This is a genomic window from Brevibacillus sp. HB1.3 (assembly GCF_013186635.1).
GTDB lineage: Bacteria > Bacillota > Bacilli > Brevibacillales > Brevibacillaceae > Brevibacillus > Brevibacillus brevis_D.
Window position 1 is genome coordinate 288,358 of sequence record NZ_JABMIT010000004.1, and the last position, 57,237, is coordinate 345,594.

General features: G+C 47.9%; 58 protein-coding genes (2 of these 58 cut by a window edge). 19 read left to right on the plus strand and 39 right to left on the minus strand.

Going from position 1 to position 57,237, the window contains the following annotated elements:
* From HPY31_RS11825 to HPY31_RS11855, 7 genes are all read right to left on the minus strand, one after another.
* Positions 1–765, minus strand: the 5' portion of a protein-coding gene (locus HPY31_RS11825) for a quinone oxidoreductase family protein (protein WP_172140863.1). 216 nt of this gene lie to the left of the window's left edge; only the first 765 of its 981 coding nucleotides appear in the window; the start codon lies at positions 763–765; its stop codon lies beyond the left edge, outside the window.
* A complete protein-coding gene (locus HPY31_RS11830; protein WP_172140864.1) occupies positions 762–1,385 on the minus strand; it encodes a DUF1802 family protein in 624 nt (207 codons plus the stop codon). The genes HPY31_RS11825 and HPY31_RS11830 overlap by 4 nt, the downstream gene beginning before the upstream one ends.
* 41 nt (positions 1,386–1,426) lie before the next feature.
* Complete coding sequence (nadR, locus tag HPY31_RS11835) at positions 1,427–2,485, minus strand: multifunctional transcriptional regulator/nicotinamide-nucleotide adenylyltransferase/ribosylnicotinamide kinase NadR (protein WP_172140865.1); 1,059 nt, start codon at positions 2,483–2,485, stop codon at positions 1,427–1,429.
* Positions 2,473–3,186: a nicotinamide riboside transporter PnuC gene (gene pnuC, locus HPY31_RS11840; RefSeq protein ID WP_172140866.1), complete on the minus strand. Its 714-nt coding sequence runs from the start codon at positions 3,184–3,186 to the stop codon at positions 2,473–2,475. The genes nadR and pnuC overlap by 13 nt, the downstream gene beginning before the upstream one ends.
* Positions 3,183–4,043, minus strand: coding sequence for a TIGR02452 family protein (locus HPY31_RS11845; RefSeq protein ID WP_172140867.1), 861 nt, complete (start codon positions 4,041–4,043; stop codon positions 3,183–3,185). The genes pnuC and HPY31_RS11845 overlap by 4 nt, the downstream gene beginning before the upstream one ends.
* Before the next feature lie 24 nt (positions 4,044–4,067).
* Entirely contained in the window at positions 4,068–4,976 is a 909-nt protein-coding gene (locus HPY31_RS11850; RefSeq protein WP_172140868.1) for an NUDIX hydrolase, read from the minus strand.
* 448 nt (positions 4,977–5,424) lie between these two features.
* Positions 5,425–6,699, minus strand: a complete 1,275-nt coding sequence (locus tag HPY31_RS11855) for a cation:dicarboxylate symporter family transporter (protein ID WP_012685250.1) — start codon at positions 6,697–6,699, stop codon at positions 5,425–5,427.
* Positions 6,700–6,963: 264 nt separating this feature from the next.
* Here HPY31_RS11855 and ytvI point away from each other — a divergent pair, with 264 nt between their 5' ends.
* Positions 6,964–7,995, plus strand: a complete 1,032-nt coding sequence (gene ytvI, locus HPY31_RS11860; protein WP_172140869.1) for a sporulation integral membrane protein YtvI — start codon at positions 6,964–6,966, stop codon at positions 7,993–7,995.
* 94 nt (positions 7,996–8,089) lie between these two features.
* On the plus strand, positions 8,090–9,334 hold the full coding sequence (locus tag HPY31_RS11865; protein WP_172140870.1) for a pyridoxal-phosphate-dependent aminotransferase family protein: 1,245 nt from the start codon (positions 8,090–8,092) through the stop codon (positions 9,332–9,334).
* A gap of 36 nt (positions 9,335–9,370) precedes the next feature.
* Here HPY31_RS11865 and HPY31_RS11870 read toward each other — a convergent pair whose 3' ends face one another.
* The 6 genes from HPY31_RS11870 to HPY31_RS11895 all read right to left on the minus strand — a co-directional run bounded on the left by HPY31_RS11870 (position 9,371) and on the right by HPY31_RS11895 (position 14,917).
* Positions 9,371–10,690: a (Fe-S)-binding protein gene (locus tag HPY31_RS11870; protein ID WP_172140871.1), complete on the minus strand. Its 1,320-nt coding sequence runs from the start codon at positions 10,688–10,690 to the stop codon at positions 9,371–9,373.
* A complete protein-coding gene (locus tag HPY31_RS11875) occupies positions 10,683–12,098 on the minus strand; it encodes an FAD-binding oxidoreductase (RefSeq protein WP_172140872.1) in 1,416 nt (471 codons plus the stop codon). Before HPY31_RS11875 ends, HPY31_RS11870 begins: the two co-directional genes overlap by 8 nt.
* Before the next feature lie 27 nt (positions 12,099–12,125).
* A complete protein-coding gene (gene murQ, locus HPY31_RS11880) occupies positions 12,126–13,034 on the minus strand; it encodes an N-acetylmuramic acid 6-phosphate etherase (protein WP_172141027.1) in 909 nt (302 codons plus the stop codon).
* Positions 13,035–13,255: 221 nt separating this feature from the next.
* On the minus strand, positions 13,256–13,633 hold the full coding sequence (locus HPY31_RS11885) for a VOC family protein (protein WP_172141028.1): 378 nt from the start codon (positions 13,631–13,633) through the stop codon (positions 13,256–13,258).
* A 5-nt stretch (positions 13,634–13,638) separates the two neighbouring features.
* Positions 13,639–14,004, minus strand: a complete 366-nt coding sequence (locus HPY31_RS11890; protein WP_172140873.1) for an MmcQ/YjbR family DNA-binding protein — start codon at positions 14,002–14,004, stop codon at positions 13,639–13,641.
* A gap of 76 nt (positions 14,005–14,080) precedes the next feature.
* Positions 14,081–14,917, minus strand: coding sequence for an AraC family transcriptional regulator (locus HPY31_RS11895; RefSeq protein ID WP_172140874.1), 837 nt, complete (start codon positions 14,915–14,917; stop codon positions 14,081–14,083).
* Between the two features lie 161 nt (positions 14,918–15,078).
* On the opposite strand from HPY31_RS11895, the gene HPY31_RS11900 reads away from it, so the two are divergent.
* Entirely contained in the window at positions 15,079–15,852 is a 774-nt protein-coding gene (locus HPY31_RS11900) for a YheC/YheD family protein (RefSeq protein ID WP_172141029.1), read from the plus strand.
* Positions 15,853–15,888: 36 nt separating this feature from the next.
* On the opposite strand, the gene mscL is transcribed toward HPY31_RS11900, so the two are convergent.
* From mscL to HPY31_RS11915, 3 genes are read right to left on the minus strand one after another with little or no spacing between them, the layout of a single operon-like run.
* Positions 15,889–16,353, minus strand: coding sequence for a large-conductance mechanosensitive channel protein MscL (gene mscL, locus HPY31_RS11905; RefSeq protein WP_172140875.1), 465 nt, complete (start codon positions 16,351–16,353; stop codon positions 15,889–15,891).
* Positions 16,354–16,366: 13 nt separating this feature from the next.
* Entirely contained in the window at positions 16,367–17,299 is a 933-nt protein-coding gene (locus HPY31_RS11910) for a nucleoside hydrolase (RefSeq protein WP_172140876.1), read from the minus strand.
* A 4-nt stretch (positions 17,300–17,303) separates the two neighbouring features.
* Positions 17,304–18,152: a nucleoside hydrolase gene (locus HPY31_RS11915; RefSeq protein ID WP_172140877.1), complete on the minus strand. Its 849-nt coding sequence runs from the start codon at positions 18,150–18,152 to the stop codon at positions 17,304–17,306.
* A 216-nt stretch (positions 18,153–18,368) separates the two neighbouring features.
* Here HPY31_RS11915 and HPY31_RS11920 point away from each other — a divergent pair, with 216 nt between their 5' ends.
* Positions 18,369–18,710 carry a hypothetical protein gene (locus tag HPY31_RS11920; protein WP_172140878.1) on the plus strand — a complete coding sequence of 114 codons (342 nt, stop codon included), beginning with the start codon at positions 18,369–18,371 and terminating at the stop codon, positions 18,708–18,710.
* Positions 18,711–19,316: 606 nt separating this feature from the next.
* On the opposite strand, the gene HPY31_RS11925 is transcribed toward HPY31_RS11920, so the two are convergent.
* The 5 genes from HPY31_RS11925 to HPY31_RS11945 all read right to left on the minus strand — a co-directional run bounded on the left by HPY31_RS11925 (position 19,317) and on the right by HPY31_RS11945 (position 25,072).
* Positions 19,317–20,528, minus strand: a complete 1,212-nt coding sequence (locus HPY31_RS11925; protein ID WP_172140879.1) for an ABC transporter permease — start codon at positions 20,526–20,528, stop codon at positions 19,317–19,319.
* Positions 20,515–21,246, minus strand: coding sequence for an ABC transporter ATP-binding protein (locus HPY31_RS11930; RefSeq protein ID WP_172140880.1), 732 nt, complete (start codon positions 21,244–21,246; stop codon positions 20,515–20,517). Before HPY31_RS11930 ends, HPY31_RS11925 begins: the two co-directional genes overlap by 14 nt.
* Positions 21,247–21,250: 4 nt before the next feature.
* A complete protein-coding gene (locus HPY31_RS11935; RefSeq protein WP_172140881.1) occupies positions 21,251–22,846 on the minus strand; it encodes an efflux RND transporter periplasmic adaptor subunit in 1,596 nt (531 codons plus the stop codon).
* Between the two features lie 143 nt (positions 22,847–22,989).
* Positions 22,990–24,423, minus strand: coding sequence for a HAMP domain-containing sensor histidine kinase (locus HPY31_RS11940; protein WP_172140882.1), 1,434 nt, complete (start codon positions 24,421–24,423; stop codon positions 22,990–22,992).
* A complete protein-coding gene (locus tag HPY31_RS11945; protein WP_172140883.1) occupies positions 24,389–25,072 on the minus strand; it encodes a response regulator transcription factor in 684 nt (227 codons plus the stop codon). Before HPY31_RS11945 ends, HPY31_RS11940 begins: the two co-directional genes overlap by 35 nt.
* Positions 25,073–25,209: 137 nt before the next feature.
* Here HPY31_RS11945 and bluB point away from each other — a divergent pair, with 137 nt between their 5' ends.
* A complete protein-coding gene (bluB, locus tag HPY31_RS11950; protein ID WP_012685229.1) occupies positions 25,210–25,863 on the plus strand; it encodes a 5,6-dimethylbenzimidazole synthase in 654 nt (217 codons plus the stop codon).
* Between the two features lie 252 nt (positions 25,864–26,115).
* Here the strand turns inward: bluB and hrpB are convergent, their stop codons facing one another.
* The gene (gene hrpB / locus HPY31_RS11955; protein ID WP_172140884.1) at positions 26,116–28,620 is read right to left on the minus strand and encodes an ATP-dependent helicase HrpB; all 2,505 of its coding nucleotides are present in this window, start codon (positions 28,618–28,620) and stop codon (positions 26,116–26,118) included.
* A 138-nt stretch (positions 28,621–28,758) separates the two neighbouring features.
* Here hrpB and HPY31_RS11960 point away from each other — a divergent pair, with 138 nt between their 5' ends.
* The gene (locus tag HPY31_RS11960; protein ID WP_172140885.1) at positions 28,759–29,589 is read left to right on the plus strand and encodes an MBL fold metallo-hydrolase; all 831 of its coding nucleotides are present in this window, start codon (positions 28,759–28,761) and stop codon (positions 29,587–29,589) included.
* Between the two features lie 35 nt (positions 29,590–29,624).
* Positions 29,625–30,485: an S-layer homology domain-containing protein gene (locus HPY31_RS11965; RefSeq protein WP_172140886.1), complete on the plus strand. Its 861-nt coding sequence runs from the start codon at positions 29,625–29,627 to the stop codon at positions 30,483–30,485.
* A 34-nt stretch (positions 30,486–30,519) separates the two neighbouring features.
* Here HPY31_RS11965 and HPY31_RS11970 read toward each other — a convergent pair whose 3' ends face one another.
* The gene (locus tag HPY31_RS11970; protein ID WP_172140887.1) at positions 30,520–31,230 is read right to left on the minus strand and encodes a DUF421 domain-containing protein; all 711 of its coding nucleotides are present in this window, start codon (positions 31,228–31,230) and stop codon (positions 30,520–30,522) included.
* 155 nt (positions 31,231–31,385) lie between these two features.
* On the opposite strand from HPY31_RS11970, the gene HPY31_RS11975 reads away from it, so the two are divergent.
* Positions 31,386–31,778 carry a VOC family protein gene (locus HPY31_RS11975; protein WP_172140888.1) on the plus strand — a complete coding sequence of 131 codons (393 nt, stop codon included), beginning with the start codon at positions 31,386–31,388 and terminating at the stop codon, positions 31,776–31,778.
* A gap of 38 nt (positions 31,779–31,816) precedes the next feature.
* On the opposite strand, the gene HPY31_RS11980 is transcribed toward HPY31_RS11975, so the two are convergent.
* Positions 31,817–33,328 carry a PH domain-containing protein gene (locus HPY31_RS11980; protein WP_172140889.1) on the minus strand — a complete coding sequence of 504 codons (1,512 nt, stop codon included), beginning with the start codon at positions 33,326–33,328 and terminating at the stop codon, positions 31,817–31,819.
* On the minus strand, positions 33,328–33,819 hold the full coding sequence (locus tag HPY31_RS11985) for a PH domain-containing protein (RefSeq protein WP_172140890.1): 492 nt from the start codon (positions 33,817–33,819) through the stop codon (positions 33,328–33,330). The genes HPY31_RS11980 and HPY31_RS11985 overlap by 1 nt, the downstream gene beginning before the upstream one ends.
* Positions 33,820–34,128: 309 nt before the next feature.
* Between HPY31_RS11985 and ahpC the strand changes: the two genes are divergently transcribed.
* Both ahpC and ahpF read left to right on the plus strand, forming a co-directional pair.
* On the plus strand, positions 34,129–34,692 hold the full coding sequence (ahpC, locus tag HPY31_RS11990) for an alkyl hydroperoxide reductase subunit C (RefSeq protein WP_016741021.1): 564 nt from the start codon (positions 34,129–34,131) through the stop codon (positions 34,690–34,692).
* A 13-nt stretch (positions 34,693–34,705) separates the two neighbouring features.
* On the plus strand, positions 34,706–36,235 hold the full coding sequence (ahpF, locus tag HPY31_RS11995; RefSeq protein WP_012685220.1) for an alkyl hydroperoxide reductase subunit F: 1,530 nt from the start codon (positions 34,706–34,708) through the stop codon (positions 36,233–36,235).
* A 48-nt stretch (positions 36,236–36,283) separates the two neighbouring features.
* Here ahpF and HPY31_RS12000 read toward each other — a convergent pair whose 3' ends face one another.
* Positions 36,284–37,114, minus strand: coding sequence for a prohibitin family protein (locus tag HPY31_RS12000; RefSeq protein ID WP_012685219.1), 831 nt, complete (start codon positions 37,112–37,114; stop codon positions 36,284–36,286).
* 86 nt (positions 37,115–37,200) lie between these two features.
* Positions 37,201–37,416 carry a hypothetical protein gene (locus HPY31_RS12005; protein ID WP_172140891.1) on the minus strand — a complete coding sequence of 72 codons (216 nt, stop codon included), beginning with the start codon at positions 37,414–37,416 and terminating at the stop codon, positions 37,201–37,203.
* A 286-nt stretch (positions 37,417–37,702) separates the two neighbouring features.
* Between HPY31_RS12005 and HPY31_RS12010 the strand changes: the two genes are divergently transcribed.
* From HPY31_RS12010 to HPY31_RS12020, 3 genes are all read left to right on the plus strand, one after another.
* Positions 37,703–37,969: a CD3324 family protein gene (locus HPY31_RS12010; RefSeq protein ID WP_172140892.1), complete on the plus strand. Its 267-nt coding sequence runs from the start codon at positions 37,703–37,705 to the stop codon at positions 37,967–37,969.
* Between the two features lie 83 nt (positions 37,970–38,052).
* Entirely contained in the window at positions 38,053–38,811 is a 759-nt protein-coding gene (locus HPY31_RS12015; protein ID WP_172140893.1) for an MBL fold metallo-hydrolase, read from the plus strand.
* Positions 38,808–39,545 carry a class I SAM-dependent methyltransferase gene (locus HPY31_RS12020; protein WP_172140894.1) on the plus strand — a complete coding sequence of 246 codons (738 nt, stop codon included), beginning with the start codon at positions 38,808–38,810 and terminating at the stop codon, positions 39,543–39,545. The genes HPY31_RS12015 and HPY31_RS12020 overlap by 4 nt, the downstream gene beginning before the upstream one ends.
* A gap of 57 nt (positions 39,546–39,602) precedes the next feature.
* On the opposite strand, the gene HPY31_RS12025 is transcribed toward HPY31_RS12020, so the two are convergent.
* Positions 39,603–41,447 carry an ABC transporter ATP-binding protein gene (locus tag HPY31_RS12025; protein ID WP_172140895.1) on the minus strand — a complete coding sequence of 615 codons (1,845 nt, stop codon included), beginning with the start codon at positions 41,445–41,447 and terminating at the stop codon, positions 39,603–39,605.
* A 1-nt stretch (position 41,448) separates the two neighbouring features.
* Positions 41,449–43,179, minus strand: a complete 1,731-nt coding sequence (locus tag HPY31_RS12030; protein WP_172140896.1) for an ABC transporter ATP-binding protein — start codon at positions 43,177–43,179, stop codon at positions 41,449–41,451.
* A 158-nt stretch (positions 43,180–43,337) separates the two neighbouring features.
* On the opposite strand from HPY31_RS12030, the gene HPY31_RS12035 reads away from it, so the two are divergent.
* Positions 43,338–43,718 carry a VOC family protein gene (locus tag HPY31_RS12035; RefSeq protein ID WP_172140897.1) on the plus strand — a complete coding sequence of 127 codons (381 nt, stop codon included), beginning with the start codon at positions 43,338–43,340 and terminating at the stop codon, positions 43,716–43,718.
* A 76-nt stretch (positions 43,719–43,794) separates the two neighbouring features.
* Here HPY31_RS12035 and HPY31_RS12040 read toward each other — a convergent pair whose 3' ends face one another.
* The 3 genes from HPY31_RS12040 to HPY31_RS12050 form a co-directional block, all read right to left on the minus strand.
* Complete coding sequence (locus HPY31_RS12040; RefSeq protein ID WP_172140898.1) at positions 43,795–44,211, minus strand: VOC family protein; 417 nt, start codon at positions 44,209–44,211, stop codon at positions 43,795–43,797.
* 80 nt (positions 44,212–44,291) lie between these two features.
* Positions 44,292–45,599, minus strand: a complete 1,308-nt coding sequence (locus HPY31_RS12045) for an FtsW/RodA/SpoVE family cell cycle protein (protein ID WP_172140899.1) — start codon at positions 45,597–45,599, stop codon at positions 44,292–44,294.
* Positions 45,596–45,928 (minus strand): PadR family transcriptional regulator, encoded by a 333-nt coding sequence (locus HPY31_RS12050; protein ID WP_106778176.1) that lies wholly within the window; start codon positions 45,926–45,928, stop codon positions 45,596–45,598. The genes HPY31_RS12045 and HPY31_RS12050 overlap by 4 nt, the downstream gene beginning before the upstream one ends.
* 167 nt (positions 45,929–46,095) lie before the next feature.
* Between HPY31_RS12050 and HPY31_RS12055 the strand changes: the two genes are divergently transcribed.
* Positions 46,096–46,419: a hypothetical protein gene (locus HPY31_RS12055; protein WP_253901773.1), complete on the plus strand. Its 324-nt coding sequence runs from the start codon at positions 46,096–46,098 to the stop codon at positions 46,417–46,419.
* Positions 46,420–46,477: 58 nt separating this feature from the next.
* Here HPY31_RS12055 and HPY31_RS12065 read toward each other — a convergent pair whose 3' ends face one another.
* Positions 46,478–47,860, minus strand: coding sequence for a hypothetical protein (locus tag HPY31_RS12065; RefSeq protein ID WP_172140900.1), 1,383 nt, complete (start codon positions 47,858–47,860; stop codon positions 46,478–46,480).
* Positions 47,844–48,386 (minus strand): RNA polymerase sigma factor, encoded by a 543-nt coding sequence (locus HPY31_RS12070; protein WP_172140901.1) that lies wholly within the window; start codon positions 48,384–48,386, stop codon positions 47,844–47,846. The genes HPY31_RS12065 and HPY31_RS12070 overlap by 17 nt, the downstream gene beginning before the upstream one ends.
* A 218-nt stretch (positions 48,387–48,604) precedes the next feature.
* Here HPY31_RS12070 and HPY31_RS12075 point away from each other — a divergent pair, with 218 nt between their 5' ends.
* Complete coding sequence (locus HPY31_RS12075; RefSeq protein WP_172140902.1) at positions 48,605–49,543, plus strand: ABC transporter substrate-binding protein; 939 nt, start codon at positions 48,605–48,607, stop codon at positions 49,541–49,543.
* Positions 49,544–49,679: 136 nt separating this feature from the next.
* Here the strand turns inward: HPY31_RS12075 and HPY31_RS12080 are convergent, their stop codons facing one another.
* Positions 49,680–49,982 (minus strand): hypothetical protein, encoded by a 303-nt coding sequence (locus HPY31_RS12080; RefSeq protein WP_172140903.1) that lies wholly within the window; start codon positions 49,980–49,982, stop codon positions 49,680–49,682.
* Positions 49,983–52,349: 2,367 nt separating this feature from the next.
* Here HPY31_RS12080 and HPY31_RS12085 point away from each other — a divergent pair.
* Positions 52,350–52,634 (plus strand): hypothetical protein, encoded by a 285-nt coding sequence (locus HPY31_RS12085; RefSeq protein WP_172140904.1) that lies wholly within the window; start codon positions 52,350–52,352, stop codon positions 52,632–52,634.
* Positions 52,635–52,640: 6 nt separating this feature from the next.
* On the plus strand, positions 52,641–53,396 hold the full coding sequence (locus HPY31_RS12090) for an AP2 domain-containing protein (RefSeq protein ID WP_172140905.1): 756 nt from the start codon (positions 52,641–52,643) through the stop codon (positions 53,394–53,396).
* 51 nt (positions 53,397–53,447) lie between these two features.
* On the opposite strand, the gene HPY31_RS12095 is transcribed toward HPY31_RS12090, so the two are convergent.
* Together HPY31_RS12095 and HPY31_RS12100 are read right to left on the minus strand one after the other, a co-directional pair.
* Entirely contained in the window at positions 53,448–54,041 is a 594-nt protein-coding gene (locus HPY31_RS12095) for a hypothetical protein (RefSeq protein ID WP_172140906.1), read from the minus strand.
* 22 nt (positions 54,042–54,063) lie between these two features.
* Positions 54,064–54,639, minus strand: a complete 576-nt coding sequence (locus tag HPY31_RS12100) for a zinc metalloprotease (RefSeq protein ID WP_172140907.1) — start codon at positions 54,637–54,639, stop codon at positions 54,064–54,066.
* A gap of 132 nt (positions 54,640–54,771) precedes the next feature.
* On the opposite strand from HPY31_RS12100, the gene HPY31_RS12105 reads away from it, so the two are divergent.
* Entirely contained in the window at positions 54,772–55,254 is a 483-nt protein-coding gene (locus HPY31_RS12105; RefSeq protein ID WP_172140908.1) for a hypothetical protein, read from the plus strand.
* 380 nt (positions 55,255–55,634) lie between these two features.
* Here HPY31_RS12105 and HPY31_RS12110 read toward each other — a convergent pair whose 3' ends face one another.
* A complete protein-coding gene (locus HPY31_RS12110) occupies positions 55,635–56,354 on the minus strand; it encodes a YebC/PmpR family DNA-binding transcriptional regulator (RefSeq protein ID WP_087344937.1) in 720 nt (239 codons plus the stop codon).
* 162 nt (positions 56,355–56,516) lie between these two features.
* Positions 56,517–57,237, minus strand: partial view of a metal ABC transporter substrate-binding protein gene (locus HPY31_RS12115; RefSeq protein WP_172140909.1) — the 3' portion only. The gene runs 224 nt beyond the window's last position; the window shows 721 of its 945 coding nt (coding positions 225–945); its start codon lies beyond the right edge, outside the window — the gene reads right to left on this strand; its stop codon occupies positions 56,517–56,519.

Here is a 57,237-nt window from a genome sequence, read left to right on the forward strand (position 1 = left end):
GCTTGCGTGCAAATCGATTGTCTTGATCTGACCGATTTCGCCGCTGGCATTGCCAAAATGGACGAGTCGGCCGTACCAAGCGAGGCACTCGAGACTACGCTCGCTCACCGTTCCAGAAATCGAGTCCAAAATGACATCGGCTCCCGCACCATCCGTCAGCGCATGTACCTTCTCCACAAAATCTTCGCGATCATTGCAGATCACATGATCAGCACCAGCTGACAAGGCAATTTCCGCCTTTGCTTCATTACCGACTGTGCCGATGACACGACCTGCTCCGAGCAGCTTGGCTAATTGAATCGCCGTCGTCCCGATTCCGCCTGCCGCAGCGTGTATCAATACGGTTTCCCCTTTGGCAATGCGGGCAACCTTCGCCAGTAGCTGATACGAAGTAAATGACACGACTGGGCAAGCGGCTGCTGTTTCCGTGCTGATTTGATCTGGCAGTGCAAAAGTCAAACACTCATCCGCCACGATATACTCGGCGTATGATCCGTTGGCAGGAAACGCAATGACTCGTTGTCCCACCTTCAGGCTTTGCACCTCTGCCCCCACCTGTTCGATCACGCCAGTCGCATCGAGTCCCGGGATAAACGGCAGCTTGGCTGCTCCCTTTTTTCCATACCTGGATTTGATATCGGCAAAATTGACACTGGTCATCTCGACGCGGATCAGGACTTGTGTAGATGACATGATCGGCATCTCGACTTCCGCATATTTCATCGTCTCCGGCCCGCCTAATTCCGTTACCAGGATCGCTTTCATGAGAACCCTCCAGACGAGATTGAAATAGAATGTTCGTTTTGCAGAATGGTCATGATCGCAGCTTTTTTCGCAGCGAACTCCTCGTCGGAAAGCACAGGCGTAAACGTAGCTCGCGGAATCTCCACCAATAGATCATGCCAAGATTTGCAGCCCTGATAAGCAGCGTCAATCGGAATTTCTACCGGCTGCTCTAATCGATACATCCGCACGAACAAAATGTGCAGCGGCTGTTTTTTCTTCCAATGCAAGCGCACATCTGCGAAATTATCCGTCCAGATGTGGAAGGGCGATAGCGCGCGCAGCTTGGTTTCATCCATGAGTTCTACATCGTCGGTTACTTCGGCAAAATATTCGATCATCACGGTCTTCTTGTCCATTGTCCAGCCTTCGAGGGTCGCATCTAGCAAGTGTTGGTAGTCTGTCTTTACCATGTCGCGCTTCTGGTGCTCATAGGTCGGATACAAATAGAATTGATTGTTTTCCAAGCGGAATTCTCGTGTTTCTTCGTATAACCCACCCTTGCGGATCGTGATGATCTGCTCACCTTCTCCAAGCGCTTTGACGGCGACTGCCCATTCCTTCAAGCTAAGGGGGGATAGCGGCTGTACGATCGACTGCATGCAGCACGGCTCCCTTCTACTGTCAGAATCGTTTGATGACTTTAGTCTAGCCCAATTCCAGCTCGTTGAGAAGTCGTCTTCAACAGTTGATCGACATTCTGCATAGCTCCTTGCAGTCTATCGGCATAATTCCCTCGCAATGTCACGTACGTAATTCCCCGCTCGTCCAGCATCTGACGCAGCTTGTCGTGATTGTTCAGGCGCACTTGCTCTTCTCCGTGCACACGCAGTCCATCATCTACCCACGCGACATCTGGCTCCATCAACAGCCACAAATCATACGCTTGCTCTTCCGCGATCTGGTCAAGAACAGGGAAGGTTTGCCCGGTGTACAGTTCAGAGTAAAACTGGGTGACAATCGCTTCGGTATCGATAAACAAGAGCTTGTTGGCTTTCTGGAGCGCTTTGTATTCTTGCATTTTGTGACCATACGCGATGTGCGGAAAATACTCCGGTGTCAAAATCGTATCGCAGCCCCCAACCTCTTCGCAGATTGTGCGCCCATACTCCTCGACAAACACGGTGTTGTAGATTTTCGCAAGGTAGCGGGTCAAGGTCGATTTTCCGCAGCTCTCTGTCCCTACCACGACGACCTTTTTGACGAAATAGGGCTGAACAATGGCCGGGATGTGCTGCCAATGAGCGAAGACCCCTTCGTTGCGAATCTGGGTAGCGGAGATCGGTACTTGGCTGCGCGATTCATCGAGAATGATGTGCGCTGCCTCCGGGTATAAACGGCGAAAAATCGGATCATAGGCGGACTCAGAGCTAAAAACCAGATCGATTTTTTTCCCGATCTTGCGCTTGATGTCCGCTGCTCCCGCCTCCCAATCGTAGCTCTCGTCGCTATCCGCAAGATCCTCGACTGCAAGCACATGGACATTTTCCATGTCCTTAACCAGCGTGGACAGCCATCTCAACCGTACTTCATAGGGGATTGGCTTGATTCCTGCCTCCTCACACAGCTTTCGGTCGCGTGTGGGGCTGTGCGAAAGAACGACGTACAGCTCGTCGCAGCGGCAGGCCGCCTGTGTAATTGCGTATACATGTCCTTGATGCAGTGGCAAAAATTTGCCGCCAATGAAGCCTACGCCCCCCATGTCTGCTCCTCCCTTTGCTTGCGATACTGTCTTACCCAGTTCATCAAGCCGTAGATGGCATTCACCAAATAAGCGGACCACATGACCAGCATCGAGACATCGCTTCCGTCCTTCAAAAACGCTGCAAGCCACATGTAGATCGTGAATAGATCAATAATGATCCAGACCACCCACTGCTCGACCAAGCGCTTCACCATGAAAAGCATCGCGATGACGGAGAGAACAGCCGTCAAGGAATCAACAAAAGGCAAGGCCCCGCCCATTTGCTTCAATACAAACCCGTAGGCAATGGTTGCGATGATACTCAAGATCGTCCACCAGATGCGTGCTCGGTTGGACAAAATCGCAATTTTGACGTCATTTTGTTTGACTTCGGACACGCGGTTTTTGCGCCACAGGTAGAGTCCTATGAATTGCATCGGCAAAAAATAGAGAAGATTCAGCATGACTTCGCCATAATACTTCTGCCCATAGGCGACGAACGCGTACAAAACCACATTGATGATACCCGGATAATAACTCCACGTCTTTCCTTTGGCGACGAGCACGACACTCAGCATCCCTGTTAAGGAGGCGATCAAGCCGATGAATGTATCATCCAGCGCGAAATACAAGTAGAGGGTAACGAGTGTAAACGAGATGAGCCAAATTTTTTCAAACCAATTCCAGTCTGCTAAAAAGCCGGTGCTTTTCGCATTCATGCGAATCTCTCCTTGAACGCTCGCAGGTTTTCCTGGCGCGCAGAATTGTCGTAGACGGCAAACACGATGTGATCAAAAAGCTGTGCATACTGTTCCTCGATCAAAATAGTTGCAAAGTAATCTGCTACGTCCTCCGCTTTGTTGCGGAATACTCCGCAGCCGTACGCCCCCAAAATAATCGTCCGGTGGTTGTGAATGGCTGCTGCCCGCAAAACTTTCCGGATGCGCTCCATCATGACAGGACCAATCTTTGCGATATTTTCAGGCTCTCGCTCACGAACAACCCCCGCATTCACAGCAGGCGCCGTAACGAAAGACAAGAGGTATGGATCAGGCAAAAGCTGATCGCTTTGATCGCGGAGCACGGGGACGCGCGGTGAATAAATCATGTAATCGGAGTAAAAGCAGGTTTTCAACTGGCGATGATAGGTGTACATTTCCTGCATTTGCACGATGCAAGGATACAGACCGGAGGAACGCGCCAAGCTCTCTTCCTGCGCCTGGCTTCCCCCTAGGAATCCTCCGCCCGGATTTTTGGCGGAAGCAAAATTCAAGCATACGGCATCTGCTCGTTTCTCAGAAACGACAAGGCGCTTGGCTGCATCCAAGCTGGATTCCGAGGTAACCTCGATCTTGGCACGCAGTTGTGCAGCTGTTGTTTGATGCGATGGCAGTTGTACTGTGTCTGCAGCCAAATCATTTGGACGGTACAAGACCGACTGGCTGATGGCAGCAGCGAGATCCTCCGTTATGCTCTTCTTTTCTCCCGCTTTGTTTACGTAGTAGCCCTGCTCTATGATTTGCAGCGTCTCTTGCGCGATTCGTACGCGTACGCTTCGATTGTGTCCCTGATTCATTGTGATTTCCTCCCTGGTACAAGGCTACGTCTGATCCATCCATTCCGGGTTAAAGCGGAAATACTTGGATGGTCGGTGCCCGGCATGTTTTCGATATTGATTCGTTTCCACCACTTTGTCGGCTACCTTCCTCCGAAACGCCGCAGCCAACAGCTCACGTCCCAAAATCACTTCGTACACCTGTTGCAGATCGCTTAGCGTAAACAGCTCCGGCATTAAGGCAAAGGCGATATCTGTGTATTCAATCTTGTTACGCAATCGCTCCAGTGCGTATTGAATGATTTTGGCGTGATCAAATGCAAGGTTGTTCGTCTCTACAATTTCGCGGGTCTCACGTACAGTGCGGCCCGTTACTGTTTTGGTAATTTTAATCGTGGCAGACAGTTCTTCTCTCTCATGTACAAGTCGCAGCTCCAGCCATTTTTCAGTAATGGAGCCGTCAATCGTCGCCGTCTTCGTTTCTTTTAGCCACCTGTCCTCGATGCGGTACCACTCGGCTTCCTCAGCATCATCCCCTGCCTGTAGCTGTAAAGACGAGCTGTCTACCAAGGCCATGTACGACGTGCTAATAACCCATGTCCGTGGATCTCTGCCCGCATCGCCCCAGGTGTAGAGCTGCTCCAAGTAAATGTCGTCTACGTTTGTTTCCGTACGCAGCTCGCGTCTGGCTGCCTCCTCCAGACTCTCCCCAGGTGTAACAAACCCACCTGGCAGCGCCCATTGGCCAATATACGGATGCTCACCACGCTTCACGAGCAATATTTTCAACGACTTGGGCGAGAGCTTGCGGTAATTCTCCTCCAGCTCATCCATCACGGTGAATACCAGCATATCGACTGTCACAGACGGTCGCTCGAATTGGCTGACATCATAAGCTTCCAAGTACTCCTGTTCCGTTTGACCTTGTTTATTGACAGAAGGTTTATCTTTCATCCAATCGCCTCTTTTTGCTGCTGATTTGTTGTTGTTTTTTGTTATTAACAAAATGTTATTATCAAGTTGTTGGTATCATATTACTCTTTCCTTTTATTGGTGTCAACAAAAAATAGTGAGAGATTTTATTGTCTAAAAAAGCCGCGTAGAAGAAGCGCATTGCCAGTCCCAGCGCCTCTGGAGCCCCTCCCAGCTTCGTAATAAATGATAAATGGCGGGGAATTTCAGCTTCACTTATGGGATACCTCTTCGAAACTTCTACGTTTGAAGCGCTCCCGCCATTTATTACGAAGCGAACAGTTATACCCCTTGCGGGGCGGAGGCCGAAGCGTAGACTGGAAATGCGCTTCTTCCACCACCAAAGCCACTTTTTTAACCAAATGCAAAAAAGCCCCCTGCCAGCTCATTCACTGACAGGAGGCTTCTTAAACATTATTCATAGCTACTATTAAGCAGCACTTGGATCGGCTTTTACTGCCTGAACATAATCGTCTGCTTTCTTTTTGTCGAACTGACCTTCCCAACGAGAGATCACGATTGCTGCCAACGCATTCCCTACTACGTTAACAACTGTACGAGCCATGTCCATCAAACGGTCTACACCGGCGATGAAAGCAAGACCTTCTACTGGGAGACCTACAGAGCCAAGCGTAGCCAACAGTACTACGAACGATACTCCCGGTACACCAGCGATCCCTTTAGACGTAACCATCAGTACGAGCATCAGCGTGATCTGTGTGCTAATTGGCATGTGAATACCATACATTTGCGCGATGAACAGAGCAGCCAGTGCCTGATACAGTGTGGAACCATCCAGGTTGAAGGAGTAGCCTGTCGGAATAACAAAGGACGCGATCGCCTTCGGACAGCCCATCTTCTCCATTTTTTCCATAATTTTAGGCAGTACAGTCTCGGAGCTGGAAGTGGAGTAAGCCAACAACAGCTCGTCCTTCAATACACGCAGAAGGGAAGTGATTTTGATTCCGCTGATACGTGCGATGATGCCCAATACCACCAAGATGAAGAACACCATGGCAACGTGAACCAAAATAACCAGTTTCCCCAATGGAATCAAGGAAGACAAACCAAATTTGGAAACGGTAACACCAATCAGTGCAAAAACACCGAACGGAGCGAAACGCATGATGGTGTTCACAACCCAGAACATGGCGTCCGCGACTCCATTGAAAAAGTTGAGAACCGGCCTTCCTTTCTCCCCTGCTGCTGCGACACCAAGTCCAAACAGAACCGAGAAGAAAATAATCGCTAACATATCACCACGAGCAAGCGAATCAAAGATATTCGTTGGTACAATCTTAACGAATGTTTCCACCATACCGTGGCTCTGTGTTGCTTCTGCCGTGTCTACATACTTGTGGATATCAGTTTTGGTAAGGACTGTTCGATCCACGCCGACACCCGGTTGAAAGATATTGGCCGCCAAAAGACCAATGATAATGGCAATCGTGGTAACGATTTCAAAATACAGAATTGTTTTACCACCAATTTTGCCGAGCTTTTTCATGTCACCCACGCCTGCTACGCCCACAATAAGCGTCGCAACAACGATCGGAACGACAATCATTTTAATCAACCGGAGAAAAATATCACCGATAGGCTGTAAATAGGTCGCCACTGCCGGGTTGCCGTAAAAAATGGCACCCACCAGGATACCCAGAATGAGACCGACGACAATCTGCATCGCTAATCCAAACCGCTTCATTCCGACACCTCGCTATGAAAGAATAAGATGTGACTCTCAAGACGATATGCTTACACGCATCAAACTTGAGTGGTATATAGGTGAGCATCATATCATGACTTTTTGTGTTTTCCCCTTTTTTGTATTCTTTTCATTTCTTTGTTTTTTCTGATATTATCTATCAATTTCGCGATATGATTGGGCTCATTGTATTCATTTCTGGAAAAATGATAAAATAAGAGAATCAATTTTTCAGCGACTTTTCACTCAGAATGGAGCGCAGTCATGACGATTCGGAAACTGATCATCCTGCTACTAGTTCTAGCAGTCGGGTTGTTTCTTTTGCCTTACTCCGTCCCCTTTTTGCTAGCACTGTTAACTGCAATTCTGGTTGAGCCGCTCGTCTTGTTTCTTATCAAAAGACTACGAATGAATCGGATGAGTGCGGTAATCACAGCCTTTTTCCTGTTTCTCATTTCTTTTGGGATTGTACTGTACTGGATCGGTACGCAGATTGTGATTCAGGGAATGGATTTGGCTCATCGATTACCGGCTTATTCACAGCATATTTTTGAGTTGGTCGAGTCCTATTTGATGAGCTGGGAAGCTTACTATGCGTCGTTACCTGCTGAAACCGTATCGGAAATCCAAAGTGTCTTCGCTGGGCTGAAAAGCTGGGCGCTTACTTCAGCCTCTACGGTTGCCAAAGGGATTCTCGGTGTGGCAGCCATCATTCCGGGCTTTTTGATCTCCACGATTATTTACTTGGTTGCCTTGTTTTTGATCAGTCTCGATTTGCCGAAGTTGCGTGCTGGGTTCATGAGAATGTTCACCGTATCTGCTCGTGAAAAGATCGAGGTGGTTATCTCTCAATTGAACCGTGCCACCCTTGGTTTTTTACGTGCCCAAATCATCTTGAGCCTGATGACGTTCGCGCTGTCCTTATTGGGATTGCTCATTTTGCAGGTCAAGTATGCAGCCGTCATTTCGCTCATGATCGTTTTCGTCGATATTCTCCCCATCTTAGGTACAGGCTCGTTCCTCGTCCCATGGGCTATTTACACCTTCTTGATGGGTAACTCTTCTTTGGCAATCGGCCTGATCGTCATCTTCCTCGTGATTACGGTCGTCCGCCGCATTATTGAACCAAAGATACTCGCATCTAATCTGGGAATAAGCGCCCTGGCCGCTCTTGTCAGCATGTTCCTCGGATTTCAGGTGCTGGGATTTTTCGGGCTGATACTTGGTCCAGCGCTCGTCATTATCTACGAGGCGCTGAGAAAAGCTGGATTCTTGAATTTCAAAATCGATTTTTGATGGGCACAAAAGAAAAGGTAGTGCTACGGCCGTTTTTTCCGGTAATGGAATCGGAAAAGCGGCCGTTGATATAGAAAGATCTGGGGGAGAGCTTATGCGTGCATACAAAGAACTGACCACCTCACACCGGACAATCATGACGCCAGGGCCAGTCGAGGCCGAGCCTAGTGTTCTCCGCGTGATGGGATCGCCCATTTTGGGACAATTCGATCCAGAATTCACAGACATCATGAACGAAACAATGGAAATGCTTCGGAAATTGTTTCAGACAGCCAATCATTGGGCTTTCCCTATAGATGGAACTTCCCGGGCGGGCATCGAGGCTGTTTTGTGTAGCATAATTGAACCAGGAGATCGGGTGCTTGTACCCATTTATGGACGATTCGGGCACTTGCTTACGGAGATTGCGGAAAGGTACGGCGCAGATGTGATGACGATGGAAACGCGCTGGGGAAGTGTCTTTGAACCGCAGGACGTGATTGCCGAAATCGAGCGAGTTCAGCCCAAAATCGTAGCAATGGTTCACGGCGAAACATCCACTGGCTGTGTTCAGCCTTTGAAAGAAATCGGAGAAGCTTGCCGCCGGATGGATGTGCTGTTTGTCGTCGATGCTGTCGCTTCGATCGGCGGGACAGAAGTGAAGGTAGACGATTGGTATATCGACGCTTGTATTGGCGGCACACAAAAATGCTTGTCGGTCCCCTCTGGAATGGCTCCGATCACGTTTAACTCTCGTATAGAAGCACTCTTGCTCCAACGCAAAAAAATTGAGCGTGGACTCGCTGATCCCTCTGCTCCGAAATCTACTCAAACACGAACGATCCGCAGCAACTATTTTGACTTGAGCCAGCTCATGGATTACTGGGGACCCGCACGGCTGAACCACCATACAGAGGCGACAACGATGCTGTACGCCTTGCGCGAAGGAGTGCGCATCGCCCTCACGGAAGGTCTGGAGGCGAGATTTGCCAGACATCGCTTGCATGAACAAGCCTTGGTCGCTGGTGTGTTGGCGATGGGTTTGCAGCTCTATGGTGATCCGGCTTGCAAGCTTCCCGTCGTGACCTGTATTAAAATTCCGGACGGGCTCGACGGAGAGTCAGTCCGTGCTATGCTGCTCGAAGATTTTCATATTGAAATTGCCAGTTCCTTTGGGCCGCTAAAAGGAACAATCTGGCGGATTGGCACAATGGGCTACAGCTGCCGGAAGAAAAATATTTTGCATGTGCTAGGGGCGTTGGAAGCCGTTCTCATTCGGCATGGAGCCCGTGTACACGCTGGGCGCGCCGTTCAAGCTGCATTGGATATCTACGATCAGGAAAAAGGGCAAAACAGCTAGCCTCTCTTAAGCAGAAAAAGCCTTTGTCATCCCCACTCACTCAGGGGGCGACAATGGCTTTTCTTCCTGCTGCACACGTGCCAATAAATCGACGATGTGCACGGCTTCCATCTTTCCTTCTAGTCCTGCCTGGTGAATGCCTGCTTTCATTTGCAACAGACAGCCCGGATTCGAGGTCACAAGAATGTCTGCATGAGTAGCCACTACATGCCCCATTTTTTCGTCTAAAAGACTCCCGGCCATTTCAGGCTGAACCAGATTGTAAATGCCAGCCGAACCGCAGCAGCGATCTCCTTCGCGAAGCTGTACGTATGTAGCTCCCGGAATGGCTTGCAAGAGGCTCACTGGCTCTTTGGTCACCTTCATCCCGTTGCGCAGGTGACAGGAGGATTGATAGGTGATTCGTTGCGGCAATGACTGCCATTCTTTTGGCTCGACAAGGAGTGTAAGCATCTCGCTAATATCCTTCACGCGTGAAGCGAACCATTGTGCTTTCTCCTGCCACAGGGCATCTTTTGCCAGCAAGTGTTCGTATTCTAGAAGCATCGCCCCGCAACCACCTGCATTGGATACAATGAAATCCACGTCAGCCTTGTGAAAAGCAGCTACATTTTTTCGCGCCAGATGGCGAGCCTGTTCACGTTCACCGCTATGTGCATGGAGAGCGCCGCAGCAAACCTGGTCTGGAGCGATGATGACCTCACAGCCTGCCTCACTCAAAAGCCGAACGGTGTTCCGATTCGTCTCATTAAACAAGACATCCATGATGCAGCCGTGAAACATCCCGACACGATACTTGCGCTCGCCTACGGCTGGGATAACCGTGCCACCGAAAAAGTCCACGACACCTTTTCCAGATGCTTCTGGCATGATTGCTTCCATTTCCCGCATTTGCTTTGGCAGGATCGACAGCACCCCCAGCTTGCGAACGGCTTTTTGCATACCTGAGCGTTGATAGAAGCGCAAGAGTCCGCCGAGCTGGTACATGCGCTTCTGATGAGGAAACAGGTGGAAAAACACGAGCTTGCGGACGGCTTTGACCCACCATGGATGCTCCTGCGCCTCTTCGATCGCTTCTCGCGTCTGCTCGATTAGCTGACCGTACGGCACACCTGCTGGGCATACCGGCTCACATGCCCGACAGCCTAGACACAGATTCATTTGATCGATGAAATCTTTGTCCGGCTCCATGACACCGTCTGCTACGGCTTTCATCAAGGCGAGGCGACCTCGTGGAGAAGCCGCCTCATAGCCAGTTTCCCGAAAGGTCGGACAGGCTGGCTGACAGAAGCCACAGCGCATGCAGTTGGACAGTTCATCGTAATCGAGTTTCTTTACCAAGGCTTCTTTAAGCACGCTGGACCACCACTCTGTTCCGGGACTGTTTCGCAAACATCTTGTCAGGGTTCAGGAGATTGTGAGGATCGAAAGCGTGCTTGATGCCTTTCATGATCTCCATACCTGCGGCCCCTACTTTCCACTCCAAATACGGTGCCTTGACGATTCCTACACCATGCTCTCCCGTAATCGTGCCGCCCAAATCGATTGCCGCTGCGAAAATTTCCTCGAAGGCATGCTCGACACGCTCGATCTCTTCCGTATTGCGAGCGTCTGTCATGCAGGTCGGATGCAAATTGCCGTCACCTGCATGACCAAAAGTGCAAATATGCAGTCCGTAACGCTCTGTAATCTCTTGGATCGCGGCGACCATGGGCGCAATCGCGGCACGAGGAACGGTTGCGTCCTCCAATATGGTCGTTGGACGCATCCGGGACAATGCGGCGAGCGCACTGCGTCTGGCAGTCATCACCTCATCAGCTTCCTCCGCTGTCGTCGCTACCTTGATTTGGACGGCTGCATTTTTCTTGCAAATAGCAGCGATCTGCTCCATATCCCGATCAACCGTCTGTGGCTCTCCGTCCTGACCGATGAGGAGGATCGCCGCCACATCTGTCGGAAGCCCGATCTGTTTGAAATCCTCGACAACACGGATCGTACCCTGGTCGAGAAATTCCAGCGTTCCAGGAATAATCCGGTTGGCAATAATATCGGAAACAGACCTCGCCGCCTGTGCCATATCTGCGAACATCGCGAGCATAACTCGCTGTGTCTGCGGCTTCGGAATCAGCTTGAGAATCGCCTCGGTAATGATCGCCAACGTGCCCTCGCTACCGACCAAAAGCTTGGTCAGATCATAGCCCGCTACATCCTTCATCAGCTTGCCCCCAGTACGGATGACCTCTCCGTTCGGCAACACAGCTTCGAGACCCAGCACGTAATCCTTGGTGGTTCCGTACTTCAAACCGCGCAGTCCACCCGAATTGAGCGCAATATTCCCACCAATCGTGGAGATGACCATGCTGCCTGGATCTGGTGGATAAAACAAACCGAGTGCCTCTACCGCCTGATGGATGTCGACTGTTCGTACCCCCGGCTGCACCGTAATCGTCAAATTTTGCTCGTCAATCTCTACAATCTGATTCATCCGGCTCAACACCAAAACAATTCCGCCACCGACTGGTATCGTGCCTCCGCATAGATTTGAGCCTGCGCCACGCGTAACAATCGGGATGTGATGTCGTGCAGCTACTCGCATGACCTGTTGGATTTCGGCTGTGCTCTTCGGCATGACGACCACATCCGGTAATGCTTGCTGCATCGGGGTCGCGTCATACGAATAGGCAACTAATGCTTCCTGTTTGTCGAGACAGTTTTTCGCTCCGACGATGGCACGCAGCTCTTCGCGAATGGATGCTGGCAACATGGAATCTCTCCACCCTTTCCCAAAGTCTTAGTCCAACTGCTGAATGGCTTCCCTGATTCTTCCATTGGTAACATTCAACAGACGTGTGGCCTCTTCCCTGCTTGATCCGGTCAGCTTCATGATAATGGCTGTCTTCGCATCTCCGTCTGCCTGATCAGCCAGCCTCTCCGCCTCCTCGTAACTCGCTCCGGTCACTTCCATGATGATCCGCTTTACGCGTTCCTTCAGTTTGAGATTTGTCGCCTGCACGCTGACCATCAGATTTCCGTACACTTTGCCCAAACGAATCATCGTCGCTGTCGTCAGCATGTTCAGCACCAGCTTTTGGGCCGTTCCTGCCTTGAGCCTCGTCGATCCGGTCAATACTTCCGGTCCTACGACGACATTAATGGCTACATCTACGCCTTCATTCATGGGCGAAGGCTTGTTGCAAGAGACAGCAATCGTCTTGGCCTTGATCTTCTGTGCCTCCGCCAAAACACCGCGTACATACGGAGTCCGTCCACTGGCTGCGATCCCTACGACCACATCATTTAGGGTCACGCCGTATTTATGTACATCTTCTTGACCTAATTCAAAAGAATCCTCTGCACCTTCTACAGCGCGTACTATTGCGGGTGGTCCGCCAGCAATCACACCTTGAACGAGCTCAGGCCGGGTACCAAAGGTCGGCGGGCATTCGGACGCATCCAAGATCCCTAAACGTCCACTCGTTCCAGCACCAAAGTAAAACAGTCTTCCGCCCTGTTCCAATGCGTGGGTGATGACCTCTACCGCGTCAGATACTTGATCGAGGACGCGCTCTACCGCATAAGGAACCTTCTTGTCCTCATCGTTCATCATTTGTACAATGCCTCGGACACTCAATTGATCCAAATCACTGCTGCTCTCGTTTTTTCCTTCGGTCGTCAATGCTTGCAAGTTCTCCAGCTTCATACTCTTTCGAGGTTGATGCATAGTCAAAAACCCCCATTTGTTCATTGACCGAAAATTCAATCCCTTTATCACCCTCATTATATGCAGTAAAATTACGCAAATCAACTAATTATAATTAAATTTTATTTCATAATTAAGAAGCCAATGAATCCGTCTCCAAACGCAAACAAGCCGAACCTCTTTCATAAAGGCTCGGCTTGTCTTCTTATGTAAGGATCGTATTACGCAAACAAACTGATCAAGTTTCCATCCGGGTCTTTCACAATGGCATATCGCTGGCCCCAGAACGCATCCCACGGCTCACGGTGACTCTCGTAGCCATGGGAAATGATTTTCGTATACAACGCATCAAGCGCCGTAGCATTCTCACACAAAAATGCCAGCTCAATCCGATGCCTGACAGGTGCTTCCCATCCTCCATACACACCCTTGGCAACTTCTATTGTATCAAAGGCCAAACGAACACCGTCCTGCGCTACCTCCACATGCGGCTCTTCGTTTGCTCCCTCGGGAATATCGAAACCGAGTACTCGATAGAAATCCAATGCTTTTTTCATGTCCTGTACAACAATCCCTACCATATCAAGCTTGATTCCCACATCACTCACTCCTTTTTATTCATGATTTCTTGCTGGACGCGCTTGGGCAGTTTTTGGAGCACTGTTTCGTACGCATGCTCGATCATCCTTTCCCATAAGCCTTCGGGAATATCAGCGTCCAGGTAGACAGAATTCCAATGGGACTTGTTCATATGATAGCCGGGTACGATTCCTTCGTAGGTTTCGCGCAATTCCTCTGCGCGCATCGGATCGCATTTCAAGGTGAGGATGCGCGCACCTTTGGAATCGCCTCCGATCATGGCAAAAATTTTGCCTCCGACATGGTAGCGATCGCATTCCCAATCCATCTGATAGTCATGGGTGACACCGGGCTGCTTCCGACAGTATGTATCTAATGTTTGTTCATTCACATGAATTCACCATCCTTTCTTTAAGATAACGGGTCTCACCAAAAGAAGATTGTAAAAAACGGACAACTTTTAAAGACTATCCATTCGCGCGATCTGGCGAGATCATTTTGCTTGGAGCTACACCGTAAAAAGTGTGAAAGCTCTTGATCAAGTGCGACTGATCGTAATAGCCACTTTGGAGAGCTGCATCCGTAAACGAAGTGCGTATTCCCTTAGCCAGCATTTGCAGCAGCCCTTGAAACTGAATGATTCGGCCCAGTTCCTTCGGGCTCATACCCAATTGTTGTTGAAACGTCCTGCGCAAGGTTCTCTCGCTGTAATTCACTTTCTCGGCGAGTGCGGTCATGGAAAGATTTCCTCTGTATTCATATAAATAGTTCATACTGGTCAATAGCAACGGGTCTGCTGAATCATCCATCCACCATCGTTTGATAAGCTCCCGCTCCAACAAAGCGATCCGCTCCGCCGTATTGGAAGCTTCGAGCAAGGCTTCTATCACCTCATCTGCCTCTTTACCCCAGATGTCTTCCAGATTCGGATGATGTCCATTGATCATGGCGACAGGGTAGCGCAAAAAGCGAGCTGCTCCCTCCGCGTAAAATCGGATGCCAATCATGGATTGTGGTTCAGTCAATGGGATCACCTCATACGTCCTCATCAGTCCCGTTAGAAATGCCCCCTTCTGATGGGAAGTGGCACCGAGATTGAAAATAATATCGACGCATCCATCGGGTATGACTCGGCTTGCAGGTGCTATCCCTTTACCGTCGTACTCTGAGGTCCAGTAGCAGGCGATATCGTTCACCAGACATTTGCTAGGCATGTACTCCTGATAGTGATAGGCATTTTGGGCGCTCGCTCGTTGCAGAGTCGGAGGTTGCACCGGACGGAATTGCCGCATGATTTTCGCCATCCTTCTCCTATGATTAGAACATATATTCCCCCACAATCCTTTAACTCCTTCTTACGTCCTTGGCATTTTTTGAAAAACGTCCCTTGTCAAAATAAAAACGGTCGCGAACACTTCTGCATATGCTGGGACGAATGGATTTTTCGTAAAGTGAGGTGCATGATGTGATCTCCTCCTCCAAGTGGAGCCTTCACCAGTTCTTTTCAAAAAGTCCTTACATTCGTCCTTACCTGCCGCCTACTGCTTTATATCAGCCCGCAAGCTTGGACTCGTATTTAGCGAAGTATTCTACCGTCTATATCAAACCGACGAGAACCCATATGGGGAAAGGCATTATTCGTGTCTGGAAAACAGATCGTGGAGACTATCAATTTGTGAAGGAGCGCGGAGAGCCTGTGCAAGCAAATTCTTTAGCTGACTTGAAGCAGCAGCTTGCCGCGCAGTGCACAGAAAAAAATTATGTCATACAAAAAGGGCTGGACTTAGCTGAAATCGACGCTCGTCCCTTTGATATTCGCGTCATGATGATGCGCAATGGCTTGGGCAAATGGCAATATGCTGGCATGCTAGCCAAGGTAGCTGGTGCCGACAGTATTATTACCAATGTCGCTCGCGGCGGCGGATATGCCGTAACAGTCCCGCATGCCTTGAAAAAGTCTGGAGCTGTCACACCCGACAAGATAAAAGGGATCGTCTCTTTGTTGATCCAAATCAGTCACCGTGTATGTGCCCACTTTAATAAATATCGGCACAGCTCGCAAATCGGCGTCGATTTTGCCATAGATAAAGCTGGAAACCTCTCCATTATTGAGGTCAATTACGACTTTCCATCCCATGGGCTGTTTGCCAAGCTCAAAGACAAGACCTATTATCATACGATTAAAAGACTTCACTATCAGTATAAAAACCGCATGAAACGAAAACAGAGGAAGGCATAATTGCCCTCCTCTGTTTGTCTGATTCCTGTATATGTCTTATTCGTGTGCCAATGCCGTTCCTTTTGTCTCCAGCATGGAGGTGCAGTTCGGGCAGCGCGTAGCCTTGATCGGAATCGCGGAGATGCAATGCGGGCACTCTTTGGTCGTTACAGGTGCTACCACCACTTCTTGCTTGCGTTTGAAACGGTTGAGCTGCTTGATGACGATAAAAATAGAAAAGGCAATAATGACAAAATCAATCACAGAGTTGAGGAACAACCCGTAGTTCAGCGTCGCAGCATGTGCTGCTTTTGCTTCGGCGAGTGTCTTATAAGGAACTCCGCTCAAATTGATGAACAAGCCGGAGAAATCCACCTTGCCCAGAAGCAATCCGATCAGGGGAGTAATGATGTCATTAACAAGCGAGGTTACAATTTTCCCGAAAGCCCCACCGATCACGACACCAACAGCGAGATCCATTACATTTCCTTTTAACGCAAACTCTTTAAACTCTTTTAACATAATGACTTCCTCCTTACTCACCTAAAACATATTGTAAAAAATGGCTGACAAACCGTTCATGATCAACCTCCAGGCATACGTCCACATTCGGCGGCTGCGCTGGATGCTCCCGTCTGTCTCCAATCGTACGGGCATCACTGGCTCCCCCGGATGTATCTACCGCAACATGCATCGGGACTGATTTCACAAACGTCGGATCAATGACGACACCTACCGCCAACGGATCATGCAGACCGCAGCCGCGCAAATTACCCACTGTTGCATAGGCATCCATGTACACCTCACACATATCCGCGAAAAAATGACTTAAGCGTGTATCCTTCGCTCTCCATTCCCGCAAGTGTTCGCGGGTAAGCAGCGTTTGCATCGTCACATCCAGGCCTACGAGCGTCACAGGAATACCAGACTGGAAGATGTACGCTGCGGCCTCCGGATCGGCACAAATATTCGCCTCCGCTACTGGCGTGCGATTCCCCGGCACCGTTACAGCTCCTCCCATCACGACCACTCGTTTGACAAGAGATACAATTTCTGGAGCAGCCATAATCGCCCGCGCCAAATTGGCCATGCTCCCGACGGTCACGAGTGTCACTTCGTGAGGATTTTCCTTTATCGTAGAGATGAGAAATTGTGTGGCACTCTGTGGCTGAGCCTTTGTCGATGGATCTGGAAGGACAACATTGCCTAGCCCGTTTTCACCGTGGAACAGCCTTGCTTTTCCAGTAAGCTCGCGAACAATCGGCTTCGATGCCCCCTGATAGACAGGAATCTCAGACGCACCCAGCAGCTCGAGCACCTGTAAGGTATTGCGTGTTGCTTCCTCCACCGTGATATTGCCAAAAGTCGTGGTAATCCCACACACTTCAAGAGCAGGCGAGTGAACGGCATAAGCAATCGCCATCGCATCATCAATCCCGGTATCTACATCCAAAATGATTTTTTCCATGCGCTTATACCCCTCCCTGATCCAAAACGGTTTGCAAAAAGCGCTCTGCCTCTGCCATCTCAACCTCAACACATACGACTGTATCGGTTCCTACACTCGGTTTCGCCCGTAAATCGGCTAAAATGGCACCGCGTGATAATTCGCTTTTGCATTCGACTGAGAGCTTCATCTGCTCCGGCCGTATCTTATCAGGCGAGAGAGCCGCGAGCATCGCTACGCATGCATGGAGCGCTCCACCAGAAACGGCGAATGGCACGTCAGACATCGCCGTTCTATCGAGCAAGCCAACTGCTTGTGCGAGACTCCCCAGCGTATGTACTTGCTCTTCCTTCAAACGAAACGAGCTGGTTGTATCTAATGGAACAAGCACAAGTGGCAAGCGGGCTGCCAAAACGAGCGCAGCTGCTTCTGGATCACGGTACATGTTTGTTTCGGCAATAGCCGTGACGTCTCCTGGTACGCGTATCGCTCCACCCTGCACAACGATTCTCGTAAATTTACGCGCCAACAGTGGATCACGCGTGACAGCCAAAGCTAGCGTCGTCAAACGATCAAACGTCACGAGCGTCAAGTCACTTTCCTCATCCTGCTTCGCTTCTGCAAGGAGCCGTACACCTTCCGAGGTGCTCGTCTCTATCGTTCCTGAGAAAAGGGGCTGCTTGGCACCTGTCACAATTGGAATTTCATAGCCTGGCTGCGCAAAATCAATCAGCTTGCTAACCAAGCTTGACTGCGTGTCACTGCAAATGATTCCTGCCACTTGAACATCAGGCGACCGCAAAGCATACAACAAGGCCAACCCTTGACCAAATCCACCGCAAAACTCGATAATCAACCGGTGTTTTTTTGCCACAATCTCATCTCCCGCTTCTCGCTATTTCCATTTGTCAAAACCGCTTTTCCTATGCTATCCAAATCAAGAGCAACCGTCAAATATCCAAATGCTCATCTCTACCTTCTCTTCTCTTGCATCGAGCCGATAACTATTTTACACTTATTCATAACTTCGACAGAAATCGCCATCACGAAAGACGAATGCCCCATGCCATGCAAAAGGAGTATAACGGTCATGCTTTCGTTGAACCACCCAACCATGGATGCTATTTCTCTCGCGAAAAACCAACTGATCCAAGCGATCGTGCAGCACCGAACGAAGCCTTATCTGCCTATTTGGGGAGAACTGTATACAGCTTTGCGGGAAATCCAAAAGGCTGGCCAGCATTCCCAGAAAAATATACACGTCTATTCCATCGAGCCGACAGGCCACCTCTGGTATTTGTACCTGGAGAATGTTTTTTCTGTCGATCTGCCTGGGATAGGCATCACGATTTCTCTCACACAGGAGCAATTGATTGATGCCTTGCTGAAAGGAAGCTTTCAACCTACTCTATCGATAACAGAGCCGTCATGAGAAACGGCTTTTTTTCATGCATTTTGGACAAAAAAAAGCCCCAAGATCAAATCCTGGGAGAGAGTAGTACGTTATATTCACGTGAATAAGCTTATTTTATATCCCACTACTCACTCATTCTAGCTGTACATTCAGGTAATTGTACCTATTATATCCTATGAGCAAAAAAAAAGAGGCGGCCCTTCTGCACAGATTGGGTGCCGCCATCCCGAACTTCCCCAAGTTCGTTCATATTCGAATTGTACTATGAAACAGTCCTATCGAAAAGTGTCAGGTTTTGTTTTCCTGTGAATTATTACAAACCCCTGACGCCTGCTTAAGGCCATCAGGGATCTTTCTATTTGCTATCGTTATTGAGCACATCAGCAGCTCTTGGTCCAAAAATGATATACAAATAGACGTATTGGCTGACGCTAACACGAGGAAAGACGAATGCAACACTGGTCTTACCCTCTTGTTGTCTGACAAAATAACGCAATTTGCTAGTTTTGATCCTTTGTACAATACGTGTCGCTTCTCGCCATGGTACGGAAAATTGAACGCTTTTTTCCATCAGCACCAACACCTCTCACGGCTAGTATGCCCCCGATTGGTAAAATTACACACTCACTCATACCGTAGTGCGTCAATGGGTTTGAGCTGTGCTGCTTTTCTCGCCGGATACACACCGAAAATGACACCGACCAATGTAGAGGTCAAAAACGCATACATGATCGGCGACAGACTAATCGAGGTTGCCATCTGACCGAGCTTGCTAACTAAAAACGCAGCCCCAACCCCTAAGGCAATGCCAATTACCCCGCCAATCAGACTAAGCGTAACCGCTTCGATCAAAAACTGGCGGAGAATATCTCCCCGCTTGGCTCCAATCGCCTTGCGAATTCCGATCTCCCTTGTCCGCTCCGTGACGGATACAAGCATGATGTTCATCACGCCGATCCCACCAACAATCAGCGAGATCGCGGCAATACCAGATAAAAGCGCGGTCATCGAGCTGGATACGGACTGAGCTGTACTTAAAATGTCTGACTGGGACGTGATGCGGAAATCATCGGCAGCTTGTGGCCGTAGTTTGTGATTGGCACGAAGGGCTTGCTGAATATCTTGTTGCGCCTTCTCCATCAAGTCCGACGATGCTGCCGAGACGTAGATCGAGCCCACGTTTTTGCCTCCGGTCAGCCTGTTCATCGCAGTGGTAATCGGAATGATGATCCGATCGTCGTTGTTTGTCATGCCTGAGCTCCCCTGGCTCTGCAATACGCCTATGATCGTAAACGGAATTCGGTTGATTTGAACGGTTTGCCCTACTGGATTCGCTCCTTTAAACAGGTTGCTGACCACCTCTGTCCCCACGACAGCCACGTTGTATTGCATCTTCACTTCAAAGTTGCTAAAGAAGCGCCCTTGTCCCACCTCTACATTCCTCACCTGGGGGAAATCGGCTGACGTCCCCTCGAGCATACTGGAATAGTTATGGCTTCCCCAGACAATCTGTCCCCGCGCATTGACGCTGGGAGCCACACCCGAAATGGACTCTTTCTGTGTCAGGGTTTCTGCATCTGCCATCGTCAGCGTATTCAATGAGCCAGCCCCAAGGCTTACCCTGCCTTGTGTCGCCTGACCAGGTGTGACAATCAGAAGGTTGCTCCCTAAACCATTGATCTGCGAAGCAACAGACGTGGAAGTCCCTTCGCCGATCGCCACCATCGCAATAACAGCAGCCACACCGATGATAATTCCCAGCATCGTGAGAACGGAGCGCAAGCCATTTGCCCTGATGCTGCGAAAGGAAATGCGTACACACTCAAGAAAACTCATCTGCTCTACCCTCCATCGACGCCCTCCTGCGATCCTCCACCACTTCATCCGCGATGATTTGCCCATCACGAAACCGGACGATTCTCTTGGCATACTCCGCAATATCAGGCTCATGGGTCACCAAAATAACCGTTTTGCCCGCATCGTTGAGCTTTTGAAAAATACCCATGATCTCTTCACTCGTCCTTGTGTCCAGCGCTCCTGTCGGCTCATCTGCCAGCAGAATGACGGGATCATTGACGAGAGCTCGCGCGATCGACACCCGTTGCTGTTGTCCACCTGACAGCTCATTGGGCTTGTTGTTCAATCGCTCCGCCAGTCCGACACTCGTTAATGCCCGGATGGCTTTTTCTCTTCGTTCCCGTGCAGGCGCGCCTCCATATAAAAGGGGCAGCTCTACATTTTCAACTGCGGTCGTACGTGGCAACAGATTAAAGTTTTGAAAAACAAATCCGATTTTCTGATTGCGGATGACTGCTAATTCATCATCCTGTGCTAGTGATACAGGATAGCCGTCTAAAAAAAATTCTCCCGAAGTAGGCTTATCCAGGCAGCCAATCACATTCATCATCGAAGACTTGCCTGAACCAGACGGCCCCATGATTGCCACGAAATCCCCTTCCTCAATCGACAAGCTGACACCCCTGAGCGCATAAATCTCCTGGTCTCCGATGACGTACTGTTTTCTCAGCTCTTCTATTTGAATGACCGGTTTCATCTGCCTACCGTCCCCTTATCTGGACGCCGCCCATTCCGCCGAATCCTGGCATACCGCCGCCCATTCGATTTCCATTTTGACTCGTTCCAGACGAGGTCTGTGTATTCATGAGGATGACGACACGCTCTCCTTCGGCAAGCCCCTCCGTCACCTCTACCTGATCGGCAGTGAAGTACCCCATTTTAATCGGAACAAATCGATACGGCATATTCGCTCTGCCCGCTTTGCCTCCACTGCGGTTATTCGCTTGCTTCGCCTCAGCCTGATTCCCTTCCGTTCCTTCTTCAGATTTTTGTGCAGCAGCATCCCGTAGCACATACACGCCATCCTTGCCGTTTTGCGTTTGCAGCGCTTCCGCAGGTACCACGAGCACATTTTTATGGGTTCCTCGTTCGATCGCGACGTTCATCGTCATCCCGATCTTCAATTTGTTATCCTGATTTGCCACAGACAAAAGCACATCGTAAGTAGTGACTCCAGCGTCGGTTTTCGCTTCTGGATAGATCAGCTTTACTTTTCCACGGAACGTCTCGTCCGCATAAGAACTCGTCGTAAACGTCACAGGCAAGCCTTCCTGCACTTTTCCGATATCACTCTGGCTAATTTGGGCCACTACCTCTAAATCTCCGCTATTCGAATTATCCATGATAATGAAATCATTGCCGGGTATTTCGCCTACATTGCCGTTTACCTGGACGATCACTCCATCCATCGGCGCTTTCAAGGTGACTGCTCTCCATGCCTTTTGTGCCTGTTGCAGCCCCGCTTTTGCCTGTTCTACCGCTGCTTTGGCCGATAACACTGTGGCAGCATCCGGTCCTTCATTCGCCTCCTGTAACGCTTCTTGCGCTGTTTGATACGCAGCCAGTGCTTGCTCTACCTTCACACCGGCCTGCCCTGTAGTCTGTCCGGCTGTCAATACTGCTGAGTTGTAATCGCGCTGGGCTTGGTCCAACGAGGCCTGGGCACTGTCGAATTCACTCTTGGCAATCGCACCTGCCGCGAACAAGGTCTGCTGGGAAGTGTACGTCTTCTGGGCACTCGCTAGGTTTGCCTTTGCCTTCTCCACGTCATTCGCCGCTTTTTGCCCGTCAATGTTTTGCTTGGCGAGCTCCCATTCGTTCTTGGTCTGATTGACGGCGGCTTGCAAAGAAGTGATTTCTGCGGGACTCTTGCGCTTTTGTGCCTCCTCTAGCTTGGCTTGCGCCGATAAAAGAGTTGCTTCCGCATTCGTCACCTGGATTCTCGCTACGGAATCGTCCATCGTCGCCAGAACTTGCCCTGCCTTTACAGCATCACCAACACCTACCTGAATAGTAGAAATCGCATCCTTGGCTTCTTCTGCATCAGCAAACGAGAGAGACGAGCGTTTGGAAGCCTGGACAGTGCCTGATGCCTGCACGACTTCTGAGATGTCTCCCCTTTTTACCGTCTCCACTTGAAAAGCGGCCTGCGCCGTTTGCGGGGTAAAAAACGACTGATAGCTGAAGATACCGCCTGAAACAATCACGGCCCCGACAGCCAAAGCTCCAACGATCCATCTTTTCTTGTTGCTTCCTGCCTTCGAAAACAGCTCTCTCTTTTTCTCCTTGTGAGTCACGCTCAGTCCTCCTACTGTCTGCTTGATTGAAGACTTGTCTTTTTGGTTGCGACCACTATACGGAACGAATACGTCAGGGAAAAGTCAGATGAAAACACAAAAAAACGACCAGAGAACCAGGTCGTTTTATGATCATGCATGGATTATTTTCGCAAAATCAACGTGAAGGTGCTTCCTGAGGCCGTACTCTCAGTCAGAGTCAACATACCTCCTAACGCTTGGGCAATCATTCTGCTAAAAGACAAACCAAGCCCCAGCCCACGGATGATGTGCTTCTTGTCCTCGCCTCGGTAGAATCGCTCGAAAATCAAAGACTGTTCTTCTATTGGTATCCCGCTTCCATTGTCCTTTACGTCAATGCGAATCTCCTCTGCTGATGCAGATAGTGACACGACGATCCGCCCCTCCGATTCCATCGCTTGTGCTGCGTTGTTTAGGAGATTGTACATAATTTGCTGTACACGCAGCGGGTCGGTATCTATCATGATCGGATCAGAGGTACTTTCGATGTGCAGACTGAGCTTCTCTTCTTCTTGCAATATTCTCCATTGGTGCGTAATTTCCCGGATCAGCTCCTGCATGTTTTGAGGTTGCCTGCGAATGCGAATGTCACCGACCGCAAAAGAGTTAAAATCGAGCAAATCCTCTACCATCTTTATTAGACGTGTCGTTTCCTTCGTGCAAATATCCAAAAACTCCTTGGCTTCCTCACCGCTCACAACCTCTTCCCTCACGGCTTGCACCAGCCCACTGATGGACGTAACAGGTGTTTTCAGTTCATGAGTTACCCCTGCCAACAACTCGGTACGCATCATTTCCAGCTGCTTCAATCGCTCTGCCATTTCTTCAAAGGAATGGATCAGTTCATACACTTCTTGTTCGCGCTTGTTTTTATCCAATTGAATCTCGTAGTTTCCCATTACGATTTGTTTGGCAGCATCTGCCACATCCTTAATCGGCTGAGACAGCTTTTTCGTCAGCAAATAAATGACGAGCCAGCCTAGCAAACCGAGACCTAGAAGCATGAACACAAGCAACTGGAATTCGGTCATACTGCGTATCAGCTGTTTTTGTGGGGTGAACAGCATGACCCATCCGACCACTCTATCATCAACCTTAATGCTTTCCTTCACGAAAAGCACTTCGTCTCCCCGCGCAAGCTCAAACTGTGTCAAGCTGTCATCCGCCTCCACCAGATTAGGCGCGAGGCGCTTCAGTTCACCAGAAAAAGGACCGGGTACGCCAAATACTGGTTGCTTGTGTTCATCCAGGATCATCATGATTGGCTTGTAATTGACTCCGAGTGACTCCTGGCGACTGTCCACAATACGAAACAAGAACGGAGCCATTTTTACTCTGCCTTCCATATCAACGACCCGATCCGCTACTTCTGCTGCCATCAGTCTCATAAAATCAAGGCGTTTTTGAGTCTCGCTATAAGAAATCCAGTAGCTGGATGCAATCCCGATCACGAAAAGGCCGATACACAAAATGATCAAGTATCGCGTCGTCCAATAGCGAAACAAAGAGGTGCGTTTTTTCTCACTCATATACACACAGCTTGTAGCCCAAGCCACGATAGGTACGGATTTCCCCTTCGGATGTCGGCCAATTCTCCAAAGATCGCCGGATGCGCTTGATCGCGAGGTCTACTGCGCGATCACTTCCTTCGTAATCCATCCCCCACACCTGCTCGATGAGCTGTTCCCTGGTGAACGTCTGGTTTTTGTACTGCGCCAAAAAAAGAAACAGACACAAGTCCTTTGGTGTAAACGCCAGTTCGATGCCGTGCAGCATCACAGAATACGCCTTGAAGTCGACTTTCAGACTGCCAAACTGCTTCACATGATTGCCTTCTATCAATTGTTTCGAGCGACGTAATACTGCATGTACGCGAGCGACCACTTCGTCGGCAATAAAGGGCTTGGTGATATAGTCGTCGGCGCCTTTGTTCAAGCCCGCCAACTTGTTATCGATTTGTCCCAACGCTGTCAGCATGATGACAGGACACGAGCTTTTCGCCCGAATATATTCGAGAATACTCCATCCGCTTCGTCCAGGCAGCATCACATCCAGCAACACGAGCGCAGGATTGTGTGAATCAAACTTCTGCTCTGCTTCCTCGCCGTTAAATGCCTGTTCAACCCGGAAGTTGTTCTTTTCCAAGTACGCCTTCAATACCCGAGAGATGGGTAGTTCGTCTTCCACGATTAAGATGTTATGCATGCTCGTCCTTTCTCCCCTCTGCTCGGACTCATCCTCTCTTTAGCGTAGGACATGAATATGTCAAGCAGATGTCTGGAAGGAAGCATACTTTGTAAGTAAAATAAAGAGATCTGAATGCAAATAGGGAGGTTTTTCTCATGAAACGCTTAAGTGCGGAAGAAAAAAACGGTTTGTATAAAGCCATCAGCAATCGTCGCGATATTCGTACCTTTCGCCAAGACCCTGTCTCCCCGGATAAGCTCGCCATGATCTTGGCCGCTGCCCACCATGCTCCTTCTGTCGGATTCATGCAGCCTTGGAATTTTGTCCTGGTGGAAGACGACGCAACCAAGCAAGCTCTGGCAGAATGTGCGGATAAAGAACGCCGGGCGCTTGCCATCCACTACGAAGGAACAGGACGAGAGTCGACCTTTTTGGAGTTGAAAATTCAAGGGATCAAGGAAGCACCAGTCACCATCTGTGTCACTTGTGACCCTACACGTGGTGGAGACCATGTACTCGGACGCAATTCCATCCCGGAAACTGATATTATGTCGGTCAGCTGTGCAATCCAAAACATGTGGCTGGCGGCCTACGCAGAAGATTTGGCGATGGGCTGGGTCAGTTTTTACAAGAAGGCCGACGTGCGTCGTATCCTGAACATACCGCCGCATATCGATCCTGTCGCATTGCTGTCGATCGGCTACACAGATCATTATCCAGAACGTCCACTCTTGGAGCTGCACCAATGGAGACAACGCGAGGACCTGCAACAGTTGATTTATCGAGAGCAGTGGGGAAATAAAGCGTAAGCCTTGACCCTGTACGAAAGAAAGGGCGCTGCTACTGCGGCACCCTTTTTTCACAAAAAAAGACCGCCTGATCCACAGGCAGCCCAGAGAAATGGAGGGGGTAGTACGTGATTCACGGTATCTTCCTGACGTGCCCGAACACGAAGAAGGTTTCACAATTGACGTGACTCACGAACATGGAACTAGCAAAATGGGAAATTTCACCTGATGCCGAGCCCTTCCTCTATGCCCGAATATACCTAGCGAATCGATTTACATGCGTGGACGCGTCCGGTTTGTCGGTATGGCCGCTAGCGGATCATCTGGCCAATAATGCTTGGGATAACGTCCCTTTAAATCTTTTTTCACTTCAAAATACGCATGTGCCCAAAAGCTCGCCAAATCCCGTGTCACTTGTACCGGACGATGTGCTGGTGAAAGCAGATGCAATGTCAGTGGTACTCTGCCTCTGCCTATTCTCGGAGAGTCTTGCCAACCAAACAACTCCTGTAGCCGGACCGAAAGCACCGGTGCCGCTGTATCACTGTAATCGACAGGAATTTTGGAACCGCTGGGGACGATCACATGAGTCGGAGCGTGCTCGTCTAGCTGTCTGCGCTGCTCCCATGAGAGCATACTCTCTAGCATCATCGTCACCGACAGCGACTGTAGATCTTCCTTTCTTTTGAAACCATACACATGGGGAGCGAGCCATTCCTCCAAGGAAGCAAGCAGTGCCTCATCTTCCACATTCGGCCACCCTTCCTCCAGACGATGCATAAACAACAAACGCTCCCGATACTGTCTCGCCTGCCGATTCCACGGCAAAATCTCCAAGCCTTCTTCCTTTATGCCGTCCAAAAATGCTGTTAACACCTCATCTGGCGAAGCCTCCGCAGCTATATCCGCCAACAGGAGTGCCCCCAACCGTTTTTGCTTGCGGCTGCGAACTGCCCCTGCTGTATGTTCCCACCATACGTTCATTCGTTCCGTAATCTGCAACGCACAATCCTTCAACAGCTCGCTTTCTTCCACGCTAGCCGCCAGTAATATCCGACTATCTGCACCTTGATCATCGAGTTCTGCTGCCACAATATACGGCGAAGCCGCCAGTGCTTGCTGCACGGAAAAGGCTGCCCCACGCCCATTGCGAAGCAAATAACGTCCATCCGCCCTTCGCTGGGCAATCCGGTCCGGGTACGCAAACGCCAGCAGTCTTCCCGTCGCTTCTGTACGAGTGGAAGCGCCAGCGGACTGGTTTTTTGCCCATACCCGTTTGAAATGATCCGCCTCCTTCCAAAGTCTTTGGCATGCTCCTACATCAATCGGGAGCTCTGTTCCACCACTCTGTTTATTTCCTACCCGACGAAGTAGTTCAACACGCGTACGCATATCCGCATCTGTTGAGGCTTGGCGCCCCCTCACAATATCTCGTTCTTCCAAGAGAACAGCTAGCTCGCAAGCCAGCTCACCTTCCCCCAGCTCATTCGCTTTCAGGATCATGTGGCCCAATCTCGGATGTACAGCCATTCCAGCAAGCGCTCGTCCATGTGCTGTGATCTGCTTCCGCTCATCTAATGCGCCCAGTTGGAGCAGCAGCTCTTGAGCCTGTGCCATCGCTGGCTTCGGCGGGGGATTCAGCCAATCCAGCTCGTCCGACGATCCGACTCCCCACAAAGCTAGCTCCAATGCGAGCACAGCCAGATCCGCTTCCATGATTTCAGGTGCCTGCTGTGGTATGAGCATGCGATCTTCTTGCTCTGTCCACAGTCGAAAGCAGACCCCGGGTGCAAGACGTCCAGCCCTTCCTCGGCGTTGGTCAGCAGATGCCCTCGATACCTTTGCAGTCTCCAGTCTCGTCATCCCTGTTCGCGGAGAAAAGCGCGGGACCCGTTTTAACCCACTATCAATCACGATGCGCACACCCTCAACAGTCAAGCTCGTCTCGGCAATCGTGGTAGCGAGGACAATTTTGCGTTCTCCTGTTTTCCCAGGCTGGATCGCCTTATCTTGTTCCTCCTGCGACAAATTTCCGTAAAGAGGCGCAATCCGTATGTTCGTGCCCACACCGCTTTGTTCAAGCAACTCTTGCACCCTGTGAATCTCTTTGGCTCCCGGTAAAAAGACGAGCATATCTCCCTGTTCTTGTCTCAACGCCTGGAGGATCGTCTGGACAATCGCTTCTTCCAGACGCCCCTGCATCGGGGATGTCAAAAAGCGCGTCTCCACCGGGAACATCCTGCCTTTACTACTGATAATGGGAGCATTCCCCAGCAAGGCTGACACGGGCTCTGCATCGAGTGTAGCGGACATCACGAGAATTCGCAGGTCCTCTCGAAACAAGCTTTGTGCCTGAAGACTAAGGGCCAGCCCTAAATCCGCGTGCAAATTTCGTTCGTGGAACTCGTCGAAAATAACAAGACCAACATCAGATAGCTCCGGATCATCCTGTAGCATTCTCGTTAAAATTCCTTCTGTTATCACTTCAATTCGTGTGCCTGGACCTACTCTTGATTCACGCTTGACCCGGTATCCGACCGTTTGTCCAACTTCTTCCCCCAACAAGGCAGCCATGTAGGCAGCGGCTTGACGTGCAGCCAGTCGGCGTGGGACCAGCATCACAATTCGGCGATTATGTAACCAAGCTTCTTCACGCAAGGCAAGTGGTACCCGCGTCGTCTTCCCTGCACCCGGAGCAGCGACCAACACTGCGTTTGTCTCTTCACGCAGCGTGTTTACCAGCTCGGGCAATACTTCATTTATCGGCAATGCATTCATGTTTTCACCTCATACGAGCAATCATCCCTTTTCATCATACACGATATAGGAATATAGGATGGATGTGGATCGCAAACAAAAATGACTGAATAATCATTCAATAGTATAATGAAGCCATTACTATGGGAGGTGTGCGGTATGATTCACATTCATCAGCATGAAGACGTGGCATGTCTGGAAGGGATTGTTCGCGTAGGGGATTGGGAATCGGCAATCTATGTTTATATGACCGATGGCATGCTGGTTGATACGGGCCCGAAAGTACTCGAGCCAGCTCTCATTCACAGGTTTCAGGAAGCCTCGTTTGATTCGGTCGTATTGACGCACAGCCATGAAGACCACGTCGGTACCGCCTCGTGGATTGCCCAGCACAAGCAGGTCCCTTTTTTCATTCACGAAAAAGGCGTGAACATTTGCTCCCAAAAAGCACTGTACCCATTCTACCGACAGCTGACTTGGGGGATTCGCGATCCGTTTGTGGCCCAACCTTTGGGTGACGTCCATCACTCTCGTTCCCTCGAATGGAAAGTGATTGATACCCCCGGCCATGCCCATGATCATATAGTTTTGCTGGACGAAATGAACGGTCGCTTGTTCTGTGGCGATCTTTTTATGGGTGTGAAAACGAAGGTTATTTTACGAGAAGAATCAATCCCCACCTTGATGAAGTCTCTTCGAACCGTGCTGGCTTGTGACTTCCAATCAATCTTTTGTGCCCATTCCGGATATCATCCAGACGGGAAAACACGCTTGCAGCAAAAGCTGGAGCATTTGGAGAATCTGTCTGGGGAAATCCTTCATTTGCATAGCCAAGGGCTTTCTTCCCACGAAATAAACAAGCAGCTGTTTCCTTCTAAACCGCCGATCATCGCGGCTTCTTCTGGCGAGTTTGACTCACTCTATATCGTCACATCTGTTCTTGCAGAACATCTTCCTTTTCCAACGCCGGATAGTATACTAGAAGGATAATCCTTACAATTCTATTCAAAAAAAGAGGAGCGTATATGAAAGTCATCACTGTATTCCTTGCACTCATTCTGGGTTTATCTAGTATTTATCCTGCGGTTACACATGCTGCACCGAAATTCCATGATGTCGATCCGAAGAAATACGGCTGGGCCATGAATTCGATCTCCTTTATGGTAGATAAGGGGGTTGTTAGCGGTTATCCTGACGGTCGCTTCCAACCTGAAAGATTGGTAGACAAAGCGGAAATGACCGTCATGATCTATCGCCTGTTTGATCAATACAGACCGTACAAACCGAATCAGAAGACGGACTATAGCAATTACCACATCGAACTTTTTTCTGATGTACCGAAAAATCATTGGGCCTACAAGGAAATCAATTCAATTGTTACACGAGATTGGTGGAATGCCGTAAGCTATACACCTGCTGGCTACAAATTTTACCCGGACGCCAAACTCAATCGAATCGGTACAGCTAACGTCCTACCCGTCTTTATGCTAGACAGGCAAGATATGCCTGCCAAGGAAGTTTTACAAATCCTTTCTGGCATGCGGGATATTCCCATCATCTTGAGTCCGTATTCGCTTGACCCAAACTCGCCTGGAGACCTTTTCCAGGAGGATGGTCGGTACAACGAAGATGGGAGAGACAAAACGAACATCCTGTATCCGCTTCTCTTTGGCCAAGATGGCGATGAAATATTGTTTACGGATGACTACAGCGGAATCCTCGGAACCAATCTCGCCCTTTTGCAAAGAACAGGGATCATGACTGCATGGAACGGCAAGTTCGAGGGTGGAGAAATGCTGACTCGTGCAGAAGCTGTCACTATTTTGCACAGATTTTATAACCATTTGAAGCAAACAGGGACACTTCGCCAATACTCGAGCAAGTAAAAAACCTCCATCCCGGAGGTTTTTTTGCGACACCTTATTCTTTGTCGATTGGATTACTGATACGGTCCTCATACGGGTCGAAATAAATTTGTCCATTGGAGCTAATCACGGCGTAGTTCACTTCCTCGACACTCAAGCCTTTTTTGCCCACCTGTGAAAGTAGCCACTCGATGGTTAAGCTATGTTGGCGTAAATTGCTCTGGATGATTTGACCATCCATGATCAATTCAATCGGGAATGTCTGTCTCTTCCCCATTTTCAGTTTCAAGTCCCCTCGAGTAACAGGTAAAAATTGCGGTTTCCTCAGGACGGATATCTCTCCATTCAACTCCAGCACAGCATATTGAACTTCTTCGATATTAAAAATGTTTCTTTCCCGCAGCTCTTGATTCAGCGTATCCAAAGACAGCTTTTGCTTACGCATGTTATCTTCGAGAATTCTTCCATCCTGGATGACCACCGTCGGCTGGCCCGAAAACCATTTTCGCAACTTCCGGTTTTTCAGGGAGAGAATCATTAACAAATAGGCGATACCACCAAAAGTGAGTAACGTCACAAGCATATGCGATATTTTGACCAGGTTGTTAAAGGCAAGATTTGCTGTCAGCGCCCCCAAGGTGATCGCCGCGACAAAATCGTGATACGTCATTTGCGCAATCGTCTGCTTGCCCAAGATCCGAGTAATGATCATCATGATGGCAAAAGCCAGCAGTGCTCTCGCAATTACTTCCACAATAGATTCCATGCTCCACCCCGGGGATGACGAAATTTTGCACCATACCCCAATTATAGCCATGTTTATCATTGGAAAACCTATCCTGACAGTTTCGCATACAGACATTTCCTACAAATTCTTCTACAATAGAAAAAATCATACCCATGGAAAGGAATGAAAATGATATGGCGATTAAAAAGCTGGAACATGTGGGCTTGATGGTAAAAGATTTGGACGCCTCAGTTGCCTTTTACACCGAAGTGATTGGGATGGAGCTAAAAGGAAAGCTCACTCATTCCAACGGAGATATTACGCTTGCTTTTCTTGGATTTCCGGGAAGCACTGAGACAGAGCTGGAGCTTATTCATGGATACAGCGATTCCCTTCCGGTAGAGGGCAAAGTCCACCACCTGGCGTTTGCTGTCGACAACCTCGAAGCTGAAATCGACCGTTTGAAGCACCGACATGTAACCTTTATCGATCAGGAAATAACCATCTTGCCGAACGGCTCGCGTTATATGTTCTTCAAAGGTCCGGATGGGGAGTGGCTGGAGCTGTTTGAAAGCACAAGAACGTAGAGGGAAAAGATTCACCTTTTCCTTCTACGTCCCCTCTTCTACTTTATTTTGATCTCTTTTCTACGTCCCATATACCACTGATAAAACCCTTCCGCCAACTCTATCGGCACATCTGTTACCCCTTTATGACTCACGGGTTTGGCACGATTGACTGTTTTGATCGAAGCAAGCCCTAGCTGCTTTTGCAGGAGGCCTCTTTTGACGTTGACCTCAATAATCTTTTCTCGTTTGGAGATATATAAGGTCGTAGTTAGGCTCCCTGTCTGGAACTGAATAAAATGATCATTCAAGGTGTAACGCGTGTTGTAGAATTCAATGACTTCGAAGGCCAGGATGATCAGTGTCAACGCAATGGATATAACCCACCAGGCTTGCTCCCACCCCCAAATATTCGGCTTGAAATAGAAAAGCGCACCTGTGCCTATAAGCCAAATCCAGCTCGACCTGACCAAGCGAACCCATAACGAAATTCTTGGGAGACTCGTCATTTTATCCGTCACTTCATACGCAGGTAATATTTCTGCGATCATCTCATACGCTCGTTTTATTGGTAAAAATGGATAGAGTGAGCTGACATCCTGTTTATCCTTATCCGAATGACTATCCCCGCCAACAACCGTCAGCTTGACTTCGGCGAGACCCAACATGCGCTTTAGCAAGGATTGTTTGATTTTAATCGCTTGCACTCTTTCTTTTGCGATCGAAAAAGCTGTTTCTTCAATGACTCCTTTGGCAATGTAAATCCGGTCGTGATCCGAAGAAATCTCGTATTTTCCGTAACGAATATAAGTCGTGACCATGCCGAATCCGATGGACAGGACGAGTAGTCCAACGGTTGTCAGCGTGATCCATCTCCACGAGCTCATAATCAGCGAATAAATACCTACGACCTGCTCCTCCACGTCGATATATTCGGTGAGTTTGAAATACGCCCATATCAGTAACGTAATCATCCCGAGGAAGCTGAAAGAAGTGAAGGAAGCCTTGATAATCTCTTTTTTCGTTGGCGTAAAGTGAATGACTCGCTCAGGAGTGGTGTACGGCGTACCGATTTTCTCCGTGGAGTCTCCTTCTTTCCCTACAGCCTCAGGCTCTTTTTCTAATTGCACTGCCTGTTTCGTGTAGGCCTCCAGTCGATCTGCTTCGTTTACAGAAATCACCGCGAATTCCACTCTAGAATCATCGCCAACCATCCCTGTCTCAAACCGGATAGAAGTCACTTTAAAAATCCGGTGCAGCAACGTCGTATGTCGATTGACGTTTTGAATTTTGCTAAAGGGGATCGTTTGCTTTCTCTTCGTAAGAATCCCTTCGTAAAGATGAAAAGCCGTATCAGCCAGCCTATACTTGTACGAAATCCATTTCAAAAGCAGATAGGCCAGCATCCCTCCTACATAGATGTAAAAAGCAATTCTCCCGTATGTAATGAATGCGTTTGTCGAGTCATAATTAAACACAAACAGAATCAACGCAGGAAAAAACAGATGCTTAACTTGGATGATGAGATCAAAAAGGATCGTTAGTGGATGGTATCGTTTTGCTTCCATCACTACTCCACTTCCTTTAATTTGGCGTAGTGTGCAATCTGTTCTCTCAATTGAGCAGCGACATCCCCCGGCAACCCTGGAATTTCGTGTGAGGAGCCCATTGTTTTAATCGAGATGGTGTACAGCCCGTACTTTCGCAAAATTGGTCCTTGTTTCGTTGAGACTGCTTGAATTTTCGTCATGGGAACAAGAAAATGTTTCTCTGTGATCACCCCGAATTTCATTTGTAGAAAATCTTCATCGATATCATACCGCCAGCTTTTATATAAAAAATACGGCTCAACAAAAGACCAAATCGTCGCGATCACACCAATAACGAGCAATCCGTGCAAACACCATCCAATCCATTCCTTCCAGGCAAAACGATTATCTAGATAATAAAGAACGCACAAAATAACAAGCCCGATTACCACCGTAATCCCCGCAGTAATAAGCTCTACCTTGAACGCATCCTTGGACAAGCTCTTCTGTGGTGCGCTAATTCGAGAAGGCATATCATCACTCCTGTATGTTTATTCCACTGTCCATGCTCCCTTTATTTCATACGTAAAACATTCCGTCTGGTTTCTACGAACGAATCGTCAATTTTTCATGCAGCAAACGAATACTCTTATGCCGTTCGAATCATACTAATAAATGGAGAAAACGGCTTGTAAAAATTATCACATTATAATCATTATAAAAAACTTGACTTACTGAATCATTTATTAAATAATAATCATTGTAAATTATATTCAAGCATGCCTCGTTACGCATGTTCTGAATATGTACTATACAAAAAAACATATAAAGGAGCTAACACTATGTCACTCATCGGAACTGAAGTATTGCCTTTTAAAGCACAAGCATTCCAAAAAGGTAAATTCCTCGAAGTAACTGAAGCAAACTTCAAAGGTCAATGGAGCGTAGTTTGCTTCTACCCAGCAGACTTCACTTTCGTTTGCCCTACTGAACTCGAAGATCTGCAAAACCAATATGCAACTTTGAAAGAACTCGGTGTTGAAGTATACTCCGTTTCTACAGATACTCACTTCACTCATAAAGCATGGCACTCCAGCTCTGAAGCAATCAGCAAAGTAGAATACATCATGATCGGTGACCCTTCCCATGTGATCTCCCGCAACTTCGACGTATTGATCGAAGCTGAAGGTCTGGCAGATCGCGGTACATTCATCATCGACCCAGACGGTGTCATCCAAGCTGTTGAGATTACTGCTGGTGGCATTGGCCGTGATGCAAGTGCTCTGATCAACAAAATCAAAGCAGCACAATATGTTCGCAACAATCCAGGTGAAGTTTGCCCAGCTAAATGGCAAGAAGGTGGCAAAACACTGAAACCAAGCCTTGATCTCGTAGGCAAAATTTAAGGTGTGATAGATAATGGCCCTTGACCAAGAAATCAAAGCGCAACTAGAACAATATCTCGAGCTCTTGGAAGGCGATATTGTACTCAAAGTCAGTGCAGGCACGGATGAGGCATCCTCTGAGATGCTTGCACTGATTGATGAGCTAGCCAGCATGTCTTTGAAGATCAGTGTGGAGAAAGCAGAACTCACTCGCACACCTAGCTTTAGCGTAAACCGTGTGGGCGAAGATACTGGCGTTGTTTTTGCCGGTACTCCGCTGGGTCACGAATTTACTTCCTTGGTATTGGCTCTCTTGCAAGTTAGCGGAAGAGCTCCAAAGGTCGAGCAAAGTGTCATTGATCAAATCAAAGACCTTCGTGGTGAATATAAGTTCGAATCTTACATCAGCTTGAGTTGCCACAATTGTCCAGATGTTGTCCAAGCTCTGAACTTGATGAGTATCTTCAATCCTGGTATTACTCATACAATGATTGACGGTGCCGTATTCAAGGACGAGGTAGAGAGCAAAAACGTGATGGCTGTGCCAAGCGTTTTCCTCAATGGTGAATTTTTCGAAAGCGGCCGTATGACCGTGGAAGAAATTCTTGCCAAGCTGGGTTCTGCTCCGGACGCATCCGAGTTTGACAATAAAGACCCTTATGATGTGCTTGTTGTGGGCGGTGGCCCAGCAGGTGCAAGTGCGGCGATTTATGCAGCACGCAAAGGGATTCGTACTGGTCTCGTCGCTGAACGCCTTGGCGGTCAAGTCAATGACACATTGGGCATTGAGAACTTCATCAGTGTGAAATACATTGAAGGTCCTCAGCTCGCAGCCAACTTGGAAAAGCAAGTAAAAGAGTATGGCATTGATGTCATGAAGCTGCAACGTGCCAAGCGTTTGGAAAAGAAGGATCTGATCGAAGTTGAACTTGAAAACGGCGCTGTTCTGAAGAGTAAGACAGTCATCTTGTCGACAGGTGCTCGTTGGCGGAATCTGGGTGTACCAGGTGAAGCAGAGTTCAAGAACAAGGGTGTAGCTTATTGCCCTCACTGCGATGGTCCTTTGTTCATTGGCAAAGATGTTGCAGTGGTTGGTGGCGGTAATTCAGGTGTGGAAGCAGCGATTGATCTCGCAGGTATTGTGAAGCATGTAACGGTTCTGGAATTCTCGCCAGAACTGAAAGCTGACGCAGTATTGCAAGATCGTCTTTACAGTCTGCCAAATGTCACTGTACTCAAAAACGTTCAAACCAAAGAAATTACGGGTACGGATAAAGTAAACGGCATTTCTTACATCGAGCGTGAGACAGGTGAAACCAAGCACATTGAATTGCAAGGTGTGTTTGTACAGATCGGTCTGGTACCGAATACAGATTGGTTGGGCGAAACGATTGAGCGCACTCGCTTTGGTGAGATCGTGGTAGACAGCCATGGTTCTACAAACATCCCTGGTGTTTTTGCTGCCGGTGATTGCACGAACAGTGCTTATAAACAGATCATCATTTCGATGGGATCTGGTGCTACTGCGGCTTTGGGAGCTTTCGATTATCTCATCCGCAACTAAGAACAAAGCCACTCCTCTTCAAGGGAGTGGCTTTGTTTATTTATTTGGTTACTTTGTACCCACGTTGATAAACGGAGTAGCTCCACCTGTTACGCTCGGCAGCTTTCCATCCCATTTGCGTATCGCTTCGAGTTGCGCCTCAATCTGTCTGAGCTGAATCAGCTCTGGCGTAACCTCTTGCTTTTGCAGACGCAGCGCTTGTGCCTGTGCTTCTGCTCTCGTGATTTCTTGCTCTTTTTCGATCTTGATCCGCTCCAGGTCCAGCTTCGATTTGAGCGCTTGCTGCTCGGCCACCTGCTTGGATTCAATGGCGCGGTTGAATTCATCACTGAAAGTAAACTCGCGAATATTGATTTCGTCGAGGATGATGTTATAATTCGACAGCTTTTTATGCAAGACTTCTTTTACCTTTTGGCTGACCTCGGAACGCTTGGATACCAGTTCTTCTGCTGTGTATTGAGCGGTCACGGCTTTAAATGATTCGGCAATGGCAGGATCAACAATTCGGCTATTGTACTCCAATCCCACTTGCTGATACAGTTTATTGACATTTTCAGCATCCAAATGATGGTTAACAGCAATTGTCGTAGAGACGGTTTGCAGGTCACGTGAAGCAGAAGTCTGGCTCATTTCTGATTTTTGCACCCGCACTTCCATCGGCACCACCGTTTGAATGAACGGAATTTTAAAATGCATGCCCTCTTGCAGCACTTTTGGCTGTACCGCTCCCAGTTGCAGCACAACTCCACTATGCCCTGCGGAAATAATCGTGAAAGATTGCGTGCCAAGCAAGACCAACGCAACCAGTATCACAATCGTTGCGATCAGCTTTCCTCCTGCTTGAAAGGGACTCATTTTTACAACATTTTTGTCGCTCATACTCGTCCTCCCTCTATCTATACATGCTCATTCATGTATACGAGAGAGTGGGCTGTAAGTTTCAAGAAATTTATGAAAAGTACATGTCATAAGCGCTCTGCTTTCGAAGCTTCTAACAGAACATGCGCCATCCGCTCTGCCTCGATTTTGCATAGCTCAAATTCGACTTCACCAGATACATGCGAAATCAATTGGATAACTTCCTCACACCCGTGATTGCATATTAAAAACTGTCCCCACCGCACTTCTGATCGTGGTACCTTACGAGCGGAAAAGCCGCTTTGAAAGCCGCCAAGACTCATCTTTTTCTCATCTCCATCCCAAAAACAATCTATGCATCCCTCTCATCTTATCCTTTCTTTTGCAATCGAGGAAAAGATGTTTATTGAAGGAACCTCCCTTTCTCACTACTATAGAGAAAAGAAGGGAGATGATTCAAATGCAAGACCCTTACGTACGAAGAGCCGAATGCGGCTCTGAGCAAAGAGTTCTTCTTTCTCTTGGTTCAGAGCCTTTCCCATATTGAGTTGAGGATCTCTTTGCTCATCTATATACGCACCTCACGCTATATAGACAGGAGCAAAGCACATGAAATACAAAAATGCACAAGACCTATTGCCAGACGATCTGCTACGGCAAATTCAGCATTACGTACAAGGAAGTTACTTGTACATCCCGATCCACCACGAAAACAAACGACAATGGGGCGCCTCCACAGACACAAAGCAATGGCTAAGCGAGCGTAATCAGGCGATTTGGCAAGCCTACCGCGAAGGGGCTTCTGTCAAAATGCTCGCCCAGAAACATTACTTGACCGAACACAGCATTCGGCGCATTATTCGTGAACATAAATGAGACAGAGAAAAGGTCGACCGTGTGTCTGCTCTACTCTTGCGTTACACTCCTTTTTAAGATGAGTCAGTCAGGAGGGACAACATATGAATCAGATTCACTTTCTCGACATTTCGTTTATGTACAATGGAGCTACGCAGGTCATTACCCCTGTGCTGCTACAGGATGAGCATGAACGGATTCTTGTGGACTGTGGGTATCCGGACTTTTTGCCTTTGCTTCAGGAAGCCGCACACAAGCAACAGCTTACGCTCGACGACCTTACGAAGGTCATTGTGACGCATCACGATATGGATCACATCGGTTCTTTGGCAGCGTTAAAAAGAACCTATCCGCACATCGAAATCATCGCCTACGAATCCGAAGCACCGTACATCGCTGGACAAAAGACATCTTTGCGATTGGAACAGGCGCAAGCAACACTAGACCATCTGTCGTCGGGTGAAAAGCAGCACGCTGAGGAATTTATTCGCTTTTTGCAGTCCATCGAGCCCTCTGCGGTTGATCGAACCGTAACGAATCACGAATGCCTGCCTTTGTGCGGCGGCATCGAGATCATTCATACACCTGGACATATGCCGGGACATATTTCATTGTATTTGATTGCAAGCAAAACACTGATTGCCGGTGATGCTGTTGTCATCGAAAACGGTAGACTCGAAATTGCCAATCCGTCCTATACGCTGGATATGCAGGAAGCGATTCGCTCTGTCCGCCGCTTGCTCGATTATGACATTGAGCAGTTGATTTGCTATCACGGTGGAGCGTTTCAGGGGGACGTCAAGAAAGCGCTGCGGGAACTAATCCAAGCCTACGACCCGACCCAGGAGGTTTTGAACGGATGAAACAGAACAAATACGATGAGCCAGGTTTCTTCGGCATATACAGTCAAATGGCTCGTTCAGTTGAGGGCCTGAACGCAGCGGGAGAATGGCATGCGTTTCGGGAGCTACTGCCTACCCTTCGCGAGAAAAAAGTGCTCGACCTAGGCTGTGGCTTCGGCTGGCATTGTCGATATGCGCGTGAGCAGCAGGCACGCTCCGTTGTGGGTGTGGACCTTTCCGAAAAAATGCTGGCGCGTGCCAAAGAGACGACAACAGATCCCGCCATCAAGTACCTGCGTCTTCCGATTGAAGACATTGATTTTGCTCCAGAGGAATTCGACGTCGTTATCAGCTCCTTGGCCATCCATTATGTGGAGCGCTTTGATTTGCTTTGCCAACGTGTTTATCACTGTCTTGCTCCTGGAGGTTCCTTCGTTTTCTCCGTGGAGCATCCCGTCTTCACCGCTCTGGCTGAACAGGACTGGCATTACGGACCCCGAGGTGAACGCTTGCACTGGCCTGTGGACAACTATCAGCAGGAGGGCATCCGGCAAACCAACTTTTTGGATCATGAAGTCGTCAAGTATCACCGAACGTTTTCAAGCTATATGAACGATCTCCTCGGTGCCGGATTTCACCTTACAAAAGTCGCTGAGCCTGGTCCTCCTGAAGAAATGCTGGATATACCCGGGATGCGAGACGAAATCCGTCGGCCGATCTTCTTGTTGATCGCCGCCAGCAAGCCAGCTACCTAACCAATAAAAAAGCTCCCCGTCCTCCACGTCATTTCCGTGTTTGGACGGGGGGCTCTGTTATTCCCCAGCAGCCTCCAGATTTTTAAACTGGTTGTAAAACAATTGATAGTAGGTACCTTTTTGCTCAATAAGTTCATCGTGACTGCCTTTTTCCACGATCTCTCCCCGATCCACGACCATAATCGTGTCGGCATCCCGAATAGTATTAAGCCTGTGCGCAATCACAAAGCTCGTACGCCCCTCCATAATGGTGAGGAGCGCATCCTGGATATTCAGCTCTGTCCGTGTGTCGATGCTACTTGTCGCCTCATCGAGTATGAGCAGCGAGGGCTTGGCGAGTATGACGCGGGCAATCGCCAAAAGCTGGCGTTGTCCCTGACTCAGGTTGCCCCCATTTTCTGTCAGCATCGTATCATAACGCATCGGAAGCCGATTGATGAACGCATCAGCATTTGCCATTTTCGCAGCGGCTACTACCTCTGTATCTGTCGCATTCGGCTTGCCGTACATAATATTTTCCTTGATGGTACCTGAGAACAAGTACGTATCCTGCAAAACAAAGCCAAAGCTGCGCCGCAAGCTGTCCCGCGAATACTCTCGAATGTCTTTTCCGTCCAAATAAATCGTACCCGAGGTCACATCATAAAACCGCGTGAGCAAATTCACGATAGTGGTTTTGCCTGCACCCGTCGGTCCGACTAGCGCGATGGTGCTCCCCGCCTGTGCCTCGAAGCTGATATTTTTCAAAATCAGTTGATCTGGACGATAGCCAAAGCTGACCTGATCGAACACAACGTGACCCTTCGGCTGTGCGAGCACACTGGCACCCGGAAAATCCACTGGCTCCTCTTGTTCGTCCAAAACCTCAAACACCCGCTCCGCCCCAGCAACACCGGATTGAAGCACATTGAAAATGTTCGCGAGGTCGTTCAACGGACGGACAAACTGTCGGGAATAACTGAGAAAGCTCGCAATCACACCGACTGTGATCAATCCTTTGACAGCGAGAACGCCTCCGACAATCGCCACCATGGCAAAGCCGAGGTTGTTAATCACGTTCATGATCGGCATGAGAAAGCCCGTCCATACCTGTGCCTTCATCCCGATCTTGCAAAGCCGGTCATTGATCGTCGTAAAGTCCTCAATGGCTTTTTGCTCATAATTGAAGGCCTGCACTACCTGTATGCCTGAAATCGTCTCTTCAATGTGTCCATTTAGCTTGCCTAGCTCCATCTGCTGATTTTTGAACAGTACGCTCGTTCGTTTGGCAATCGTTCGTGTGAGCAGAAATACGAGTGGCACCGTGATCAGACATGCGAGTGTCAGGATCGGGGACAAGACGAGCATCATCACCAGCGAACCGAGGATCACGATCCCCCCTGACATCAATTGCGTTGTGGATTGGGAAATGGAGTTGCTGACGTTGTCGATATCATTCGTGAGCCTGCTCATTAACTCCCCGTGCGTACGCGAATCGAAATAAGCAATGGGCAGCTTTTGCAGCTTGTCAAAAAGGGCTTGCCTCAGATTCGTGACGATCCGCTGCGAGATGCCTGCCATCAACCAGCTTTGCAAAAACGTCAGTGCCCCATCGAAGATGTACGAGCCGAGCAAGGCAAGAATAAGGATAGACAAAAAGCTAAGAGCTTCCTCGCCACCTGTCATCGCATCAATCGACTTTCCGATCAAATAAGGGGCAGACAGCATAAGGAGTGCATCCACAAATACAATGGCGAAAACGATCGGCAGCAGCTTTTTTTCTTTGCCAAAAGCTTGCCAGAGTCTTTTTAGCGTACCTAAAAAATTTTTGGGCTTACTGACTGGACCTCTGGCAGCACCATGTCCAAAGCCCCGGCCAGGTCTCGGTGAAAAGACAGGTTGTTGTTGCTTCTGTTGACTCACCTTACTTCACCTCCCGGCCGATTTGTGACTGAAAGATTTCCTGATAGACCTGGCAAGAGGTCATCAATTCGTCATGCGTACCGACGCCCGCAACTTCTCCATTGTCGAGCACGATGATTTTGTCCGCATCCATGACAGAGGTAATTCGCTGTGCGATCAAAATGCAGGTAAGGCCAGCCGCATAGGCTCGGAGCGCATCCTTAATTTTCCCTTCTGTCGCCACATCTACCGCGCTTGTGCTGTCATCGAGAATGAGGATTTCCGGCTTTTTCACCAAGGCCCTGGCTATAGAAATACGCTGCTTCTGTCCTCCAGAGAAGTTGACTCCTCCCTGCCCTACGCGTGTCTCATAGCCTTCAGGAGTGGCGGAGATGAACTCGTGAGCCTGCGCCATACGTGCCGCTTGCTCGACCTCCTCGTGGGTCGCCTCTGCCTTGCCCCAACGAATGTTTTCCATCACTGTACCTGTGAACAGCATTGTTTTTTGCGGCACAATCGCCATTTTTTCGCGCAATCGCTTCGGTTCGATATCGCGTACATCGATGCCATCTACTCGAATCGTACCTTCCGTTACATCATAAAACCGTGGAATCAAACCAACCAAACTGCTTTTTCCAGAGCCTGTCGACCCGATAATCCCGACTGTCTCCCCCGGCAGACAAGTAAACGAAATCTGCTTGAGTACTGGCTGTCCGCCTTCTCCATCATACGAGAAGCTGACCCCTTCGAAGTCGATGCGTCCCTTTTTGCCTGGAAGCTCGTGAAGTTGTTCCTCCTTCCAGCTCATTTGGTTTTCCTCCGCAAATACTTCTCCGATGCGTCCTGCCGATGCTTTTGCCCGCACAAACATGTTAAATACCAAGGAAATCATCATGAGTGAAAACAGGATTTGCGTCATGTAGTTCGTAAACGCGATGATATGACCGACCTCGATGCTTCCTTGTTCTACGCCAAGCCCCCCAAGCCAGAGGACCGCGACAATTCCGAGATTCATCGTCAGCATGATCGCTGGACTGAAGATGGACATCACCCGCGTAGCCGAGACCGATTTGGATTGCAGCTCTTCGTTTGCCCGTGTAAACTTGCCACGCTCAAAATCAAAGCGATTAAATGCCTTAACGACTCGTACCCCAGATAAATACTCACGCATCGCACCGTTCACTCGGTCGAGCGCTTGCTGTACCTTCAGGAAGAACGGAAAACCGATTTTCATATTCAAGAAAATAAACAGACCCACAATGGGCACGACTACGGCGAGAATCACAGCCAAATCCACGTTCAATTGGGTTGCCATAAACAACCCGCCAATGCACATCAACGGTGCTTTGACGAAGATTCGCATCATGCCGTTTACAAACATCTGCACTTGATTGACGTCATTAGTCAGACGTGTCACGAGTGAGGCTCTATCGAACTTGTTCAGGTTTTCAAAGGATAAGGATTGCACTTTGGAAAACAAATCTGCGCGCAGCTGCGCACCAAAGTTTTGCGACACGTATGTCGCCAGCACATTGCGGATCGATGCCGCGATTGCCCCCAATGCTGTAACAAGCAGCATCAGCCCGCCTGTCTTGAGCACGTAATCCATATCCCGGTTTCCGATACCCGTATCGATAATGTGAGACAGAATCGTCGGCTGCAATAGATCACATACCGCCTCCAACGCTAAGAAAAACATGGAAATCCCGGCGACTACGCCGTATTTTTTTATGTATTTATTGTAGAAGCGCATCCGTTCACCCCATCTGTGTTCTTACGTCCAAGATAAACCTTAGCTAGGGAAATGTCACGAGAGATTGTCAAAATAGAAGTGTGGGACTTACAGGTTTTTCCTACCATTGTCGTCGAAATGATAGGTGATAGATTTTTGGTCGAATGGGAGATGAAAGGATGGCTCAATCACTGTTAAAAGGCATGGAAGGGGTTTTTATACCTGTGACGGACCCCGGTGCGTCTGCAAAATGGTATGAAGAAAAGCTTGGGTGCATACCTTTGTTTGTGGAAGAGGAGGCGGTCACGATGCGGATTTCTGAGGAATCAAGCACCGTAATCTGTCTCGTCCGCGTAGAGAACCATCAGCCGATGACATTTCCGGAAAATCGTTTTGGTGTCGGCAAATACTATAATTTTCTCCCCGCCGACATTGAGGCGGCACATCAGCTGTTAACAGAACGTGGAGTAAGGGTAACCCCGATTGATGGATTTGGGTCCACGAAGGTGCTGACGTTTTTTGACCCAGACGGGAATCCACTTGGGATGTGCCAGTATTGAATGGACAAAAAGGGCAAAAAGCTGGAATCTTTTTTCGATCCCGTGCTTTTTGCCCTCAGTTCGTTTCTTACGTCTTTTATTCCTGTGGAACAGCGCCTTGATCCATATGCAAGAACTCCCACTGATGGCCGTCCAAATCTTGAAAGCTCCAGCCGTACATGAAGCCATGGTCAACCGGGTCTTTCGCTGGAGTTGCGCCCGCAGCAAATGCTTTGTTTACGATCTCATCGACTTGCGCTCTGCTGTCAGCAGACAACGCGACAATGACCTCGGTACTTCTGGTTGCATCCGTCAGCTCTTTTTTCGTAAACGTTTGGAAAAACTCTTCAACGAGCAGCATGGCAAAAATGTTTTCGCCGATCACCATGCATGCTGCATTTTGATCAGTAAATTGCGGGTTAAATTCATACCCGATCGCCGTAAAAAAGTCGATTGATTTGTTGAGGTCCTTCACGGGTAAATTAACGAAAATTTGTTTGGATTGCAATGCCATGTGTGATTCCTCCTCGGGTTTGTTTTTCCTTGATGTCTATATCCTAGCATTTCCGATTACCCGAGGCTTCTTATGGATTGCTATTTTGCCATGTAAGTATGTGGCTTTCCAATTGAGCTTCTATGCCGATGGACGCTCAGAACGAGACCTAGGACAGCGAAATGAGCCAAAGCAGTCCCTATGTTGCCATAGCTGAGAAAAGGAATCTCAATATTCACGATTGGCAGCATGCCGGTTGACATCAGCAGTGGCCAAACGAAGAACAGAGAGAATAAAGGAACGATACTGACAATGAGATGCTTCCCATACGGCTCGTCCACTTCCTTGACTACCCGAGCCAGTCTTATTATAAACAGAACAATGGCTAACAAGATCAAAATGCCCGCAATCCAGCCATAACTATGGATTAAGTAAGTAAATTTGAAATCGGAGTCTAAATAAGGCATTCTCGGTAATGGAGCATTGGAGCCCCTTCCCCAAAAACCTGCCGAGCGAATTGCTTCCATCGCCTCTAGATATTCATATCCCTTTCCGAGCGGATCTTGGGTCGGTTGTACCCAGCCCTGCACCCTTCCTAGCGTGTATCTATCCAATAAACAGGCAGCTGTCCAAACAATAGCAGACACAATCACTAGATAGAGTTTTTCTTTCCGGACGGTTTTCGTATACATCATGAGTATCATGAATCCAAATAGGTAGAGCATGAGTTCCATAATTGATCCAGCCATAACAAAAAGGCAAGCTGGCAGCAAAACAAATACAGTCAGCTTGGAAGCCGTGCTCCGAAATCGCCACGTCCTGGTAAGAAGCATACCCGCAACGCTTATGAGAAACAAATACATGGACATTGCCACAAAATCGATCCTAATCGAGCCACCAAGGTACATATATGTTTTTCCATTCATTGTATAGCCGTACGCAAGAATGAGAAAAAACACGCCCACAGTCAGCATGTACAAATGCAACGAGTACCGCAAAAGCTTGCGATAATCCGTAAAAGTAACAGCGAGCATCACCCCGATACCAAATAAGGCATAGAACCAGTAACTGTCCAGTTTAAACTCGATAAAACTGACCTGCATGCCATACATCGTAAACAACCCTACAGCCAGGAAAGCCACCACATACACTAGAAGCCTCCACTCCACTTTGGGCTTATAAATCCGATGCAGCTGCTTCCCAACAGCAGCAGAATCACCCATTTGCAAAATGGCTTGCTTCACCGCTTCTTCCTCTTCCACGCCCTCGTCCATCTGCTCATCCATCAAATCAAGCAGGTGACTTTCCAGCTCATCGCGAATTCTGCGATGCATTTCCGTTGCCCGCACATGGCGACATACTTGATCGAGATAGTCTACAATCAATGGATGTGTATTCGTCTGTTTCATGCTCTTCCCTCTCCCAGCACCCGATCAATCCCATCGCGGAACGTATGCCACTCGTGCTTTTTCTCTTTCAATTGCCCGCGACCTTCTGCCGTAATCCGATAGTATTTACGCTTCCTCCCATCCTTCTCATCCCAATACGCTTCCACATAACGCTCCGCTTCCAGCGCATGCAGGATCGGATACAGTGTCCCTTCTTTTAGCGTAAACAGACCATTTGACTCCTTCTCGATGGCTTTCGCGATCTCGTACCCGTACATTTCCTTTCGATCCAGCATCGTCAAGATCAGGATCACGGTGCTGCCTTTTAAAAGCTCCTTATTGATTTTCATAGTGCCTCCCGATTTAATCGCAAATACCTAGATAGACAATACATCATAAATCTATGTATGTAACTATATCACCCAAATCTTGTAAGATCAACACATGCTTGACATTCATCTTTCGCGAAACGCCTACCTTCTACATACAAAAATGGAAAGAGAAGGTGATTCTACCTATGAAAAAGACCAAATACGTCAACATTCTGTTCGCTCTAAGCCTTACTCTATCAATCGTTCCTTCTGTCGCACATTCCGAAAATGCCATCCGTTCAGACAGACCGGAAACGACAGTACTCAAGTACGTTCCGACAGATAAAGAGATTCAGGTACCCCCTGGTCTAACGGAACCATTTTTCGTACCATTTGCAGGATCGAGTCCGAATGATCCCTATTACAAAGAGTTCAAGCATGCCGGATTTGATTTTGAGTATTGGGACGAGCGCTACAAGCCAGAGCAGGAAGACAACGAGATTGATATTTATGTTCCGCTCTTCAAATAAGAGACATAGCGAAAAACCAGGGAATCTCCTCCCTGGTTTTTCTGTTGTTTCGCTGTTATTAACTACGCACCCACTCCCCTGTCAGCGCATCAACCATATAGAGCGGTGTGTCGTGATAATAAATATGATAGACGAGACGTGGTTCTAATTTTCCTGTAGTTGGATTCTCCATCAACTTGTAGACCAAACGGAGCGGGCGATGGGTGACGTATACGCTAGTCGCGTCTTCCCGTGACATTGCCTTGCTTTTGTCAGGAAGCTGCTTAGACTCCATGGTATACGTAGGATCGACCCCGATTACCTGTTTCCTGTCCACATCAAAATGAACCGTATACCCCCCCATAATCGGTACTCCCTGATGGGACTTGAAGAATTGATAAGTTTCGATGTTGCCTTTTCTAGTGGCAGAACCAAGTAGCAGTTCTTTGGTGTCTAACGGAAGGTATTTCTGAAATTGCTTTGCTGCTTCTTGTACATTTTCCATCTTCGGATGAGGGAGCTTTTCCTTTTTCTCATGGATATTTTCATACCGGTAGTTCAGAATTTTTCCTGTATCTGTTACTACGTCCAGTTCTATTTTCTGTTTGGTTCGCGTTTCCATTTTGTACGTATGTACGCCTGAGCCTTCTTGAATAACGAAGGAAAACGGAGGCTCGAATCCCCACTCCCGAAAAAGTCTATCTGCTTCTTCGATGTTGGGAGCTACCAGCTTTATGCCTCCCGGTTTCACAGGAATTGGCGGCAGATCTACTAGACTGTAATCGGGATGATAGCGTTCTGTGGGGTAAATTTCTCCTGTAATGGCATCAATGTCACCTGAAAAAGGAAACTCATATTGCAATCGCCATTCCCACTCTGAATAGAGCAGCCGGGCGCTTTGCCCAAAAATTTGTTCTGCCTGTTTTACTGGCATTGCCTTGTTGGGATCTGGAAAGACCATGCCTGTCGTATCGTTTGTCTGTACCACTTTTTTATGCTGCCTGCCCGCCTTGTCTATTGTAAACGTGTATTGGTCGTCAAGAACCGGAATGTTGTTAACCGTCTTGTTCATCACGACATGACCTGTTTCTGTATTGGACAGCATGCCGTTTACCGCATATTGGCTTGCATCTCGCCCTGCCAATTCTTGCAGCAGCTTCTTCGCCTGCTCGTATACAGGATGGGCGGGAAGCTGCGAACTACTGGTTGCCGTCACTTGAGGGTCCACGCGTTCGTTTTGCCCCATCCCAGCCATGATGTACAGCCCAAAGCCAGAAGCGATCACCATTGCTGTCAACCCTACAGTCAACGGATTCATGAACAGCCGTCCCCCCTTGCCGACCCGAATTACTTCTTGTTCCAGCACTGTACGTAAACTCTCTACAAACTCCTTACGTGGGGGGGTACTTTTTTGCAGAGTCACTAACCGTTCCAGCATATCTCGTTCATTTTGCCAATCCACTGTACAATTCCCCCTTCTTCGTATGCGAAAGTTTTCCATGCAGCAGCTTCAGTGCCCGGTGCATCGTCGTTTTCACGTTTGATTCAGAACAACCCAGTATTTCAGCAGTCTCTTTGACGCTGTACTCTTTAATGCCTCGCAGAATGACAACCATGCGGTGATGCGGTGGCAGTCCCTTGATCGCAGCGATCAATTCCTGCTCGTCCTCCCGGCTTTCCGCTTCCTGTGCCGGATTCCCTTCTGGGGCTGGCATCACAACAGACAACCAGTCCCCTGACAACAGCTTTTGCCACTTGCGTTTTCGATAATAATTCATCGCTGTATGCTTCGCGATCGCAAACAGCCATGTCTTCACGTCAGATCGCTCTTCAAATCGTTCAAGCGAGCGAATCACTCGCAAAAAAACCTCCTGCGTCAAATCTTCTGCATCATTCTGACTGCCGGCAAAATACAGCAAAAATTGATATACATCATGATAATGCCGCTCATAGATGGTCATAACCTGATGTTTCATTTCTTCATACAAAGAAGCTCCTCCATTCTCTTGCTGTCGGCTGATCGACTACTTTCCTATGCGAAAATTTTCTTGGATACCCATTAGTGTCTTGAGCAGGAAAAAGGTTACAGCAGAATGTTTGAAAATGTTCAGGAATGCAACAGCGACGGATGGATCGGGTAGCCTATAATTTACATGAGTCCTGCTACTTTCCTGATAACACAAGAAGTAAGAACGGAGTGACCTGTATGTATAAACGGCTACTAGCTATCCCGATTGCCGCCTTGCTCCTCGTCCTGGCAGCCTGCGGAAATGGTGGACAAACGGGCGATTCAGCGGCAGCGAAACCGACCAGATCGATCAATTACCTAGGCAACACTTATACAATTCCGGCCAGAACCAAGGCTATTGTTTTCGTAGGCTTCCCTGCTTCGTACGAAGATTCTTTCTTGCTGGGAATCCCGCCCGTCGCAGCTACGGTGGATAAAAACGGAAAGTTTCCGCCGGAATATCAAGCCATGATCAGAAATGCCAAGCATCTCCCCTATCATATAACAGATAACCTAAGTGACCTGGTTGCCCTTGAACCTGACGTCATCATGACAACTGACAAGACCTCCAAGGAAGACTTGGCCAAATTACAAACCGCTGCATCCGTCATTCCCGTCTCTACAAACGGAGCTCATTGGCAAGAAAACTTGCGTCTGCTGGCAGATGTTCGTGGAAGAGATGACAATTTGGATACCTTCATAGGTAAAGTGAAGCAAAATGCACAGGAACTCCGCGACAAGCTCTCTCCACTCCCGGAAAAGAAAGTGCTGACGCTGTGGTTCCAAGAAGGCTCCTTTTACGCCTATCCAAAGGATGAACGGTACAATAACCTGTTATATACGGACTTGACCCTGCCTGTCCCAGATGTCGTCGCGAATATGAAGGAGCGTACCGCACTCTCTATGGATGCTCTGGCAAAAGAAGATCCCAACTACTTGTTTGTGATGGTCACAAAAGAAGACCAGCCCGCTTTCAAGCAGTTGCAAGAGCAGCCTGCATGGAAAAATCTACGTGCAGTCAAAGCCGATCAAATGTACGTGAATGCAGTTGAACCAGGATTAGCTGGTGGCACGGCCTACAGCAACCAACAGTTTTTAAATGCTGTTCGAAAACAGATGCTAAAGATGAGTGAATAAAAAGATGGGCTTTGCCCATACTATACTCATCGAGCTCGGTGGTGTGTTTTCAATCAGGCTGTAGACCTTTACGGAGGCGATGTGCCATGGATGATTTACACGATCACCTAGTGAGTAAGGGAAACCGTACACTGCTTTAAGCTTCTAACTTCATACTGGAGGTAGATGCGTCGCACGTGATGATCGGTAGCACCTCAAAACTAACGAGCTCGATATATGCCGTCTCCTTTATGGAGGCGGTTTTATTTCTTTTAAAAATCGTTTGTCGGGCGGTAGTGGTGGGGAGGAAACAGGAGAAAACGCTCAGCTTCTTGTCCCACCCCCAAGGTAGCGTAAGCTGCCCGGCTCCATGAAAAAAAGCGAAACCCGCGTCCAAAGTCGTTCTTTCAGGGAGTGTCTCAGAGGTGGACGCTAAAAAGCCTGTTTCTCTTTTTTTCATTGCGCCTCGGTCGGTGTCCCAAAGATCTTCGCTTTTTTCTCCTGTTTCCTCTACGAGCTTTCCGTGTTAAACGAGTTTTAAAAGCCTTAAAAGATGGAAGAATGTGTTCCGTTACGCCAGAGAAGAATATTTCCAGACGTAGCGACTTGTGGAGTCCTACCGAGCGGAGAAGGGATTTGCGGGCAAAAGAAACGCAACCGTGCCCGCGCGACGAAGCGGCTACCACTTTTGTGTTTCCCCGCAAATTCCTTCGGAGCGGACAGTCTCAACCCTCAGCAAGACGAAGCCTGGAGCCCAGACTGGAAATATTCTTCTCTTCACTGCAGCCACATAAGTGTCGCTGTAGTGGTGGGGAGGAAACAGGAGAAAACGCTCAGCTTCTTGTCCCACCCACTGGGGGATTGACTGCCCGGCTCCATGAAAAAAAGCGAAACCCGCGTCCAAAGTCGTTCTTTCAGGGAGTGTCTCAGAGGTGGACGCTAAAGGCTTGTTTCTCTTTTTTTCATTGCGCCTCGGTCGGTGTTCCAAAGATCTTCGCTGTTTTCTCCTGTTTCCTCTACGAGCTTTCCTTGTGATCTGATTTTTTTAAATCCCTAAAAGAATGAAGAATCACATCTGTTCCGACAGAGAAGAATATTTCCAGACGTAGCGACTTGTGGAGTCCTACCAAGCGGAGAAGGGATTTGCGGGCAACAGAAACGCAACCGTGCCCGCGCTTCGAAGCGGCTACCACTTTTGCGTTTCCCCGCAAATCCCTTCGGAGCGGACAGTCTCAACCCCCAGCAGGACGGAGCCTGGAGCCTAGACTGGAAATATTCTTCTCTTCACTGCAGCCACATACATAAGAACCTTAAGTAAGTTGCTGTAGTGCTGGGGAGGAAACAGGAGAAAACGCTCAGCTTCTTGTCCCACCCGCTGGAGGATTGACTGCCCGGCTCCATGAAAAAAAGCGAAACCCGCGTCCAAAGTCGTCCATTCAAGAGGCGTCTCAGAGGTGGACGCTAAAAGCTTGTTTCCCTTTTTTTCATTGCGCCTCGGTCGGTGTACCAAAGATCTTCGCTTTTTTCTCCTTTTTCCTCTACGAGCTTTCCGTGTTAGATGGGTTTTAAAAGCCTTAAAAGATGGAAGAATGTGTTCAGTTACGACAGAGAAGAATATTTCCAGACGTAGCGACTTGTGGAGTCCTACCAAGCGGAGAAGGGATTTGCGGGCAACAGAAACGCAACGTGCCCACGCGACGAAGCGGCTACCACTTTTGCGTTTCCCCGCAAATCCCTTCGGAGCGGACAGTCTTATCCCCCAGCAGGACGGAGCCTGGAGCCTAGACTGGAAATATTCTTCTCCCTACCGCAGCCACATAGTAGGAACCTTAAGTTGTTGCTGTAGTGCTGGGGAGGAAACAGGAGAAAACGCTCAGCTTCTTGTCCCACCCGCTGGAGGATTGACTGCCCGACTCCATGCAAAAAGCGAAACCGCGTCCAAAGTAGTCCTTTCAGGATGCCTTCTCAGAGGTGGACGCTTAAGGGCGTGTTTCGCTTTTTGCATTCCGCCTCGGTCGGTGTACCAAAGATCTTCGCTTTTTTCTCCTGTTTCCTCTACGAGCTTTCCGTGTTAAACGGGTTTTAAAAGCCTTAAAAGATGGAAGAATCTCATCTGTTACGCTAGAGAAGAATATTTCCAGACGTAGCGACTTGTGGAGTCCTTCCCAGCGGAGAAGGGATTTGCGGGCAACAGAAACGCAACGTGCCCGAGCTACGAAGCGGCTACCACTTTTGCGTTTCCCCGCAAATCCCTTCGGAGCGGACAGTCTAGCCCCCACGCAGGACGGAGCCTGGAGCCTAGACTGGAAATATTCTTCTCTTCACCACAGCCACATACATAAGAACCTTAAGTTGTTGCTGTAGTGCTGGGGAGGAAACAGGAGAAAACGCTCAGCTTCTTGTCCCACCCGCTGGGGGATTCACTGCCCGGCTCCATGAAAAAAAGCGAAACCCGCGTCCAAAGTCGTTCATTCAAGAGGTGTCTCAGAGGTGGACGCTAAAAGCGTGTTTCCCTTTTTTTCATTGCGCCTCGGTCGGTGTACCAAAGATCTTCGCTTTTTTCTCCTGTTTCCTCTACGAGCTTTCCGTGTTAGACGAGTTTTAAAAGCCTTTAGGCGGGGAATTGATTATGTTCTAATGCACAGTGATGGTCATGACTACGACAAATTAGATACCTCGCTTTCGGAACTTGAGGGACATATTGATTTGCTGGTTCAAAAGTTCGGTGTATATAAAGAGGATTGTAGGTTGATAAGTTACTCATGGTATAACGGTGGGGATGAGCCGATTAGATTTTAAAAAATAAAATTAACAAAGGAGGTATTGTATGTCACTTGTAGCAAATGAACGTGAAACGGCGATTCATTGTGATGATGAAACAAAAACATGGAGAATCTACACAATGCAGCAACGCGTAATTACGAAGCTGAAAAGAGCTGGAATTGAACCTTATAAGATTCAAGAAGATGGTGGTCATTGGTACAAGGATGTTCCATTTAATCAAATCTCGCTCCGTTCTGAAAGCAAAGGCAGAGAGATGACTGAAGAGCAACGACAGGCAGCGGCAGAGCGTCTGAAGAAGGCTAGAAAGGCTAGAAATGAGCAAAGGTAGGGTTTAATGAAAGAAATAAAAACAATTGATGGATTTATTGTCATGGTTGATGATGAAGATTATGAATACATATCACTATATGATTTACATGTTAATAAAGATGGCTATGTTATCTGTAGACCAAAAGAGAAATATAAAAAGATGGGTTTATTCTCATCAATGTCATTGCATAAAGTACTGATGAATCCAGACAAAACAGGAAGATCCATTAATGTAGATCACAGAGATGGTAATGAGCTTAATAATCAAAAACAAAACCTAAGAATCTGTTCACATCAAGAAAATATGAGAAACAGAAAGCCCCAATCAGTCTATGCTGATCAAGAAGTATACTCTGAATATAAGGGAGTAACATGGTGTAAATCTGTTGGTAAATGGATGGTACAACTTAGAGGTTTTGACGAGGGCAGACGTGGATACATAGGTGTATTTACAAATGAAATAGCCGCAGCGAATGCATACAATTACTACGCACAATTACATCATGGTGAGTTTGCTTTACTAAATGTAGTAGAGTATATGCCAAAAGAGGAATGGGAGAAATACAGTTCGTCTAGTAAGAAAACATCCAAATATAGAGGCGTTTGTCTTAATAAAGACACTGGAAAGTTCTTAGTGCAAATTTATGATACCAAGAAGAGAATTCGTATTGGTGAATATGAAACCGAAGAAGAGGCTGCTTTGGCTTATAATCAGAAGGCAATTGAACTAAAGGGTAATAAAGCAAAATTAAATGTTATAGACGAAATTTCTTTAAAATGATGTTTTTATTAAAATAAGAAAGGCACTCCCTATGAAGTGCCTAAGATAAAATTACTTCTTCGATTCTATTGCTTCTAACAGATCTGCTTCATTGATAGAAGGTAACGCATTCTCTTCAGTTACATTTTCGAATTCAATATTTGACGGATTTTCCCTTAATCCTTTCGAACTCGTCATTTTAAATAATTGATTAGGTGTGTTTGGAATATAAGTATATTTCTTCAATTCGTCATCATATTCGCCACTCAGAAATAACAGATATTCACCATTGTCTATCTCATGAAAATCTGCGTCAACAATGTTAGCAAGCTCTTTGTTGTCGCCTAAATCTAGAGCTATAAGGTGATAAACTTCGATGCTTTCACCCTCTGTTATCTTGGCGTCAGAAAGGTTGCTATATAATTTGTCCACTTGTACTTCGTAGACATTATAAACAACAGATCCCACTTTTTCTTGTCTAAACTCTGTTGGTACTTTTCCCTTTATGATTACATTGGCTTTTTCGACAATTTCTTCAGTGGATTTAAATGTTCTAGATAATGCAAGGCTATGAGAGTTTGATTGATTGAATTCTTTATATAGCAGCGCAGAACCAACGCCAGCAATTACTGCTACCATAGATACAATGGTAAGCAATTTTTTCATCGTTTACACATCCTTTCAATAATTAATTGTTGTCGTAGAGACCTTTAAGTTCAGTTTTGTCATACTTTGTAGGACCATGGATATCCCAGTCAAAAACATCACTACCATCCATTATGGAGTCTTCACTTGTGTCTTCAGGATGTGCAAGACCAAGTGTATGACCGAATTCATGAGTCATGGTTTTTATCGTATCATCCATGTCAAGATCGTCACACATAGACTTTACAATTATTATCTCTGCTGAGGCGTATGGAGACCGATTCATTCTACCTCGATCATCATAGGGTATTCCAAGCCCATAAGTACCAAGTCTGTAAAGTTCCTTATCGGTTCTTGAATCTGGATGTTCTACAGAAATAGCGCCAGTATCATTAGAGTCTGCTGGAGAAAGGTTGATTTCACTTATTCCGTTCCACTCATCAGCAGCAGACCAAAGCAAGTCCGAGTATTTTTTATCTAGGTTGATATCTTCATATGTAACATTATAGATGTCCCATTCTCCTCCGAGATAGTCAGCAAATGCACTTGTTGTAAAAAATGAAAGCGAAGCAACGACAGTGAATATACCAGCAGCAACCTTTGTCCTTTTACGTGACATAAAATATCCTCCTGATTAAAAAAATTTTACTGCATTCCAGAATATAACACTATCCGATAATTGTAAAGATTTGGTGAGTTTTGTTTATTAATTCAGATTAAAAACTACTTTTAGTGAGAAAGGTGTAAATAAATGAAGGTAATCGACATAGTTATCTACTTTGAAACTGAAGGTGATGATTTAAAGAAGTTGCAAGATATCGGTTTTGTACAGTCTAAGGAGTTTAAAAATTATTACCATAAAAAACATGGAGATCATTTGCTGGTAGGTTACAATCAATTTGACCACTTAAAGATTGGGGTTTCAGATTACGCTGATCCAAGTGAAATTAGAAGAATCAAAGACATGAAGGAGCACGATGTTGAGCATTTCTGGGATTCCTTTGAACTTGATAAATTAATAAACTTGTTGGGAAAGAATCCAGTGTTTGTGGAGGTTAAGATGTTCAAGGATCACACTGAAGAACTAATTAGTGTTGGTTGGGTAGATGAGTATGGATTTAAAGTCTATAGCTATGAAGAGCTAACTTACAACAAACCAGTTGGAGCATCTTATTTCTGGCTACAAGATAAGAAACCAGAAGTGGATTACACGAACATGAGCTATTACGATTAACAGAAAGATATACAACGCTTTATACCATTCAAATTTTAAGAAGGCAATCATCCCCCATATTTTTAGTCTTTGATTCGAAAGAAAAGATGGAAGAATGTGTTCAGTTACGACAGAGAAGAATATTTCCAGACGTAGCGACTTGTGGAGTCCTACCCAGCGGAGAAGGGATTTGCGGGCAAAAGAAACGCAACGTGCTCACGCGACGAAGCGGCTACCACTTTTGCGTTTCCCCGCAAATCCCTTCGGAGCGGACAGTCTCAACCCCCAGCAGGACGGAGCCTGGAGCCTAGACTGGAAATATTCTTCTCTTCACTGCAGCAATACGCAGCACATAAAAAAAGACCCTTGTCCTAAAACAAAGGTCTTCTCCATTAAAAACATTATTCACCTAAATCAACGTTATGGTACACCTGTTGCACATCGTCCAAGTCTTCCAAAGCATCGATCAGCTTTTCGAATTGAGCTTGTACGTCTTCTGTCAGTGTTACTTCGTTTTGTGGCAGCATGGTCAGTTCAGCTACGGTAAACTCTGAGACGCCACCGTTTTTGAGTGCTTCTTGTACAGCGTGGAATTGTTCGGCATCTGCGTAAACGATGACAGCACCGTCTTCTTCCAAAATGTCGCGCACGTCTACGTCCGCTTCCATCAAGATTTCCAGCACTTCATCAGAGGATTTGCCTTCCAAGCCAAATACCGCTGTTGGGTCAAACATATAAGCAACCGAACCGGATACGCCCATGTTACCGCCGTTTTTGTTGAAAGCGGCGCGCACTTCAGGAGCTGTGCGGTTTACGTTGTTGGTCAGTGCATCCACGATGATCATGGAACCGTTTGGCCCAAAGCCTTCATAGCGCAGATCGCTAAACGTTTCATCAGAGCCGCCCTTTGCTTTATCAATCGCGCGGTCGATAATCGCTTTCGGTACGCTGTACGTTTTAGCACGCTCCAGGACGACCTTCAGAGCACGGTTGGACTCTGGGTCCGGCTCGCCTTGCTTTGCCGCCACGTAAATTTCCTTCCCGAACTTCGCGTAAATACGACTGGTGCTCGCGTCTTTAGAAGCTTTCTTTTCTTTAATATTGTTCCACTTACGACCCATAATCCCACTCTCTTTCAATATGACAGATTAAAAATATAAAAACTCCGGATTCCTTTTACACACTAGCCTATTATACCTCAATCTTATGAAAGATGTTAAGCAGTGGAAGAATTTAAAAGCACAGCCCCTTAGATAGGATAGCTGTGCTTTGGATTCAAAATCTTACTTCTTGGTCAATCCCTCATAGATCGTCTTGATATTCCATTCCATCATTTTGATGTACGTATCGCCATCTTCTCCGGGCTTTCCGAGCGAGTCTGTAAATACTTTCCCAACAATCGGTACACCTGTTTCATTCGATACCATCTCCATGCTGCGTGGATCGATACTCGTCTCTACGAACAGAGCCGGGATTTTTTTCGCACGGATTGTATCGACCACCTGTGTGACCTGCTCTGGTGTTCCTTGGTTCTCTGAATTGATTTCCCAAATGTATGCCGCTTCAAAATCGTACGCTTCGCTGAAATATTTGAACGCTCCCTCGCTCGTCACAAGCAAACGCTGTTCTTTCGGAATCTGGTTGTACTGCTTAACTGCTTCCTCATGCAGCGCAGTCAGCTGTTCGATGTACTTCTTGGCGTTTTGCTCATACGTTTCCTTGTGCGCTGGGTCCACCTTGATCAGGGCATTTTTTGCATTCTCCGCATACTTGATGCCATTGCGTACATCCAGCCAAGCGTGGGGGTCTTCTTCGCTCTCTTTGCCTTTGGTCGTCAAGTGCTTGGCTGCTACGCCCTCACTGAGACGGAACACAGGTGCATCCGGACCTGTTTTGCCTGCTGTGGTCATCAGTTTATCGAACCAGGCGTTACCTGCTTCCAAATTCAGTCCATTGTAGAAAACCGCATCTGCATCCGTCGTTTTTTGCACGTCAGCAGGCAGT

Coding starts and splice junctions, on each gene's coding strand:
- HPY31_RS11830 (WP_172140864.1), bottom strand. CDS start 1,385: ATGCAGTCGATCGTACAGCCGCTATCCCCCCTTAGCTTGAAGGAATGG.
- nadR (WP_172140865.1), bottom strand. CDS start 2,485: ATGGGGGGCGTAGGCTTCATTGGCGGCAAATTTTTGCCACTGCATCAA.
- pnuC (WP_172140866.1), bottom strand. CDS start 3,186: ATGAATGCGAAAAGCACCGGCTTTTTAGCAGACTGGAATTGGTTTGAA.
- HPY31_RS11845 (WP_172140867.1), bottom strand. CDS start 4,043: ATGAATCAGGGACACAATCGAAGCGTACGCGTACGAATCGCGCAAGAG.
- HPY31_RS11850 (WP_172140868.1), bottom strand. CDS start 4,976: ATGAAAGATAAACCTTCTGTCAATAAACAAGGTCAAACGGAACAGGAG.
- HPY31_RS11855 (WP_012685250.1), bottom strand. CDS start 6,699: ATGAAGCGGTTTGGATTAGCGATGCAGATTGTCGTCGGTCTCATTCTG.
- ytvI (WP_172140869.1), top strand. CDS start 6,964: ATGACGATTCGGAAACTGATCATCCTGCTACTAGTTCTAGCAGTCGGG.
- HPY31_RS11865 (WP_172140870.1), top strand. CDS start 8,090: ATGCGTGCATACAAAGAACTGACCACCTCACACCGGACAATCATGACG.
- HPY31_RS11875 (WP_172140872.1), bottom strand. CDS start 12,098: ATGTTGCCAGCATCCATTCGCGAAGAGCTGCGTGCCATCGTCGGAGCG.
- murQ (WP_172141027.1), bottom strand. CDS start 13,034: ATGAAGCTGGAGAACTTGCAAGCATTGACGACCGAAGGAAAAAACGAG.
- HPY31_RS11895 (WP_172140874.1), bottom strand. CDS start 14,917: ATGGCGAAAATCATGCGGCAATTCCGTCCGGTGCAACCTCCGACTCTG.
- mscL (WP_172140875.1), bottom strand. CDS start 16,353: ATGTTAAAAGAGTTTAAAGAGTTTGCGTTAAAAGGAAATGTAATGGAT.
- HPY31_RS11910 (WP_172140876.1), bottom strand. CDS start 17,299: ATGGAAAAAATCATTTTGGATGTAGATACCGGGATTGATGATGCGATG.
- HPY31_RS11920 (WP_172140878.1), top strand. CDS start 18,369: ATGCTTTCGTTGAACCACCCAACCATGGATGCTATTTCTCTCGCGAAA.
- HPY31_RS11925 (WP_172140879.1), bottom strand. CDS start 20,528: ATGAGTTTTCTTGAGTGTGTACGCATTTCCTTTCGCAGCATCAGGGCA.
- HPY31_RS11930 (WP_172140880.1), bottom strand. CDS start 21,246: ATGAAACCGGTCATTCAAATAGAAGAGCTGAGAAAACAGTACGTCATC.
- HPY31_RS11945 (WP_172140883.1), bottom strand. CDS start 25,072: ATGCATAACATCTTAATCGTGGAAGACGAACTACCCATCTCTCGGGTA.
- bluB (WP_012685229.1), top strand. CDS start 25,210: ATGAAACGCTTAAGTGCGGAAGAAAAAAACGGTTTGTATAAAGCCATC.
- hrpB (WP_172140884.1), bottom strand. CDS start 28,620: ATGAATGCATTGCCGATAAATGAAGTATTGCCCGAGCTGGTAAACACG.
- HPY31_RS11960 (WP_172140885.1), top strand. CDS start 28,759: ATGATTCACATTCATCAGCATGAAGACGTGGCATGTCTGGAAGGGATT.
- HPY31_RS11965 (WP_172140886.1), top strand. CDS start 29,625: ATGAAAGTCATCACTGTATTCCTTGCACTCATTCTGGGTTTATCTAGT.
- HPY31_RS11970 (WP_172140887.1), bottom strand. CDS start 31,230: ATGGAATCTATTGTGGAAGTAATTGCGAGAGCACTGCTGGCTTTTGCC.
- HPY31_RS11975 (WP_172140888.1), top strand. CDS start 31,386: ATGGCGATTAAAAAGCTGGAACATGTGGGCTTGATGGTAAAAGATTTG.
- HPY31_RS11985 (WP_172140890.1), bottom strand. CDS start 33,819: ATGCCTTCTCGAATTAGCGCACCACAGAAGAGCTTGTCCAAGGATGCG.
- ahpC (WP_016741021.1), top strand. CDS start 34,129: ATGTCACTCATCGGAACTGAAGTATTGCCTTTTAAAGCACAAGCATTC.
- ahpF (WP_012685220.1), top strand. CDS start 34,706: ATGGCCCTTGACCAAGAAATCAAAGCGCAACTAGAACAATATCTCGAG.
- HPY31_RS12000 (WP_012685219.1), bottom strand. CDS start 37,114: ATGAGCGACAAAAATGTTGTAAAAATGAGTCCCTTTCAAGCAGGAGGA.
- HPY31_RS12005 (WP_172140891.1), bottom strand. CDS start 37,416: ATGAGTCTTGGCGGCTTTCAAAGCGGCTTTTCCGCTCGTAAGGTACCA.
- HPY31_RS12010 (WP_172140892.1), top strand. CDS start 37,703: ATGAAATACAAAAATGCACAAGACCTATTGCCAGACGATCTGCTACGG.
- HPY31_RS12015 (WP_172140893.1), top strand. CDS start 38,053: ATGAATCAGATTCACTTTCTCGACATTTCGTTTATGTACAATGGAGCT.
- HPY31_RS12020 (WP_172140894.1), top strand. CDS start 38,808: ATGAAACAGAACAAATACGATGAGCCAGGTTTCTTCGGCATATACAGT.
- HPY31_RS12030 (WP_172140896.1), bottom strand. CDS start 43,179: ATGCGCTTCTACAATAAATACATAAAAAAATACGGCGTAGTCGCCGGG.
- HPY31_RS12035 (WP_172140897.1), top strand. CDS start 43,338: ATGGCTCAATCACTGTTAAAAGGCATGGAAGGGGTTTTTATACCTGTG.
- HPY31_RS12040 (WP_172140898.1), bottom strand. CDS start 44,211: ATGGCATTGCAATCCAAACAAATTTTCGTTAATTTACCCGTGAAGGAC.
- HPY31_RS12045 (WP_172140899.1), bottom strand. CDS start 45,599: ATGAAACAGACGAATACACATCCATTGATTGTAGACTATCTCGATCAA.
- HPY31_RS12050 (WP_106778176.1), bottom strand. CDS start 45,928: ATGAAAATCAATAAGGAGCTTTTAAAAGGCAGCACCGTGATCCTGATC.
- HPY31_RS12055 (WP_253901773.1), top strand. CDS start 46,096: ATGAAAAAGACCAAATACGTCAACATTCTGTTCGCTCTAAGCCTTACT.
- HPY31_RS12075 (WP_172140902.1), top strand. CDS start 48,605: ATGTATAAACGGCTACTAGCTATCCCGATTGCCGCCTTGCTCCTCGTC.
- HPY31_RS12080 (WP_172140903.1), bottom strand. CDS start 49,982: ATGAAAAAAAGAGAAACAGGCTTTTTAGCGTCCACCTCTGAGACACTC.
- HPY31_RS12085 (WP_172140904.1), top strand. CDS start 52,350: ATGTCACTTGTAGCAAATGAACGTGAAACGGCGATTCATTGTGATGAT.
- HPY31_RS12090 (WP_172140905.1), top strand. CDS start 52,641: ATGAAAGAAATAAAAACAATTGATGGATTTATTGTCATGGTTGATGAT.
- HPY31_RS12095 (WP_172140906.1), bottom strand. CDS start 54,041: ATGAAAAAATTGCTTACCATTGTATCTATGGTAGCAGTAATTGCTGGC.
- HPY31_RS12100 (WP_172140907.1), bottom strand. CDS start 54,639: ATGTCACGTAAAAGGACAAAGGTTGCTGCTGGTATATTCACTGTCGTT.
- HPY31_RS12105 (WP_172140908.1), top strand. CDS start 54,772: ATGAAGGTAATCGACATAGTTATCTACTTTGAAACTGAAGGTGATGAT.
- HPY31_RS12110 (WP_087344937.1), bottom strand. CDS start 56,354: ATGGGTCGTAAGTGGAACAATATTAAAGAAAAGAAAGCTTCTAAAGAC.